The 57671-nt window shown below is 62.8% G+C and carries 52 protein-coding genes (2 of these 52 running past the window's edge); 23 read left to right on the top strand and 29 right to left on the bottom strand.

Annotation, left to right across the window (positions count from 1 at the left end; all coding sequences use genetic code 11):
* The 7 genes from aroB to M5C71_RS12695 all read right to left on the bottom strand — a co-directional run.
* Window positions 1-14, bottom strand: the 5' end (the start) of a protein-coding gene (aroB, locus tag M5C71_RS12725; protein ID WP_103495029.1) for a 3-dehydroquinate synthase. 1087 nt of this gene lie to the left of the window's left edge; 14 of the gene's 1101 nt are visible here — the first part of the coding sequence; its start codon is at window positions 12-14; the stop codon falls past the left edge of the window.
* A 149-nt stretch (window positions 15-163) separates the two neighbouring features.
* Window positions 164-682: a shikimate kinase AroK gene (gene aroK, locus M5C71_RS12720; RefSeq protein ID WP_103495030.1), complete on the bottom strand. Its 519-nt coding sequence runs from the start codon at window positions 680-682 to the stop codon at window positions 164-166.
* A gap of 4 nt (window positions 683-686) precedes the next feature.
* Window positions 687-2762 carry a type IV pilus secretin PilQ gene (gene pilQ / locus M5C71_RS12715; RefSeq protein WP_103495043.1) on the bottom strand — a complete coding sequence of 692 codons (2076 nt, stop codon included), beginning with the start codon at window positions 2760-2762 and terminating at the stop codon, window positions 687-689.
* 11 nt (window positions 2763-2773) lie between these two features.
* The gene (gene pilP / locus M5C71_RS12710) at window positions 2774-3301 is read right to left on the bottom strand and encodes a type 4a pilus biogenesis lipoprotein PilP (protein ID WP_103495031.1); all 528 of its coding nucleotides are present in this window, start codon (window positions 3299-3301) and stop codon (window positions 2774-2776) included.
* Entirely contained in the window at window positions 3298-3927 is a 630-nt protein-coding gene (gene pilO, locus M5C71_RS12705) for a type 4a pilus biogenesis protein PilO (protein ID WP_103495032.1), read from the bottom strand. The genes pilP and pilO overlap by 4 nt, the downstream gene beginning before the upstream one ends.
* Window positions 3924-4490, bottom strand: coding sequence for a PilN domain-containing protein (locus M5C71_RS12700; RefSeq protein WP_103495033.1), 567 nt, complete (start codon window positions 4488-4490; stop codon window positions 3924-3926). Before M5C71_RS12700 ends, pilO begins: the two co-directional genes overlap by 4 nt.
* Complete coding sequence (locus M5C71_RS12695) at window positions 4490-5554, bottom strand: pilus assembly protein PilM (RefSeq protein WP_100940406.1); 1065 nt, start codon at window positions 5552-5554, stop codon at window positions 4490-4492. Before M5C71_RS12695 ends, M5C71_RS12700 begins: the two co-directional genes overlap by 1 nt.
* 203 nt (window positions 5555-5757) lie before the next feature.
* On the opposite strand from M5C71_RS12695, the gene M5C71_RS12690 reads away from it, so the two are divergent.
* The gene (locus M5C71_RS12690; protein WP_248767966.1) at window positions 5758-8193 is read left to right on the top strand and encodes a penicillin-binding protein 1A; all 2436 of its coding nucleotides are present in this window, start codon (window positions 5758-5760) and stop codon (window positions 8191-8193) included.
* Window positions 8194-8408: 215 nt separating this feature from the next.
* On the opposite strand, the gene M5C71_RS12685 is transcribed toward M5C71_RS12690, so the two are convergent.
* Together M5C71_RS12685 and rpmE are read right to left on the bottom strand one after the other, a co-directional pair.
* Complete coding sequence (locus tag M5C71_RS12685) at window positions 8409-9677, bottom strand: malic enzyme-like NAD(P)-binding protein (protein WP_103495035.1); 1269 nt, start codon at window positions 9675-9677, stop codon at window positions 8409-8411.
* Window positions 9678-9965: 288 nt separating this feature from the next.
* Window positions 9966-10187, bottom strand: coding sequence for a 50S ribosomal protein L31 (gene rpmE / locus M5C71_RS12680; protein ID WP_100940403.1), 222 nt, complete (start codon window positions 10185-10187; stop codon window positions 9966-9968).
* Between the two features lie 186 nt (window positions 10188-10373).
* On the opposite strand from rpmE, the gene M5C71_RS12675 reads away from it, so the two are divergent.
* From M5C71_RS12675 to M5C71_RS12630, 10 genes are all read left to right on the top strand, one after another.
* Window positions 10374-12593: a primosomal protein N' gene (locus tag M5C71_RS12675; RefSeq protein WP_248767965.1), complete on the top strand. Its 2220-nt coding sequence runs from the start codon at window positions 10374-10376 to the stop codon at window positions 12591-12593.
* Between the two features lie 225 nt (window positions 12594-12818).
* Entirely contained in the window at window positions 12819-14555 is a 1737-nt protein-coding gene (gene argS, locus M5C71_RS12670; protein ID WP_248745360.1) for an arginine--tRNA ligase, read from the top strand.
* A 1-nt stretch (window position 14556) separates the two neighbouring features.
* Window positions 14557-15267, top strand: a complete 711-nt coding sequence (locus M5C71_RS12665) for an SPOR domain-containing protein (protein ID WP_152737761.1) — start codon at window positions 14557-14559, stop codon at window positions 15265-15267.
* A 294-nt stretch (window positions 15268-15561) separates the two neighbouring features.
* On the top strand, window positions 15562-16092 hold the full coding sequence (hslV, locus tag M5C71_RS12660) for an ATP-dependent protease subunit HslV (RefSeq protein WP_103495039.1): 531 nt from the start codon (window positions 15562-15564) through the stop codon (window positions 16090-16092).
* A 44-nt stretch (window positions 16093-16136) separates the two neighbouring features.
* A complete protein-coding gene (hslU, locus tag M5C71_RS12655; RefSeq protein WP_103495040.1) occupies window positions 16137-17474 on the top strand; it encodes an ATP-dependent protease ATPase subunit HslU in 1338 nt (445 codons plus the stop codon).
* Window positions 17475-17599: 125 nt separating this feature from the next.
* Window positions 17600-17980 (top strand): DUF971 domain-containing protein, encoded by a 381-nt coding sequence (locus tag M5C71_RS12650; protein ID WP_103495041.1) that lies wholly within the window; start codon window positions 17600-17602, stop codon window positions 17978-17980.
* Between the two features lie 241 nt (window positions 17981-18221).
* Entirely contained in the window at window positions 18222-19901 is a 1680-nt protein-coding gene (gene phaC, locus M5C71_RS12645) for a class II poly(R)-hydroxyalkanoic acid synthase (RefSeq protein WP_248745361.1), read from the top strand.
* A gap of 156 nt (window positions 19902-20057) precedes the next feature.
* On the top strand, window positions 20058-20915 hold the full coding sequence (gene phaZ / locus M5C71_RS12640) for a poly(3-hydroxyalkanoate) depolymerase (RefSeq protein WP_103496428.1): 858 nt from the start codon (window positions 20058-20060) through the stop codon (window positions 20913-20915).
* A gap of 129 nt (window positions 20916-21044) precedes the next feature.
* Entirely contained in the window at window positions 21045-22727 is a 1683-nt protein-coding gene (gene phaC, locus M5C71_RS12635; RefSeq protein ID WP_248745362.1) for a class II poly(R)-hydroxyalkanoic acid synthase, read from the top strand.
* A gap of 62 nt (window positions 22728-22789) precedes the next feature.
* Window positions 22790-23410 (top strand): TetR/AcrR family transcriptional regulator, encoded by a 621-nt coding sequence (locus tag M5C71_RS12630; protein ID WP_152737764.1) that lies wholly within the window; start codon window positions 22790-22792, stop codon window positions 23408-23410.
* Between the two features lie 280 nt (window positions 23411-23690).
* Here the strand turns inward: M5C71_RS12630 and M5C71_RS12625 are convergent, their stop codons facing one another.
* From M5C71_RS12625 to M5C71_RS12615, 3 genes are all read right to left on the bottom strand, one after another.
* Window positions 23691-24491, bottom strand: a complete 801-nt coding sequence (locus M5C71_RS12625) for a phasin family protein (RefSeq protein WP_248768065.1) — start codon at window positions 24489-24491, stop codon at window positions 23691-23693.
* Window positions 24492-24501: 10 nt separating this feature from the next.
* Window positions 24502-24924 carry a phasin family protein gene (locus tag M5C71_RS12620; protein ID WP_248767964.1) on the bottom strand — a complete coding sequence of 141 codons (423 nt, stop codon included), beginning with the start codon at window positions 24922-24924 and terminating at the stop codon, window positions 24502-24504.
* Between the two features lie 139 nt (window positions 24925-25063).
* On the bottom strand, window positions 25064-25339 hold the full coding sequence (locus M5C71_RS12615; RefSeq protein WP_248767963.1) for a polyhydroxyalkanoic acid system family protein: 276 nt from the start codon (window positions 25337-25339) through the stop codon (window positions 25064-25066).
* 154 nt (window positions 25340-25493) lie between these two features.
* Between M5C71_RS12615 and ubiE the strand changes: the two genes are divergently transcribed.
* The 10 genes from ubiE (at window position 25494) to M5C71_RS12565 (ending at window position 33789) form a co-directional block, all read left to right on the top strand.
* Entirely contained in the window at window positions 25494-26264 is a 771-nt protein-coding gene (ubiE, locus tag M5C71_RS12610; RefSeq protein ID WP_177103129.1) for a bifunctional demethylmenaquinone methyltransferase/2-methoxy-6-polyprenyl-1,4-benzoquinol methylase UbiE, read from the top strand.
* The gene (locus M5C71_RS12605; protein WP_177103131.1) at window positions 26264-26887 is read left to right on the top strand and encodes an SCP2 domain-containing protein; all 624 of its coding nucleotides are present in this window, start codon (window positions 26264-26266) and stop codon (window positions 26885-26887) included. The genes ubiE and M5C71_RS12605 overlap by 1 nt, the downstream gene beginning before the upstream one ends.
* On the top strand, window positions 26884-28485 hold the full coding sequence (gene ubiB / locus M5C71_RS12600) for a ubiquinone biosynthesis regulatory protein kinase UbiB (RefSeq protein ID WP_177103134.1): 1602 nt from the start codon (window positions 26884-26886) through the stop codon (window positions 28483-28485). The genes M5C71_RS12605 and ubiB overlap by 4 nt, the downstream gene beginning before the upstream one ends.
* An 80-nt stretch (window positions 28486-28565) precedes the next feature.
* Entirely contained in the window at window positions 28566-28958 is a 393-nt protein-coding gene (hisI, locus tag M5C71_RS12595; RefSeq protein WP_248767962.1) for a phosphoribosyl-AMP cyclohydrolase, read from the top strand.
* 2 nt (window positions 28959-28960) lie between these two features.
* Window positions 28961-29293 carry a phosphoribosyl-ATP diphosphatase gene (locus tag M5C71_RS12590; protein ID WP_018929162.1) on the top strand — a complete coding sequence of 111 codons (333 nt, stop codon included), beginning with the start codon at window positions 28961-28963 and terminating at the stop codon, window positions 29291-29293.
* Between the two features lie 23 nt (window positions 29294-29316).
* Window positions 29317-29595, top strand: a complete 279-nt coding sequence (locus M5C71_RS12585) for a twin-arginine translocase TatA/TatE family subunit (RefSeq protein WP_103497716.1) — start codon at window positions 29317-29319, stop codon at window positions 29593-29595.
* Between the two features lie 10 nt (window positions 29596-29605).
* Window positions 29606-30067 (top strand): Sec-independent protein translocase protein TatB, encoded by a 462-nt coding sequence (gene tatB / locus M5C71_RS12580; protein WP_248767961.1) that lies wholly within the window; start codon window positions 29606-29608, stop codon window positions 30065-30067.
* Entirely contained in the window at window positions 30046-30849 is an 804-nt protein-coding gene (gene tatC, locus M5C71_RS12575; protein ID WP_177103215.1) for a twin-arginine translocase subunit TatC, read from the top strand. Before tatB ends, tatC begins: the two co-directional genes overlap by 22 nt.
* Window positions 30846-31553: a 16S rRNA (uracil(1498)-N(3))-methyltransferase gene (locus M5C71_RS12570; protein ID WP_248767960.1), complete on the top strand. Its 708-nt coding sequence runs from the start codon at window positions 30846-30848 to the stop codon at window positions 31551-31553. Before tatC ends, M5C71_RS12570 begins: the two co-directional genes overlap by 4 nt.
* 292 nt (window positions 31554-31845) lie before the next feature.
* Window positions 31846-33789 (top strand): methyl-accepting chemotaxis protein, encoded by a 1944-nt coding sequence (locus M5C71_RS12565; protein WP_248767959.1) that lies wholly within the window; start codon window positions 31846-31848, stop codon window positions 33787-33789.
* 151 nt (window positions 33790-33940) lie between these two features.
* Here the strand turns inward: M5C71_RS12565 and M5C71_RS12560 are convergent, their stop codons facing one another.
* From M5C71_RS12560 to pip, 5 genes are all read right to left on the bottom strand, one after another.
* Window positions 33941-34741, bottom strand: a complete 801-nt coding sequence (locus M5C71_RS12560; RefSeq protein ID WP_152737770.1) for a transporter substrate-binding domain-containing protein — start codon at window positions 34739-34741, stop codon at window positions 33941-33943.
* A 191-nt stretch (window positions 34742-34932) separates the two neighbouring features.
* A complete protein-coding gene (mdoH, locus tag M5C71_RS12555) occupies window positions 34933-37503 on the bottom strand; it encodes a glucans biosynthesis glucosyltransferase MdoH (protein ID WP_248745370.1) in 2571 nt (856 codons plus the stop codon).
* Window positions 37496-39349 carry a glucan biosynthesis protein G gene (locus M5C71_RS12550; protein ID WP_349292767.1) on the bottom strand — a complete coding sequence of 618 codons (1854 nt, stop codon included), beginning with the start codon at window positions 39347-39349 and terminating at the stop codon, window positions 37496-37498. The genes mdoH and M5C71_RS12550 overlap by 8 nt, the downstream gene beginning before the upstream one ends.
* A 265-nt stretch (window positions 39350-39614) precedes the next feature.
* Window positions 39615-40052 carry a D-aminoacyl-tRNA deacylase gene (gene dtd, locus M5C71_RS12545; protein WP_177103142.1) on the bottom strand — a complete coding sequence of 146 codons (438 nt, stop codon included), beginning with the start codon at window positions 40050-40052 and terminating at the stop codon, window positions 39615-39617.
* The gene (gene pip / locus M5C71_RS12540) at window positions 40049-41020 is read right to left on the bottom strand and encodes a prolyl aminopeptidase (protein ID WP_103497730.1); all 972 of its coding nucleotides are present in this window, start codon (window positions 41018-41020) and stop codon (window positions 40049-40051) included. Before pip ends, dtd begins: the two co-directional genes overlap by 4 nt.
* A 272-nt stretch (window positions 41021-41292) precedes the next feature.
* Between pip and M5C71_RS12535 the strand changes: the two genes are divergently transcribed.
* Entirely contained in the window at window positions 41293-42213 is a 921-nt protein-coding gene (locus M5C71_RS12535) for a hypothetical protein (protein WP_248767958.1), read from the top strand.
* 1 nt (window position 42214) lies between these two features.
* Here M5C71_RS12535 and hutG read toward each other — a convergent pair whose 3' ends face one another.
* The 12 genes from hutG to hutC all read right to left on the bottom strand — a co-directional run bounded on the left by hutG (window position 42215) and on the right by hutC (window position 56881).
* Window positions 42215-43018: an N-formylglutamate deformylase gene (gene hutG / locus M5C71_RS12530; RefSeq protein WP_248767957.1), complete on the bottom strand. Its 804-nt coding sequence runs from the start codon at window positions 43016-43018 to the stop codon at window positions 42215-42217.
* A gap of 11 nt (window positions 43019-43029) precedes the next feature.
* Entirely contained in the window at window positions 43030-44235 is a 1206-nt protein-coding gene (gene hutI / locus M5C71_RS12525; RefSeq protein ID WP_248767956.1) for an imidazolonepropionase, read from the bottom strand.
* Between the two features lie 17 nt (window positions 44236-44252).
* Window positions 44253-45662, bottom strand: coding sequence for an amino acid permease (locus M5C71_RS12520; RefSeq protein WP_248745375.1), 1410 nt, complete (start codon window positions 45660-45662; stop codon window positions 44253-44255).
* A gap of 213 nt (window positions 45663-45875) precedes the next feature.
* Entirely contained in the window at window positions 45876-47414 is a 1539-nt protein-coding gene (hutH, locus tag M5C71_RS12515; protein WP_248767955.1) for a histidine ammonia-lyase, read from the bottom strand.
* 109 nt (window positions 47415-47523) lie between these two features.
* Window positions 47524-49047: a histidine ammonia-lyase gene (gene hutH / locus M5C71_RS12510; protein ID WP_248767954.1), complete on the bottom strand. Its 1524-nt coding sequence runs from the start codon at window positions 49045-49047 to the stop codon at window positions 47524-47526.
* A gap of 16 nt (window positions 49048-49063) precedes the next feature.
* On the bottom strand, window positions 49064-49894 hold the full coding sequence (locus M5C71_RS12505; RefSeq protein WP_248767953.1) for a glycine betaine/L-proline ABC transporter ATP-binding protein: 831 nt from the start codon (window positions 49892-49894) through the stop codon (window positions 49064-49066).
* On the bottom strand, window positions 49891-50742 hold the full coding sequence (locus tag M5C71_RS12500; protein ID WP_248767952.1) for a proline/glycine betaine ABC transporter permease: 852 nt from the start codon (window positions 50740-50742) through the stop codon (window positions 49891-49893). Before M5C71_RS12500 ends, M5C71_RS12505 begins: the two co-directional genes overlap by 4 nt.
* Before the next feature lie 71 nt (window positions 50743-50813).
* Window positions 50814-51782, bottom strand: a complete 969-nt coding sequence (locus M5C71_RS12495) for an ABC transporter substrate-binding protein (RefSeq protein ID WP_247263113.1) — start codon at window positions 51780-51782, stop codon at window positions 50814-50816.
* 116 nt (window positions 51783-51898) lie between these two features.
* Window positions 51899-53368, bottom strand: coding sequence for a cytosine permease (locus M5C71_RS12490; RefSeq protein ID WP_103495489.1), 1470 nt, complete (start codon window positions 53366-53368; stop codon window positions 51899-51901).
* A gap of 122 nt (window positions 53369-53490) precedes the next feature.
* Window positions 53491-55191: a urocanate hydratase gene (gene hutU / locus M5C71_RS12485; protein ID WP_248745380.1), complete on the bottom strand. Its 1701-nt coding sequence runs from the start codon at window positions 55189-55191 to the stop codon at window positions 53491-53493.
* A 404-nt stretch (window positions 55192-55595) separates the two neighbouring features.
* A complete protein-coding gene (locus M5C71_RS12480) occupies window positions 55596-56174 on the bottom strand; it encodes a HutD family protein (RefSeq protein ID WP_103495491.1) in 579 nt (192 codons plus the stop codon).
* Window positions 56171-56881 (bottom strand): histidine utilization repressor, encoded by a 711-nt coding sequence (hutC, locus tag M5C71_RS12475; protein WP_152737845.1) that lies wholly within the window; start codon window positions 56879-56881, stop codon window positions 56171-56173. The genes M5C71_RS12480 and hutC overlap by 4 nt, the downstream gene beginning before the upstream one ends.
* Window positions 56882-57025: 144 nt before the next feature.
* On the opposite strand from hutC, the gene M5C71_RS12470 reads away from it, so the two are divergent.
* Window positions 57026-57671: the 5' end (the start) of a formimidoylglutamate deiminase gene (locus M5C71_RS12470; protein WP_248767951.1), read on the top strand. 719 nt of this gene lie beyond the right edge of the window; 646 of the gene's 1365 nt are visible here — the first part of the coding sequence; the start codon lies at window positions 57026-57028; its stop codon lies beyond the right edge, outside the window.

Here is a 57671-nt window from a genome sequence, read left to right as displayed (position 1 = left end):
TTAAGTGTCTGCATGTGTCCCCACAGTGAAGATGGACGCGTGCGTCCAGTCTCAGGATTAACGATTGTCGGCGGCGTCTGGTATCGACGCGGCCCGATGGCTTCAAGCCATGACCGACACCGAGCATGTCGGTGGTCGAGGATAGCGCATTTCCTCCCGCGCTTTAACGGGGAGGCAGCTGCTGCAAGCGTTCAAGGATGTCCAATACCACCATGCGTGGCGGCCGCTCATCGGTTTCCACCACCAGGTCGGCGATTTCCCGGTACAGCGGATCACGGATCGCCAACAGGTCGCGCAGGGTCTTGGCCGGGTCGGCGGTGCGCAGCAACGGCCGGTTGCGGTCACGGGCCGTGCGCCCGACCTGCTGCTCCACCGAAGCGTGCAGGTAGACCACCCGACCGCCGGCGTGCAAGGCCTGGCGGTTTTCGCCGCGCATGACCGCGCCGCCGCCGGTGGCCAGGACCACGCCGTCGGCCGCGCACAGCTCGGCAATCATCGCCTGCTCGCGGTCGCGAAAGCCGGGTTCGCCTTCCTTGTCGAAGATCCACGGAATATTCGCACCGGTACGCAGTTCAATTTCCTTGTCGGAATCTTTGAAAGGCAGGCGCAGCTCTTTGGCCAGCAATCGGCCTATGGTGCTCTTTCCAGCCCCCATAGGCCCTACAAGAATCAAATTTCGCACAGAATCAACGACTCACAGCAATCGCCTGGTTATTCATGATACGCGGAGTCAGGAATACCAGCAGCTCGGATTTTGCTTCCGAAACGATGTCTCGACGGAAGAGGCGGCCAACATACGGCACATCGCCGAGAAATGGCACCTTCTCTTCGGTTTTGCTCTGGGTATTGGAGAACACGCCACCGATCACCACGGTCTCGCCGTCATTGACCAGGACCTTGGCGTTGACCTGGTTTTTCTTGATCGGCGGCACGTTGTTCAGCACGTTCTGGTAGTCCGGTTCATCCTTGGTCACCTTCACTTCCATGATGATCCGGTTGTCCGGGGTGATCTGCGGGGTCACTTCCAGGGACAGCGAGGCCTCCTTGAAGGCCACCGAGGTCGCGCCGCTGGAGCTGGATTCCTGGTACGGAATCTCCGTACCCTTGAGGATCTTCGCGGTTTCCTTGTCGGAAGTGACCACCTTGGGCTGGGACACCACTTCGCCGTTACCGGTTTTTTCCATGGCACTGAGTTCCAGGTCCAGGGTCGTGTTGTTGGTCACGAAACCGATGCCGATCCCGGAAGTGGCGGTGGTGGCGCCAAGGTCGACGAACGGGGTGCTGGCGCTCTGGCCGGTCAGCTTGGAAAGAGTCGGCGAGCCGCCCGAGGTGTTCCAGTTGCCGCCGCTGATCTTGCCACCCCAACGGGCGCCGAGCTGTTTGTCGTAACCGACGTTGGCTTCGACGATCCGTGCCTCGATCATCACCTGGCGCACCGGGATGTCCAGTTGGGCGACGATGCGCCGCAGTTCGTCGAGGCGGTCCTGGGTCTGGTAGGCGATGATGTTGTTGGTGCGATCATCCACGGTGATCGAGCCGCGCTCGTCGGCCTTGGACTCGGCACTGGTCACCGACTGGAACAATTTGGCGATATCCGCCGCTTTCGCGTAGTTGACCTGCAACAGCTCGCGGCGCAAGGGCGCCAGTTCGGCGATCTGCTTCTGCGACTCCAGCTCCTGGCGCTCGCGGGCGGCGATCTCGTCCGCCGGAGCCACCAGCAGCACATTGCCGATCTTGCGTTTGTCCAGTCCCTTGGTTTTCAGCACCAGGTCCAGCGCCTGGTCCCAGGGCACATTCTGCAGGCGCAGGGTGATACCGCCCTGCACTGTGTCACTGGCCACCAGGTTGAGGTTGGTGAAATCGGCGATCAGTTGCAGCACCGAACGCACGTCGATGTCCTGGAAGTTCAGCGAGAGCTTTTCGCCGCTGTAGACAAAACGCTCGGCATTACGCCGCTGCAGGTCGTCGACGGTGAGCGGGCGCACGCTGATGGTCAGCTTGTTGTCGGTCTGGTAGGTCGAGTAATCGAAGGCGCCGCTGGGCTCGATGGAAATGCTCGCCTTGTCGGCGACCACGCTGGCGTTGACGAACTGCACCGGGGTGGCGAAATCCTTCACATCCAGGCGCACCCGCAGGGGATCGGGCAACTGGGTCTTGGCGAAATCCACGCTGATCTTGCCGCCACGCTCCTGGATATCCGGGCTGATGGTCGGATCGGACAGTTCGATGACCACATTGCCTTCACCCTGCTCGCCGCGCTGGAAGTCGACATTGCGGATTGCCCGGCCTGCCGCTACATAGGGCTTGGGCGCCGCTCGCGGTGGAACCGATACCGCCGCGGCGGGCCTTGGCGCTCCGGCCTGGACCGGAGCGCTCGAACCGCCGCCCTGGCCCACCACCACGAACAGGTTGCTACCCTCGATACGCGTACTGTAAGGCGCCAGCTTGGTCAGGTTGATGATCAGTCGCGTGCGGTCCTTGGCCTCGACCACGGTCACGCTGCGCGCGTTGCCCACGCCCAGGTCACGGGTCTTCTTGACCAATTGGCTGGTGACACCGGTCAGGTCCAGGGCGATACGCGCCGGCTGGTCGGTGGTGTAGCCGTGGGGCGCGGCGGGCGGGCTGTCGAAGCCCAGCTTCAGCTCGACCCGATCTCCGGGCAGCGCCGCCACATCCAGGCTTTGCAGGTTGGCCGCCAACACCATCGGCGACACCAGCGCTATCCATAGCGAAATGCCGAGGGATGAAATAATCCTGTTCATATCGAATTCCACTATGAGTGCTCTTTCAAAGGGATGGAGCGCGGTCGTTCCAGCCAGGCGCCTTCGCCGTCCGGAACGATCTCGATCACCTCGACCTGGGAATCAGTGATAGCCACGATACGGCCATCATTGCGGCCCAGGTAGTCGCCCACTTTCAATCGATGGACACCGCCGGCCCCACGCACCAGGGCAAAGGTGCCACTGGCGTTGGAGAGGGTACCGACCATTTCGAACTGCTCGATGTTGAAGCCTTCGAGGAATTGCTTGGTCCGATTCGGATCAGGCTTGACCTCGTGGGAACCTTTCTGGCGATTGACCAGATCGATCTTCATCGGCGGCTGGAACGGGCTGCGTAGCGCAGCGGCACTGTAGGTGAACATCTCGAAGGCGCGAAATTTCGGCGTAGGCTCGATATTGCCCGCCGGCCGCGCGCGCACTTCCTTCATGTACGCATCGAGGTCGCTGAAGTCGTTGCTGTTGCCGCAACCGGCCAGCATCAGCGTCAACAGGGCCAGGCAGATCCCATGCAAGCGGCTCATTTCTGCAGCCCCTTGTCGTTGTAGCGATAGGTCTTGGCCAGGATGCTCATGCGCAATTTGGTGCCGCCGGCCGGTGAGGCTACGACCGGCTTGATCTCGAAATCATGCAGGGTCACGATCCGTGGCAGGGCCGCCACGCCGCTGACGAAGGTGGCCAGGTCGTGATAGGCGCCGGTCACGGTAATCTGGATCGGCAGCTCGATATAGAACTGCTGGGTGACTTCCGGCAGGAGCTTGATCTCCTCGAACTCCAGCCCGCTGCCCAGCCCCGTGCGCGTGATGTCCTCCAGCAACCCCGGCACCTCGGTGTCGCTCGGCAACTGCTTGAGCAGGGTGCCGAAGGAGGTTTCCATATCCTCCATCTGCCGGGTATAGGCTTCAAGGTTCGCGGCCAGGTGGGCCTTGGTGGCGAACTGCTCCTTGAGGGTCACTTCCGTCAAGCGCTGCTGGTCCAGTTGATCGGTGAGGTCCTTGATGTAGAAGTTGTAGCCCAGGGCCAGCACCAGGATCGCGGTCAGTATGCCGCTAGCGACCTTGACCACCGCCGGCCAGGAGCCGATGTTCTGCATATCGAGGTCGCCGAGATCGACCTTGCGAAGGTTTTCCAACCAGAGGGAGACATTCATTTAACCACCCCCTCTGGTTTCGGCTGGGTCTGGCGCACGCTCAGTTGGAAAGTGTTGGCCTGGTCCACCGCGCCGGCGGTGGTCGCCTTGACCTCGGTCAGCGTCGGCGCGGTCAGCCAATCGGAGGCCTCGAGGTTACGCATCAGGTCCGACACCCGGTTGTTGGACTCCGCCGCGCCGGTGATCGCGATGGTCTTGTCAGTCATCTTCACTGCGGTGAAATACACGCCGTCCGGCAGGGTCCGCACCAGTTGATCGAAGATCCGCCCGCTGATGGAGCGGTTGCCCTGCAGGTCCTGGATGATTTTCATACGCTCGATCAGTTGCTGGCGACGTGCCTTGAGCTCGCTGATCTGCTTGATCCGGCCGTCGAGCTGGGCGATTTCCTTGTTCATGTAGGCATTGCGCGCGACCTGGCGGTCGACGGCACCGCTGAAGTACTGGTCGGTCAGCAACACCACGCCGACCGCCGCCACCAATACGCCGACCAGGGCGGTGAGGAAACGTTTGCGGCGCTCTTCACGCAGTTGCTCGCGCCAGGGCAGAAGGTTGATCCGCGCCATCAGTCGAAACTCCTCAAGGCCAGACCGCAAGCGATCATCAGGGCCGGCGCATCACTGGCCAGGGCCCCGGCATTGACCTTGCTGCTCAAGGCCATGTCGGCGAAGGGGTTGGCCACCAGGGTCGGCGTACCGAGCCGCTGCTGGATCAGGTGATCGAGCCCGGCAATCGACGCGGTGCCGCCGGCGAGCAGGATGTAGTCGACATCGTTGTACTGTCCGGAGGCAAAGAAGAACTGCAGGGAACGCGACACCTGCTGGACCACCGCATCCTTGAAGGGCTGCAACACCTCGGCGACGTAGTCGTCGGGCAGGCCGCCCTGTTTCTTCGCCAGCCCCGCCTCCTCGTTGGACAGGCCGTAGCGGCGCTGGATTTCCTCGGTGAGCTGGCGACCGCCGAACAATTGTTCGCGGGTATAGATGATGCGGCCATTATGCAGGACGCTGAGGGTGGTCATGGTCGCGCCGATATCCACCACCGCCACCGTCAGCTTCTCGTGGTCGCTGGCCAGTTGCGCGGCGAGCAGGCCGAAGGAACGCTCCAGGGCGTAGGCCTCGACATCGACCACCTGGGCTTCGAGCCCGGCCAGGGCCAGGGCTGCCTCGCGGACCTCGACGTTTTCTTTCCGACAGGCGGCAAGCAGGACTTCGACACGCTCGGGATTGCGCGCCGAATAACCCTGGATCTCGAAGTCGATGGCCACTTCTTCCAGGGGATAGGGAATGTACTGGTCGGCCTCGATCTTCAGCTGGTTTTCCATTTCGTCATCGGAAAGCCCGGCATCCATCTCGATGGTCTTGGTGATCACCGCGGAACCGGCCACGGCCACCGCCACGCCGCGCACATTGGTCTTGGCCTTGAGCAGCACCCGTGCAAGGGCCTGCCCGACGCCTTCGAGCTCGGCGATGTTCTTTTCGACCACGGCATTGGCTGGCAACGGTTCCACGGCGTAGGACTCGACCCGATATCGATTGCCTGAGCGGCTCAATTCGAGGAGCTTTACCGAGGTGGAACTGATGTCGATCCCCAGGAGCGAATGCGCTTTTTTGCCAAAGAGTCCAAGCACTACCGATTCCCTATTACTATCCGCGACTTACGGACCCTTTATGATGATGGGCATTTAATAGCAGTCTTGACATAAGCGCAAATGACGCTCACGCCCAAAAATGCTTATAATGCCCAGCGTTTTTTTCCGAATCGCCGAACCAGCGCTTGCTGCGAATTTAGCCTGACGCCTAACCCATTCTTTTATCTGGAAATCCACAAGCCTTGATTCGTCTGCTGAAGTTTTTCGGGTGGTCTTTCGTCGCCGTGTTCTGCGGGCTGCTGCTCGTCCTGAGCGGCGCTTTTCTTTATCTTAGTCCGGGCCTGCCGTCCGTCGAGACTTTGCGCAGCATACAATTGCAGATTCCGCTCAGGGTCTACACCAGCGATGGCAAGCTGATCGCCGAATTCGGCGAGATGCGCCGTTCGCCCCTTAAATTCGCAGATATTCCGCCCAATTTCATCAACGCCCTGCTGAGCGCCGAAGACGACAACTTCGCCAACCACTATGGCGTAGACCCCAGCAGCCTGATGCGCGCCGCAACCCAATTGGTCAAGAGCGGGCACATCCAGTCCGGCGGCAGCACCATCACCATGCAGGTGGCGAAGAACTTCTTCCTGTCCAGCGAGCGTAGCTTCTCGCGCAAGACCAACGAAATTCTTCTCGCCTTGCAAATCGAGCGCCAGCTGACCAAGGACGAGATCCTCGAGCTGTACGTGAACAAGATCTACCTGGGCAACCGCGCCTACGGTATCGAAGCGGCGTCTCAGGTTTATTACGGCAAGTCGATCCGTGACATCACCCTGGCCCAGATGGCCATGATCGCCGGCCTGCCGAAGGCGCCGTCGCGGTTCAACCCGCTGGCCAACCCGGTGCGCGCCAAAGAACGCCGCGACTGGATCCTCGGCCGCATGTACAAGTTGGGCAAGATCGACGAGGCCGCCTACCAGACCGCCATCGTCGAGCCGATCAACGCCAGCTATCACGTACCGACGCCGGAAGTGAACGCGCCGTACATCGCCGAAATGGCCCGTGCGGAAATGGTCGGTCGCTATGGCAGCGAAGCCTACACCGAAGGTTTCCGCGTCACCACCACCGTGCCGAGCAACCTGCAGGAGCTGGCCAACCACTCGATTGAAGAAGGCCTGATCGCCTACGACCAGCGCCACGGCTACCGTGGACCGGAATCGCGGCTGCCGGGCAAGACCCGTGACGCCTGGATCGCCGAGCTGGGCAAGCAGCGCACCATCAGCGGCCTGGACCCGGCCATCGTCACCCAGGTGGACAAGGCCAGCCTGCACGTGCTGACCCGCAACGGCCCGGAAATCGTCAACTGGGACAGCATGAAGTGGGCCCGCCCGTACCTCAACACCAACAGCCTCGGTGCCGCCCCCAAGCAACCGTCCGACGTAGCCCAGGTCGGCGACCTGATCCGCGTCCAGCGCCAGGCCGACAACAGCCTGAAGTTCAGCCAGGTACCGGTGGCCCAGGGCGCCCTGGTCTCGCTTGACCCGCAAAACGGCGCGATCCGTGCACTGGTCGGCGGTTTCGCCTTCGAGCAGAGCAACTACAACCGCGCCACCCAGGCCAAGCGCCAACCGGGTTCGAGCTTCAAACCGTTCATCTACAGCTCCGCGCTGGATAACGGCTACACCCCGGCCAGCCTGGTGAACGATGCGCCGATCGTGTTCGTCGACGAATACCTGGACAAGGTCTGGCGGCCGAAAAACGACACCAACACCTTCCTCGGCCCGATCCGCTTGCGCGAGGCACTGTACAAGTCGCGTAACCTGGTCTCGATCCGCCTGCTGCAAAGCCTGGGCGTCGACAAGACCATCGACTACATCGCCAGATTCGGCTTCAACAAGCAGGACCTGCCGCGCAACCTGTCCCTGGCCCTGGGTACCGCAACCCTGACGCCAATGGAAATTGCCACCGGCTGGAGCACCTTTGCCAACGGCGGCTACAAGATCACCCCCTACCTGATCGACAAGATCGAAAGCCGCAACGGCGACACCCTGTTCGTCGCCAATCCACCAAGCGTGCCGACCGGCGCGGCGGCCAGCAGCGGCATCGCGGCACCAAGCCAACCGTCGTTCACCGTCAACAGCACCAGTGAAGCCCCAGCACCGGCTGCCCAAGCCCCAGCGGTGGCCGAGCGGATCGTCGACGGACGGACCACCTTTATCCTCAACAGCATGCTCGAGGACGTGATCAAGCTCGGTACCGGGCGTCGTGCCCTGGCCCTGGGCCGTGGCGACCTGGCGGGCAAGACCGGTACCACCAACGACTCCAAGGACGCCTGGTTCACCGGTTACAACGCCGACTACATCACCACCGTCTGGACCGGTTTCGACCAGCCCGAAAGCCTGGGCCGTCGCGAGTTCGGCGGCACCGTGGCGCTGCCGATCTGGATGGACTACATGGGCGCCGCACTGAAGGGCAAGCCGTTGCACACCCAGGCGGAGCCGGAAGGCATCCTCAGCCTGCGGGTGGATCCGATCAGCGGTCGCGCGGCAACCCCGGGCACGCCGAACGCCTACTTCGAACTGTTCAAGAGCGAAGACACACCGCCGTCGGTCAACGAGATCGGCAATGGCGGCAGCGCCCCGGGCAGTCCGCTGCCGGCGGACGAGGCGGCGCCGATCGATCTGTTCTGATCCGAGAGAGCGGCCACAGTGCCGCCCTTGCAGGAGCCTGGCTTGCCAGCGATGGCGTCCGCATGAACGGTGCAAGGCTCAAGGGCCTCTTCGCTGGCAAGCCAGGCTCCTACAAAGGACCGCGTTCAGCCTGGTTGCCCACACCGCTCAAACGGCAGCCACAAAAAAGCCCCGACTCATTCGAGCCGGGGCTTTTTGTTTGACGCTACAACAGCTTAGCCGTTGAACACATCATCCACGCTTTTCAGCGGGTAGTTCTTCGGATACGGCAGGGTTGCCACACCGGTCTCGATCGCGGCTTTGGCCACGGCATCGGAGATCAGGGTGATCAGGCGGGCATCCATTGGTTTCGGAATGATGTACTCACGACCGAATTCCAGCTTGATACCGCCGTAGGCGTCGCACACTTCCTGAGGCACCGGCAGCTTGGCCAGTTCGCGCAGGGCGTTGGCGGCAGCCACTTTCATCTCTTCGTTGATGCGCTTGGCGCGAACGTCCAGGGCACCACGGAAGATGAACGGGAAGCCGAGGACGTTGTTGACCTGGTTCGGGTAGTCGGAACGACCGGTGGCCATGATCACGTCGTTGCGAGTGGCGTGAGCCAGCTCTGGCGAGATTTCCGGATCCGGGTTCGAGCAAGCGAACACGATCGGGTTGGCCGCCATCGACAGCAGGCCTTCAGCGTCCAGCAGGTTCGGGCCGGACAGACCGACGAACACGTCAGCGCCTTTCAGGGCGTCAGCCAGGGTGCGCTTCTCAGTGGCGTGGGCGAACACCGCCTTGTACTGGTTCAGGTCGTCACGGCCAGCGTGGATCACGCCAGTACGGTCAACCATGAAGATGTTTTCGATCTTGGCGCCCATGCTCACCAGCAATTTCATGCAGGAGATGGCGGCAGCGCCGGCGCCCAGGCAGACGATCTTGGCTTCCGGCAGGGTCTTGCCGGCGATTTCCAGGGCATTGATCATGCCGGCCGCGGTGACGATCGCGGTGCCGTGCTGGTCATCGTGGAACACCGGAATATCGCACTGCTCGATCAGAGCACGTTCGATCTCAAAGCACTCAGGGGCCTTGATGTCTTCCAGGTTGATGCCACCGAAGGTGATGGAGATACGCTTGACGGTGTCGATGAAGGCTTGCGGGCTTTCCGAATCGACTTCGATGTCGAACACGTCGATACCGGCGAAACGCTTGAACAGCACGCCCTTGCCTTCCATCACTGGCTTGGAGGCCAATGGGCCGAGGTTACCCAGGCCGAGAATCGCGGTGCCATCGGAAATGACTGCAACCAGGTTGCCCTTGCCAGTGTACTTGTAGGCCAGCTCAGGATCGCGGGCGATTTCGCGTACTGGTTCGGCGACGCCAGGGCTGTAGGCCAGCGACAGGTCACGGGCGGTGGCGGTGGCTTTGGTGAGCTCGACGCTCAGCTTCCCCGGACGAGGATTGGCATGATATTCGAGAGCGGCAGTTTTCAAATCTGACATGTGGGCATTCCGCTTTTTACTGTGGGACAGACGGACCGCCGAGGATACGCGTGTCGCCAAGTCCTCACAAGACTGACCAGTCACAGGTGTCAAGCACCTGTCCCTACGACTTTGGCCCAAGAGCCAGGAAACACAAGGGATAAACTGTTCACAATCATGCAGAAAAATGTCTACAATTTTTTATGCGGCGGCCGCTGATACAAACAGCGCCCACAAAAAAGGCGTCCACGGGGGACGCCTTTTTTATCGACCGGGAAAAACCAGCGGTTTTTCCCGGAGCGATCAGCCTCAGGCCTTTTTGACAGCGCCGAACATGCCGAAACGGTCGGCGAACTTCTGTACGCGGCCGCCAGTGTCCAGGGTCTTCTGCTTACCGGTGTAGAACGGGTGGCATTCGTTGCACACGTCGATTGGCAGAGCTTTGCCATGGGTCGAACGGGTCACGAACTTGTTACCGCAGCTGCAGGTAACGTCGATGTCTACGTATGCTGGATGGATATCGGCTTTCATGGGGACTTCCTCAGGCTGGCGTGCCGCCGCTCAACACGATTGTTGAACACCGCACGTAATTTAGCCGGCGATCATACCAGACCTTTTGCCCGGCGCAAGTGGCCAGCGAGCCCTCCGTCGGGAAGACACTGCCCGAGCCGTCTGCTAGGCTCGCGCCCTCCACGAACCCCTCCCAGAGAGAACCGCGTGCCCGACGCCATCCTGCGCCTTGCCCTGCCCTCGCCACTGCGCCGCCTGTTCGATTACCGGGCGCCGGAGGGTGTGCCGCGTAGCGCGTTGCAGCCCGGCATGCGCCTGCGGGTGCCGTTCGGCCGCCGGGAGATGATCGGTATCCTGGTGGAAATCGCCGAGCACAGTGAAGTCCCGGCGGAAAAGCTCAGGCGCGCCACGGCCCTGCTCGACGCCAGCACGCCGCTGCCGCCGGCGCTGTTCAAGCTGTGCCTGTGGACCGCCCAGTATTATCAGCACAGCCTCGGCGACACCCTGAGCTGGGCGCTGCCGGTGCTGCTGCGCCAGGGCGAGCCGGCCGAAGCGCGCCAGGACCGCTTCTGGTCGATGGTCCCCGGCGCCCGCCTCGACGATCCGCGCATCGCCCGCGCCCCGCGCCAGCGCGAAGCCCTGGCGACACTGGCGCAGCATCCCCACGGCGTGGCCCATCAACTACTGAGCAAGCTGATGCTGAGCAAGGACAGCCTCGACCTGCTGCTGGCCAAGGACCTGGTGCGTGTGGAGGTTCGCCGCCATGCGCCGAGCGAGCGTCACGAACACTGGCTGGCGCAACCGGAGCTGCCGCTCAACAGCGAGCAACGCGCCGCCTGCGAAGCGATCCGCGCCGGGTTCGACAGTTTTCATGCCTTCCTGTTGGCCGGGGTCACCGGCAGCGGCAAGACCGAAGTCTATCTGCAACTGATCCGCGAGACCCTGGAAGCCGGCAAGCAGGCGCTGGTGCTGATCCCGGAAATCAACCTGGGGCCGCAGACCCTGGCGCGTTTCGAGCAACGCTTCAACGCCCGCATCGCCCTGCTGCACTCGGCGGTGAACGACCGCGAGCGCCTGGACGCCTGGCTCGCCGCCCGCGACGGCGAAGCCGACATCATTATCGGTACCCGTTCGGCGTTGTTCACCCCGATGAAAAACCCCGGTCTGATCATCATTGACGAAGAGCACGACGGTTCCTATAAACAGCAGGAAGGCCTGCGCTATCACGCCCGCGACCTGGCGCTGGTGCGCGCGCGCCAGGAAAACATTCCGATTGTGCTGGGTTCGGCCACGCCATCCCTGGAAAGCCTGCACAACGCCTACACCGGGCGTTATGGCCTGTTGCGCCTGAACGAACGCGCGGGCGGGGCCAAGCAGCCGCGCTTCCTGCGCCTGGATGTGAAAAGCCGACCACTGGACAGCGGCATTTCCGGACCGATGCAGCAGGCCATCGGCCAGACCCTCGCCGCCGGCCAGCAGGTGTTGGTGTTCCTCAATCGCCGCGGCTTTGCGCCAACACTGCTGTGCCACGACTGCGGCTGGATGTCCGAATGCTCGCGCTGCGATGCACGCATGACCGTACACCAGCGCTCCGGCGAACTGCGCTGCCATCACTGTGGTTATGTCGAGCGGGTACCGCGCAATTGCCCGCAGTGCGGCAAGGTCGACCTGCGCCCGGTGGGTGCCGGGACCGAGCGCGCCGAGGAGCGCCTGGGCATCCTGTTTCCCGATTACCCGGTGCTGCGGGTCGACCGCGACAGTACCTCGCGCAAGGACGCGATGAACCAGCTGTTCGCTACTATCCAGAAAGGCCAGCCGTGCATCCTGGTCGGCACGCAGATGCTTGCCAAAGGCCATCACTTTCCCCGGGTGACCCTGGTGTCGATCCTCGATGCCGACGGCGGCCTGTTCTCCGGCGACTTCCGCGCCAGCGAGCGCATGGCCCAGTTGATCGTCCAGGTGGCGGGCCGGGCCGGGCGGGCGGAAGAACCGGGCAAGGTGATTATCCAGACGCACCTGGCGGACCATCCACTGTTGATTCAGCTGACCGAGCAGGGTTATTTCGCCTTTGCCGAACAGGCTTTGAGCGAGCGTCGGGCGGCTGGCTTGCCGCCGTTCGCACACCTGGCCCTGCTGCGGGCCGAAGCCCATAAGCCGGGGCAGGCCGAGAGCTTTCTCGATGAAGCCTGCAGCGAGGCCGAGCGTTTGCTGGCCGAGATGAACCTGGGCGGCATCGAACTGCTGGGGCCGGTGCCGGCGCCCATGGAGCGCCGGGCCGGACGTTATCGGGCGCAGTTGTTGTTGCAGGCCAATGGCCGGGCCTCGCTGCACCGATTGTTGAGCAGTTGGTTGCTGGTGTTGGAGCAAATGCCCAGCGGGCGGCAGGTGCGCTGGTCGTTGGATGTCGATCCCGTAGATTTGTATTGATCCGACGGACGCCTTCGCGGGCAAGCCCTGCTCCTACAGGACCGAGTCGTACGCAAATACTGTGAACGACTCAAACTTGTAGGAGCAGGGCTTGCCCGCGAATAGGCCCGCCCAGACGCCACAAGTCCGTAACCGGTTGGCAAGCTCGTCCCGGCAACGGATAATGCCCAGTTTTTCCACCTGCGCATCGAAGCGCCGCCGCGCATGCGGTCGAAAGAGAAGACCATGAAAGACACCATTCGCCAGCTGATCCAACAAGCCATCACCCAACTCGTCACCGAAGGTGTGTTGCCTGAAGGGCTGACGCCGGCGATCCAGGTGGAAAACACCCGGGACAAGACCCACGGCGACTTCGCCAGCAATATCGCGATGATGCTGGCCAAGCCGGCCGGTCTCAAACCCCGCGACCTGGCGGAAAAAATCATCGCCGCCCTGCCCGTCGCCGACAGCGTGAGCAAGGCCGAGATCGCCGGCCCCGGCTTTATCAACTTCTTCCAGAACACCCAGGCCCTGGCCGCGCGCCTCGACGCCGCCCTGGCCGACGCCAGCATCGGCGTGCACAAGGCAGGCCCGGCGCAACGGGTAGTGGTCGACCTCTCGGCCCCCAACCTGGCCAAGGAAATGCACGTCGGCCACCTGCGTTCGACCATCATCGGCGACGGCGTGGCGCGCGTCCTCGAGTTCCTCGGTGACACCGTGATCCGCCAGAACCACGTCGGCGACTGGGGCACCCAGTTCGGCATGCTGATGGCCTACCTGCAGGAAAACCCGATTACCAGCGACGAACTCTCGGACCTGGAAAACTTCTACCGCGCGGCCAAGAAACGCTTCGACGAATCCCCGGAGTTCGCCGACCGCGCCCGCGGCCTGGTGGTCAAATTGCAAGCCGGCGACCCGGATTGCCTGGCGCTGTGGACCCGCTTCAAGGACATCTCGCTGTCCCACTGCCAGAAGATCTACGAACTGCTGAACGTCAAACTGACCATGGCCGACGTGATGGGCGAAAGCGCCTACAACGACGACCTGATCAACGTGGTCAACGACCTCAGGGCCAAGGGCATGCTGGTCGAGAGCAACGGCGCCCAGTGCGTGTTCCTCGACGAGTTCAAGAACGCCGAAGGCGAACCGCTGCCAGTGATCATCGTCAAGGCCGATGGTGGCTATCTGTATGCCACCACCGACCTGGCCGCCGTGCGCTACCGCAGCAATGTGCTGAAAGCCGATCGCGCGCTGTATTTCGTCGACCAGCGCCAGGCCCTGCACTTCCAGCAGGTGTTCGCGGTGGCACGCAAGGCCGGCTTCGTCGGCCACCCGATGGACATGGAGCACATGGGCTTCGGCACCATGAACGGCGCCGACGGCCGCCCGTTCAAGACCCGCGACGGCGGCACCGTGAAGCTGATCGACCTGCTGACCGAAGCCATGGACCGCGCCTACCTGCTGGTCAAGGAAAAGAACCCGGAGCTGGCCGAAGACGAACTGCGCACCATCGCCCGCGTGGTGGGCATCGGCGCGGTCAAGTACGCCGACCTGTCCAAGCACCGCGCCAGCGACTACAGCTTCAACTTCGAGCTGATGCTCAACTTCGAAGGCAACACCGCGCCGTACCTGCTGTACGCCTACACCCGCGTGGCCGGTGTATTCCGCAAACTGGGCACGGATTTCAGCCAGGTTGAAGGGCAGATCGTCCTTGAAGCGCCCCACGAGCACGAACTGGCCGCCAAACTGGCGCAGTTCGGCGAAGTGCTCGGCAACGTTGCCGAGAAAGGCACGCCGCACGTGCTGTGCACCTACCTGTACGATGTCGCCGGGCTGTTCTCCAGCTTCTACGAGAACTGCCCGATCCTGTCCGCCGATACCGCCGAACAGAAACAGAGCCGCCTGCGCCTCGCCGCGCTGACCGGTCGCACCCTCAAGCAAGGCCTGGAGTTGCTGGGTCTGGAAACCCTGGAGCGTATGTAAGTTGGCTGCCAAGAAAACCCCAGCACCCAAACGTGGCGCCAGCCGTTACCAAGCTCCTGCGAAAAAGCCGATCCCGGGCTGGTTGTGGCTGGCAATCGGCCTCGGCGTGGGCGCGTTTATCGTGTTCCTGATGAAGCTGGAGCCGGGCAAGGGCGATGACATCAAGCGGGTCAAGCAGGAACAGCTGAAGGCGAGCAAGATCGCCGAAGCCAACAAGACCCCACCGAGCCCGACCCAGCCGGTCAAGCCCAAGTACGACTTCTACACCTTGCTGCCGGAATCGGAAGTCATCGTGCCACCGGAAGCCGTGCCGGAGAAAACCCTGCCGACGCCGCAGACCGTGCCGACGCCAACCACCCCGGTGACCCCGGCCGAAGCGGCGAAGATCGACACCGCGCGGGCCCAGGCCGCGCTGTCCGGGATTACCCCTCCACCGCCGCCGCCCGTGGCCGTGGCCAAGCCGGCAGCGGTGACGCAGTTCTTCCTGCAGGCCGGCTCGTTCCGCAAGGAAGCCGATGCGGACAAGGTCCGGGCGCAGATCATCCTGCTCGGGCAGGCCGTAGCGGTGGAGTCCGGGACTGTGAAGGACGAGACCTGGTACCGGGTATTGGTCGGACCGTTCAGCAATCGCGAACAACTGACCAAGGCACAGAAACAACTGGCCGGCAGCGGTTTCAACAATCTGCTGCTGCAACAGCGCCAGAGTCGCTGACGGGCGCCAAGCCTGTGGGAGCGTTGCTTGTCGGATCGCCGCGAAGCTTTTGGCGGTCTTGAGGGCCCCTTCGCGAGCAAGCTCTGCTCCTACAATTTTGTGGCGTACATAAGCCTCATATACGACACGGAACTGTAGGAGCTGGCTTGCTGGCGATAGCAATCGTTCAGACAAAACAAACCTCGCCCGCCTACACCACTCATCCCCTCATCCCGCCCACGGTTGAAAAACCCACCACCACCCCCATATGAGTTTCCATCAGGCATTTTCGCCCCGCTGCGTGGAGATTCTCCCTTGACCACCATCGTTTCAGTTCGTCGCCACGGCAAAGTCGTCATGGGCGGCGACGGCCAGGTTTCCCTCGGCAACACCGTCATGAAGGGCAACGCGAAAAAAGTCCGGCGCCTCTACCACGGCGAAGTCATCGCCGGTTTCGCCGGTGCCACCGCCGACGCCTTCACCCTGTTCGAGCGTTTCGAAGGCCAGTTGGAAAAACACCAGGGTCATCTGGTCCGCGCCGCTGTCGAATTGGCCAAGGAGTGGCGTACCGACCGCTCCCTGAGTCGCCTGGAAGCCATGCTGGCGGTCGCCAACAAAGATGCTTCACTGATCATCACCGGCAACGGCGACGTCGTTGAACCGGAAAACGGCCTGATCGCCATGGGCTCCGGTGGTGGCTACGCCCAGGCCGCGGCCAGCGCACTGCTGAAGAAAACCGATCTGTCGGCCCGGGAAATCGTCGAAGCCGCCCTGGGTATCGCCGCTGACATCTGCGTCTTCACCAATCACAACGTCACCATCGAGGAGCAGGACCTCGCGGAATAACCAGCCTGTCCGGCTGCCCGTTCCCGCTTGAGGACCCACATATTATGTCCATGACCCCCCGCGAAATCGTCCACGAACTCAATCGCCATATCATTGGCCAGGACGATGCCAAGCGCGCCGTCGCCATTGCCCTGCGCAACCGCTGGCGGCGGATGCAGCTCCCCGAGGAGTTGCGCGTCGAGGTGACCCCCAAGAACATCCTGATGATCGGTCCGACCGGTGTCGGCAAGACCGAAATCGCCCGGCGCCTGGCCAAACTGGCCAACGCCCCGTTCATCAAGGTCGAAGCGACCAAGTTCACCGAAGTCGGCTATGTCGGCCGTGACGTCGAATCGATCATCCGTGACCTGGCCGACGCCGCGATCAAGCTGCTGCGCGAGCAGGAGCTGGTCAAGGTCCGCCATCGCGCCGAAGACGCCGCCGAGGAACGTATCCTCGACGCCCTGCTGCCACCGGCACGCATGGGTTTCAACGAAGATGCCGCCCCGGCCCAGGACTCCAACACCCGCCAGCTGTTCCGCAAGCGCCTGCGCGAAGGCCAGCTGGATGACAAGGAAATCGAAATCGAAGTGGCCGAGTCGTTCGGCGTCGAGATCGCCACGCCGCCAGGCATGGAGGAAATGACCAACCAGTTGCAGAACCTGTTCGCCAACATGGGCAAGGGCAAGCGCAAGAGCCGCAAGCTCAAGGTCAAGGACGCGCTCAAGCTGGTCCGTGACGAAGAAGCCGGGCGCCTGGTCAACGACGAGGAGTTGAAGGCCAAGGCCCTGGAAGCGGTGGAACAGCACGGTATCGTGTTTATCGACGAAATCGACAAGGTCGCCAAGCGCGGCAATGTCGGCGGTGCCGATGTCTCCCGTGAAGGCGTGCAGCGCGACCTGCTGCCGCTGATCGAAGGCTGCACGGTGAACACCAAGCTGGGCATGGTCAAGACCGACCATATCCTGTTTATCGCCTCCGGCGCGTTCCACCTGAGCAAGCCGAGCGACCTGGTGCCCGAGCTGCAAGGCCGCCTGCCGATCCGTGTCGAACTCAAGGCCCTGAGCCCGGAAGACTTCGAGCGCATCCTCAGCGAACCCCATGCCTCGCTGACCGAGCAGTACCGTGAACTGCTGAAAACCGAAGGGCTGACCATCGAGTTCATGCCGGACGGCATCAAGCGCCTGGCGGAAATCGCCTGGCAGGTCAACGAGAAGACCGAGAACATCGGTGCCCGTCGCCTGCACACGCTGCTCGAGCGCTTGCTGGAGGAAGTCTCGTTCAGCGCCGGCGACCTGGCCAGCACCCACAGCGAAGAGCCGATCCGCATCGACGCCGAGTACGTCAACAGCCACCTGGGTGAATTGGCGAAGAACGAAGACCTGTCGCGGTATATCCTCTAAGGAGCACACCGCGCCCCTGTAGGAGCAGGGCTTGCCCGCGAAGCTTTTAGCGCCCTCAAGGCCCCCTTCGCGGGCAAGCCCTGCTCCTACAGGATTCGCTTACACAGACGGATCGCAGGCTTCCCATGACCACCCGACTCCCCACCGCCATCAACCTGCACAAAGCCTCGAAAACCCTGACCCTCAAATACGGTCCGGACGAGGAATACCACCTGAGCGCCGAATTCCTGCGGGTGCACTCGCCTTCGGCCGAGGTCCAGGGCCACGGCAAGCCCATCCTCCAGTTCGGCAAGCTCAACGTCGGTTTGAGCCAACTCGAACCCGCCGGCCAGTACGCACTGAAATTGACCTTTGACGACGGTCATGACAGCGGACTGTTCACCTGGGACTACCTCTACGAGCTCGCCCGTCGCCAGGATGACTTGTGGGCCGATTATCTTGCCGAACTCAAAGCCGCCGGAAAATCCCGCGACCCGTCCGAGTCCGTCGTCAGGCTGATGCTCTAATCCGGACCTCTGGTCGTTTTGGGGGGCATTTTCTAATCACATCTGATTCAATCCCCCACGGCGTGGCTAACGATTGGCCCGCTTGCGAAAAAAATCAAACTCGGGTAACCAATGGAGCTGGCAAGTTCCGTGCATTTAACGATGTGCAATCAACGGTCACCCGAGCAGTAGTACTTGGCATTCGCTGTGCCATTTGCACAGCTGTACCCGGTACTCGTCTCAGGACAATGGAGCGTCGTAGATGAGTAACAAGAACAACGATGACCTGCAGCGGCAAGCCTCGGAAAACACCCTGGGCCTGAACCCCGTCGTCGGCTTGCGTAGAAAGGATCTTCTTACTTCTGCACGAATGGTATTGACCCAAGCCATCAAACAACCCATCCACAGCGTCAAGCATGTCGCCCATTTCGGCGTCGAACTCAAGAACGTACTGCTGGGCAAGTCCGGCCTGCAGCCGGAAAGCGATGACCGTCGTTTCAGCGACCCGGCCTGGAGCCAGAACCCGCTGTACCGGCGCTACCTGCAAACCTACCTGGCCTGGCGCAAGGAGCTCCATGCCTGGATCGACGAGAGTTCGCTGTCGCCACAGGACATCAGTCGCGGCCACTTCGTCATCAACCTGATGACCGAGGCCATGGCCCCGACCAACACCGCAGCCAACCCGGCGGCGGTCAAGCGCTTCTTCGAAACCGGCGGCAAGAGCCTGCTCGACGGCCTCTCGAACCTGGCCAAGGACCTGGTGCACAACGGCGGCATGCCCAGCCAGGTGAACATGGGCGCCTTCGAGGTCGGCAAGAGCCTGGGCACCACCGAAGGCGCGGTGGTGTTTCGCAACGATGTGCTGGAACTGATCCAGTACAGCCCCGTCACCGAGCAGGTGCATGAGCGGCCGCTGCTGGTGGTGCCGCCGCAGATCAACAAGTTCTATGTGTTCGACTTGAGCCCCGACAAGAGCCTGGCGCGTTTCTGCCTGCGCAGCCACGTGCAGACCTTTATCGTCAGCTGGCGCAACCCGACCAAGGCCCAGCGCGAGTGGGGCCTGTCGACCTATATCGACGCCTTGAAAGAAGCCGTCGACGTGGTCACCGCCATCACTGGCAGCAAGGACGTGAACATGCTCGGGGCCTGCTCCGGCGGCATCACCTGCACCGCCCTGCTCGGCCACTACGCCGCCCTCGGCGAGAAGAAGGTCAACGCCCTGACCCTGCTGGTCAGCGTGCTCGACACCACCCTCGACACCCAGGTCGCGCTGTTCGTCGACGAACAGACCCTCGAAGCCGCCAAGCGCCACTCCTACCAGGCCGGCGTGCTGGAAGGCAGCGACATGGCCAAGGTCTTCGCCTGGATGCGCCCCAACGACCTGATCTGGAACTACTGGGTCAACAACTACCTGCTGGGCAACGAGCCGCCGGTGTTCGATATCCTTTTCTGGAACAACGACACCACGCGCCTGCCGGCCGCCTTCCACGGCGACCTGATCGAGATGTTCAAGAACAACCCACTGATACGCCCCAATGCCCTCGAAGTGTGCGGTACGCCGATCGACCTGAAGAAGGTCGACGCCGATATCTTTGCCCTGGCCGGCACCAACGATCACATCACGCCCTGGAAGTCCTGCTACAAGTCGGCGCAGCTGTTCGGCGGCAAGGTCGAGTTCGTGCTGTCCAGCAGCGGCCATATCCAGAGCATCCTGAACCCGCCGGGCAACCCGAAATCCCGCTACATGACCAACACCGAGATGCCGGCCAAGGCCGACGACTGGCAGGAAAACTCCACCAAACACACCGATTCGTGGTGGCTGCACTGGCAAGCGTGGCAGGCCGAGCGCTCGGGCAAACTGAAGAAATCACCGACCAGCCTGGGCAGCAAGGCCTACCCGGCCGGCGAGGCGGCACCGGGCACCTATGTGCACGAGCGCTAGAACAGCCCTCACCCTGTAGGAGCGAGCTTGCTCGCGATGGAGGCCAACGATAATGCGGGAAACCTGACACCCCGCAGCGTCCCGGCAACCACCGCGAGCAAGCTCGCTCCTACGGAGCCGGGGCTGCAAACAGGTTTTAACCACAGGGCTTCGAGCATGCCGCAACCGTTTATCTTCCGAACCATCGATCTGGATGGCCAGACCATCCGCACCGCGGTTCGCCCCGGCAAGCCTCATATGACGCCCTTGCTGATTTTCAACGGCATCGGCGCCAACCTGGAGCTGGTGTTTCCGTTCGTCCATGCCCTGGACCCGGACCTGGAAGTCATCGCCTTCGACGTCCCCGGCGTCGGCGGCTCGTCGACCCCCAAGCGGCCCTATCGCTTCCCCGGCCTGGCCAAGCTCACCGCGCGCATGCTCGACTACCTGGATTACGGCCAGGTCAACGCGGTGGGCGTGTCCTGGGGCGGCGCCCTGGCGCAACAATTCGCCCATGACTACCCGGAACGCTGCAAGAAGCTGATCCTCGCCGCCACCGCCGCCGGTGCGGTGATGGTTCCGGGCAAGCCCAAGGTGTTGTGGAACATGGCCAGTCCACGGCGCTATATCCAGCCGTCCCACGTGATCCGCATTGCCCCGACCATCTACGGCGGCGCCTTTCGCCGCGACCCGCACCTGGCCGCCGAGCATGCCGCCAAGGTCCGCTCCGCCGGCAAGCTCGGTTACTACTGGCAACTGTTCGCGGGCCTCGGCTGGACCAGCATCCACTGGCTGCACAGGATCCGCCAGCCGACCCTGGTGCTGGCCGGTGATGACGATCCGCTGATTCCACTGATCAATATGCGCCTGCTGGCTTGGCGAATCCCCAATGCCCAGCTACACATAATCGACGACGGTCATTTATTCCTGATCACCCGGGCCGAGGCCGTCGCGCCGATCATCATGAAATTCCTCCAGGAAGAACGCCAACGGGCGGTGATGCATCCACAACCGGCGCCTTTGAAAAGCACCTAGGAGTATTCCCTGGTAGTAAGCGCACACGGGCAGGACGTCCGTGCGGCGCACAAGGTCAGCGACCGACACCCCCGTCCGTCGCGGTCCCCTGTGTTGGTTGATAGCTTGATGACGAAGGAGTGTTGACTCATGCGAGACAAACCAGCGACGGGCTCGATGCCCACACCCGCCGCGTTCATCAACGCACAAAGTGCGATTACCGGTCTGCGCGGCCGGGATCTGTTTTCCACCCTGCGCAGCGTGGCCGTCCACGGCCTGCGCAACCCGATCCATACTGCCCGGCATGCCCTGGCCCTGGGCGGGCAACTGGGCAAGGTGCTGCTCGGTGACACACCGTACAAGCCCAACCCCCACGACCCGCGCTTCGCCGACCCGGCCTGGAGCCTAAACCCGTTCTACCGACGCAGCCTGCAGGCCTACCTGGCCTGGCAGAAACAGGTCAAGCACTGGATCGACGAGAGCCGGATGAGCGACGATGACCGCGCCCGCGCGCACTTTGTCTTCGCCCTGCTCAACGACGCCATGGCGCCGTCCAATACCCTGCTCAATCCGCTGGCGGTCAAGGAAGTCTTCAACTCCGGCGGCAACAGCATCGTGCGCGGCATCAGCCACCTGGTGGATGACCTGCTGCACAACAACGGCTTGCCCAGCCAGGTCACCAAGCACTCGTTCGAAGTCGGCAAGACCGTGGCCACCACCCCCGGCTCGGTGGTGTTTCGCAACGAGCAACTGGAACTGATCCAGTACAAGCCCATGAGCGAAAAACAGTACGCCAAGCCGCTGTTGATCGTGCCGCCGCAGATCAACAAGTACTACATTTTCGACCTCAGCCCGTCCAACAGCTTCGTCCAGTACGCGCTGAAGAACGGCCTGCAGGTGTTTATCGTCAGCTGGCGCAACCCGGATGTGCGTCATCGCGAATGGGGCCTGTCCAGCTACGTCGAGGCGCTGGAAGAAGCGCTGAACGTGTGCCGGGCGATCACCGCCAGCCGCGAGGTCAACCTGATGGGTGCCTGTGCCGGCGGCCTGACCATCGCCGCCCTGCAGGGCCACCTGCTGGCCAAACGACAACTGCGCCGGGTATCCAGCGCCACCTACCTGGTCAGCCTGCTCGACAGCCAGCTGGACGGCCCGGCCATGCTGTTCGCCGATGAGCAGACCCTGGAAGCCGCCAAGCGCCGCTCCTACCAGCAAGGTGTACTCGACGGCCGCGACATGGCGAAAGTCTTCGCCTGGATGCGGCCCAACGACCTGATCTGGAACTACTGGGTCAACAACTACCTGCTGGGCAAGGAACCGCCGGCGTTCGACATTCTCTACTGGAACAACGACAACACCCGCCTGCCGGCGGCCTTTCACGGCGACCTGCTGGACTTCTTCAAGCACAACCCGCTGAGCCATCCGGGCGGCCTGGAAGTCTGCGGCACGCCCATCGACCTGCAAAAAGTCACGGTCGACAGCTTCAGCGTCGGGGGTATCAACGACCACATCACGCCCTGGGACGCGGTGTATCGCTCGACCCTGCTGCTGGGGGGCAATCGCCGGTTCGTGCTGTCCAACAGCGGGCATATCCAGAGCATCCTCAACCCGCCGAGCAACCCCAAGGCCAACTACATCGACAACCCCCGGCTGAGCAGCGATCCGCGGGCCTGGTACTACGACGGCAAGCAGGTCGACGGCAGTTGGTGGACCCAGTGGCTGGGCTGGATCCAGGAGCGTTCGGGAGCGCAACGTGAAACCCAGATGACCTTGGGCAACGCCAATTACCCACCCATGGAGGCGGCACCCGGCACCTATGTGCGAGTGCGCTGATGATTACCGGCCACGGCTGCCCACAGCCGTGGCGAACGGTCGGAACGACCTAAGAAGACTGGATGAAAACCCGCGACCGGATCCTTGAATGCGCCCTGCAACTGTTCAACCAGAAAGGCGAGCCCAACGTTTCGACCATGGAGGTGGCCAATGAAATGGGGATCAGTCCGGGCAACCTCTACTACCATTTCCATGGCAAGGAGCCGCTGGTGCTGGGCTTGTTCGAGCGTTTCCAGGCCGAGCTGGCACCCTTGCTCGACCCGCCGGCCGACGCGCGGCTGGCGCCCGAGGATTATTGGTTCTTCCTGCATCTGATCGTCGAGCGACTGGCCCATTACCGTTTTCTGTTCCAGGACCTGTCCAATCTGTCCGGGCGCTTGCCCAAGCTGGCCAAGGGCATTCGCAACCTGCTCAATGCCCTCAAGCGGACGTTGGCGTCGTTGCTGGCGCGACTGAAGGCGCAGGGCATGCTGCTGAGTGAAACCCAGGCCCTGGGGCAGTTGGTGGAGCAGATTACCCTGACGCTGTTGTTCTCCCTGGATTACCAGCGGATTCTTGGGCGGGAGGGTGAAGTGCGGCTGGTGGTGTACCAGATCATGATGCTGGTGGCCCCGCATCTGCTGCCCTCGTCGCGGTTGGTGACGGAGCAGATGGCGTTGCGGTATCTCGAAGACCACGATTAACGTTATCTTCTGTAGCGCCAGTGCTGGCCTCTTCGCGGGCAATCGAGCGTCGACCGGCCGCTCCTACAGTACTTCGTCGTTCGCTGATTTTGTGTACGACAGAGGACTGCAGGAGCGGCCGGTCGACGCTCGATTGCCCGCGAAGGCGTCCCTCAGGGCGATGCAAGACTTTCGGACCCCATCGCCAGCAAGCCGACTCCTACAAGAGCGGTGCTCGACAGCCCCACACAAAAACGCCCGACCTTCACAGGCCGGGCGTTTTCATTCAGCGGGCGACGACTCAGGCTTGAGAAGCAGGCGTCGGTGCTGCTGGCGTAGCCGCTGGAGCGGATGCCGGCGCCGGAGCGGCCGAGTTGGCCGCCGATACCGGAGCCACGGCAGGCTTGGCTGCCGCAGCAGGAGCCGGCTTCGCGGCAGCAGGCTTTTTCGCCGCTGCCGGTTTGGCCGCAGGTTTCGCGGCCGGTTTGGCTGCCACAGGCTTGGCCGCTGGTTTCGCCGCTGCTGCCGGTTTGGCGGCGGGCTTGGCGACAGGTTTCGCTGCCGGCTTAGCAACTGCTTTCGCTGCCGGCTTGGCTGCCGAGGTTTTCGCCGCAGGCTTGGCAGCAGGTTTGGCCGCTGCTTTAACCAGAGGCTTGGCCGCTGCTGTTTTTTTCGAAGCCGGAGTCACGGCTTCACCCGTCAGTTTCTCGATCTGCTTGGTCAAGGTATCGACCTTGCTGTGCAGCGCTTTCACTTCATTGCGGCTCGGTACGCCCAGGCGCGAAATGGCGCTGTTCAAGCGCTTGTCGAAAGCCCCTTCCAACTCGTCCCACTTGCCCAGCGCACGGTCCTTGACCCCGGCGATGCGCGACTTGGCCGAACTGGCGGAGTCCTTGGCCGCATCGACTTTCTTGTCGACGGCGGTCTTGGTGAGTTTCTCGGCCTTCTCGCCGTCTTTCACCAGGGTCTCGAAGAGTTTGCTGCCGTCGGTATCGATCTTCGAGTACACGCCTAAACCAGCAAGCCAGATTTTGCGGGAGTACTCCTCAACCTTCCCGATCCACGAGCTGCTTTCTTTCTCGGTATTCTTTTTGCCAGCCATCCCGTTCTCCTTAATGTTTACGCGCGACACGTTCGAGCAATGCCGTCAGCTCATCGAGCTTAGCAGAGAGTGTCTCCACATCATGTTTAGACGGAATCCCGATGCGATTCAAGGCACTGGCGACACGGTTGTCAAAGGCCTTCTCGACCTTGTCCAGTTGCACTTCCACCTTGCCCTTGAGGCTGGTGACTTCGCTCTTAACGTTATCGATCTGGCTGTTGGCCGCTTCACGCTGCGCGCCAATCAGTTTTTTGCCTTCTCTTTCAACGTCTTGACCAGCTTCCACGAGTTCCTTGAAGTACTCGCTGCCTTCGCGGCCGACCTTGGTATAAGCGCCCAGACCCGCCAGCCAGATCTTGCGGGCATACACTTTCACCTCAGCCAGGGCGGTTGGCTGACCGTCGGATTTTTTCTTCAGACTTACTTTGGCCATGGTGCACCTCACACGTGAAGGGTTGGAGGATCTGCCCACCGGAATGGGGGCTTATGCACAAAGTAATGACAAAAATTAGAATGGGCACCCTAACCCGCGACAGGGGTGCCCTGATCCTTGCAGGCGCAAGGACCGCGAATCAGACCAGCGCCTTGTCCAGGGCCTTTTCGATCTCGGCCTTGATGGTGCCGCTCATGGCCGACATCAACAGGCCCAGCTCGACCTCGACGTGGATCGTTTCTTCACTCACATGCACCGCGCCCTTGACCCCGGAACGCTTGAGGTTGAGGGTATCGCCGGACCACTGCGGCTCCAGGCCATACTGCCCGGCCAGCTTCTGCGCCAACTGGTCGGCCTTCTCGCGTGCACCGGCCTTGCCCAGGCCATGGGCGCGTTCAACACTAATACGGGCCATCGAATGACTCCTGCTCTATCGGGACTTGCCCGGTGATTCCTGACCCTGAATGCGTCAAAACGTCCCGGCGGTTGCCTATCTTACATGCACCCTTGCCAAGACAAAGCCGGCCACCGGGATTAGAATGCCCGCATTCTCTTCTGGTGACAGCGACATGACTGATCAGCGCAAAGGCAGCGATGCCGAACCCACCACGCACTTCGGCTTCAAGAACGTACCGGAAAGCCAAAAGGCCGAGAAGGTCGCCGAGGTGTTCCACTCCGTGGCCGCCAAGTACGACCTGATGAACGACGTGCTGTCCGGTGGCATGCATCGCCTCTGGAAGCGCTTCACCATCGAGCTGTCCGGCGTGCGCACGGGTAACCGGGTGCTGGATATCGCCGGCGGCACCGGCGACCTGGCGCGCAAGTTCTCGCACCTGGTGGGCCCCACCGGCCAGGTGGTGCTGGCCGACATCAACGCCTCCATGCTCAAGGTCGGCCGTGATCGCCTGCTGGACCTGGGCGTGGCCGGCAATGTCGAGTTCGTCCAGGCCGACGCGGAAAAACTGCCGTTCCCGGACAACCATTTCGACTGCGTGACCATCGCCTTCGGCCTGCGCAACGTCACCCACAAGGAAGACGCCCTGCGCTCCATGCTGCGAGTCCTCAAGCCCGGCGGCCGCCTGCTGGTGCTGGAGTTCTCCAAGCCGACCAACGCGCTGATGTCCAAGGTCTACGACGCCTATTCGTTCGCCTTCATGCCCCTGGCCGGCAAGCTGATCACCAACGACTCGGAAAGCTATCGCTACCTGGCCGAATCGATCCGCATGCACCCGAACCAGGAAACCCTGAAGTCGATGATGATGGAAGCCGGTTTCGACCGCGTGACCTACCACAACATGACCGCGGGCATCGTCGCCCTGCATCGCGGCATCAAGCCCTGATGATCCTCAGCGGCCTTCTCGCCGGCGTCGAACACGGTCTCAACCGTGTGTTGCGCCTCGACAGCACGGCCTTGAGCCGCCTGGGCCACCTGACCGGCAAAGTCATCGAAGTCGACTGCGCCAGCCCGGCCCTGAAGCTGTTCATCCTGCCCAGCGACGAAGGCCTGCTACTGGCCGCGCACTGGGCCGCCGAAGCCGACTGCATTCTCCGCGCCCCGGCCTCGAGCCTGCTGAACCTGGCCCTGAGCCGCGACAAGACCGCCGTGCTCCACAGCCCCGAGGTCGACCTGGAAGGCGACAGCGCGGTGCTGCTGGACCTCGCCGGGGTACTCCAGGACCTGGAGCTGGATTGGGAGTACGAACTCTCGCACTGGCTCGGACCGATCGCCACGCCCCTGCTCAGCGGTCACCTGCGCAGCCGCGCCGGCTGGTACAAGCAGGGTTTCGTCAGCCTGAAGCAGAACCTCGCCGAATACCTCAGTGAAGAGTCCCGTGCCCTGGTCGGCACCCATGAGGCCGAAGCGCGCTTCGCCGAACTGGACCGGGTAAAGCTCGACCTGGAACGTCTCGAGGCGCGTGTCGAGCGCCTTTCCCGATCCCTCAAATCCAGCGATAACGCATGAAGCTGCTTGCCGTCCGCCGTCTGTTGCGCATCCAGCGCGTCGTGATCCGTTACCGTCTCGATGACCTGCTGTTCGAATTGCCCCTGCCCTGGTTCCTCCTGGCGCTGCGCTTTGCCCTGCCCTGGCGCTGGTTCCCGCGCAAGACCCTGGACCTGAGTCGTGGCGCACGCCTGCGCCTGGCCTTGCAGGACCTGGGACCGATCTTTATCAAGTTCGGCCAGATCCTCTCGACCCGCCGCGACTTGCTGCCCGAGGACATCGCCGACGAGCTGATGCTGCTCCAGGACCGCGTGCCGCCGTTCGACTCGCAGACCGCGGTCACGCTGATCGAGGCGCAACTGGGCAAGAAGATCGGCGAAGTTTTCAGCCGCTTCGATATCGAACCATTGGCCTCGGCCTCGGTAGCCCAAGTGCATGCCGCCCAGCTCAAGAGCGGCGAGGAAGTGGTGGTGAAGGTCATCCGCCCCGGCCTCAAGCCGATCATCGCCCAGGACCTGGCGTGGCTGTTCCTGCTCGCCCGGGCCGCCGAGCGGGTCTCGGCCGACGCCCGCCTGCTGCACCCGGTGGACGTGGTCAGCGACTACGAAAAGACCATCTACGACGAACTCGACCTGCTGCGCGAGGCGGCCAACGCCAGCCAGCTGCGGCGCAACTTCGAAGGTTCGGAGATGATGTACGTGCCCCAGGTCTACTGGGACTGGTGCCGGCCGAAAGTGCTGGTGATGGAGCGCATCTACGGCATCCAGGTCACCGACCTGGCCACCCTGGCCGACCAGCGCACCGACATGAAAATGCTCGCCGAGCGTGGCGTGGAAATCTTCTTCACCCAGGTATTCCGCGACAGCTTCTTCCATGCCGACATGCACCCCGGCAATATCTTCGTCAGCACCGTGAACCCGTGGAGCCCGAAGTACATCGCCATCGACTGCGGCATCGTCGGCAGCCTGACCCCGGAAGACCAGGATTACCTGGCCCGCAACCTGTTCGCCTTCTTCAAGCGTGACTACCGCCGGGTCGCCCAGTTGCACATCGACTCGGGCTGGGTGCCGGCGCACACCAAGCTCAACGAGTTCGAAGCGGCGATCCGCACCGTCTGCGAGCCGATCTTCGAAAAACCGCTCAAGGACATCTCCTTCGGCCAGGTGCTGATGCGCCTGTTCCAGACCGCGCGGCGCTTCAATATGGAAGTCCAGCCGCAGTTGGTGTTATTGCAGAAAACCCTGCTCAATATCGAAGGCCTGGGCCGCCAGCTGTACCCGGACCTGGACCTGTGGAGCACCGCCCAGCCGTTCCTCGAACGCTGGATGCGCGAGCGTGTCAGCCCGAGAACCCTGCTCGGCAACCTGCACGGCCAGATCGAGCAGTTGCCGCACCTGGCCAATATGACCCGCGACCTGCTCGAACGCATGGCCCAACCCCACGCCAGCAATCCCGAGCCGAAAACCAGGCGCAAGGACGACTGGCTCCTGCGCCTGCTCGGCAGTGCGCACCTCGGCGGCGGCGTGGTACTGGCCGCCGGTGGGCCGCTGCACGAGCTTGGCCATTGGCCGGCGGCGATCATGGTGATCGTCGGTTTGTATCTGATCGTGCGCCGATAGCCAGTCGGGCCGTGGGCTGGCACACTGTTAATTCGCCGAGGCATCACCACGCGGGTGGTGTCCGGTTGTCGGAGTCGAAGATGAAAGACTGGCTGGACGAGATCAAATGGGACAGTGACGGCCTGGTGCCGGCCATTGCCCAGGATCACAAGACCGGGCGCGTGCTGATGATGGCCTGGATGAACCGCGAAGCGCTGCAACTGACCGCCAGCGAAAACCGCGCCATTTACTGGTCACGCTCCCGTGGCAAGCTGTGGCGCAAGGGCGAAGAGTCGGGCCATGTGCAGCACCTGCACGAAATGCGCCTGGATTGCGACGCCGACGTGATCATCCTGATGGTCGAGCAGGTCGGTGATATCGCCTGCCACACAGGCCGGCACAGTTGCTTCTACCGCGTGTATGAAAACGGCGACTGGAAGATCGTCGACCCGGTCCTCAAGGACCCGCACAGCATCTACTCGGCAGGACACTGAACATGACTGACACCCTGACCCGTCTGGCCCAAGTGCTGGAAGAGCGCAAAGGCGCCGCCGCCGACAGCTCCTACGTCGCCAGCCTCTATCACAAAGGCCTGAACAAGATCCTGGAAAAGGTTGGCGAAGAGTCGGTCGAGACTATTATTGCTGCAAAGGATGCCGCGATCAGTGGCGACTGCAGCGACGTCATCTACGAAACCGCCGATTTGTGGTTCCACAGTATGGTCATGCTCGCCCAACTGGGGCAGCATCCGCAGGCCGTGCTGGACGAACTGGATCGCCGCTTCGGCCTGTCCGGACACGTCGAGAAAGCCTCGCGCCCGTCCGCCTAACAACTTTCGAGAGGAGCAGCATCATGGGCATTTTTGACTGGAAACACTGGATCGTCATCCTGGTTGTCGTCGTGCTGGTGTTCGGCACCAAGAAACTGAAGAACCTGGGCACTGACGTCGGCGAATCGATCAAGGGCTTTCGCAAGGCCATGAACGACGAAGAAAAACCTGCCGAGCCGGTGGTCCCCCCTGTCGTGCAACCGGCGCCACCGGTACAGCCACAGGCTACCGCCCAGCAGAACACGCCGCACACCATCGATGTGCAGGCGCAGAAAGTTGACGAGCCCCGCAACAATTCTTGAGTACTGACAAATGTTCGGTATCAGCTTCAGTGAACTGCTGCTCGTGGGCCTGGTGGCCCTGTTGGTGCTCGGCCCCGAGCGCCTGCCCCATGCCGCGCGCACGGCAGGCCTGTGGGTCGGCCGGTTGAAGCGCAGCTTCAACGCGATCAAGCAGGAAGTGGAACGCGAGATCGGCGCCGACGAGATCCGTCGGCAACTGCACAACGAGCACATCCTCTCGCTGGAGCAGGAGGCTCGCAAGATCCTCTCGCCGATCGCCACCAGCACGCCGGCCGAGCCGGTGGTGGAGCAGACGATCCACACCGCTCCACCCGTGTCGACGGAAATCCCGCCGACGCCAGTGAGCGCCGCCGAGCCGGTAGCGGTACTCGGTGCCGTGGAGCCCGCGCCGCACCTGACAGAACCCGCAAGCACGACGCCAACCGCCGCGCCTGCGCCTCATGACCCTACATTGCCGCCGCGAGCCCCATGAGCGATATTCCGGAAAACGACCAGCACATGCCGCTGGTTTCGCACCTCACCGAGCTGCGCACCCGCCTGCTGCGCTGTGTCGCGGCGATCTTCCTGATCTTCGCCGGGCTGTTCGCCTTTACCCAGCAGATCTACACCTTCGTCTCGATCCCGCTGCGCCAGTACCTGCCAGCGGGCGCGACGATGATCGCCACCGACGTGTCGTCACCGTTCCTGACGCCGCTCAAACTGACCATGATGGTCTCGCTGTTCCTGGCCATCCCGGTGATCCTGCACCAGATCTGGGGCTTTATCGCACCGGGCCTGTACAAGCATGAAAAACGCATCGCCGTGCCGCTGCTGGTATCGAGCATCCTGCTGTTCTACACCGGCATGGCCTTCGCCTACTTCCTGGTGTTCCCCCTGATCTTCAAGTTCTTCGCCGCCGCCACCCCTGCCGGCGTGGAAATGATGACCGATATCACCAGCTACCTCGACTTCGTGATGACGCTGTTCTTCGCCTTCGGCGTGGCCTTCGAAATCCCCGTGGCGGTGGTGCTGCTGGTGTGGATCGGCGTGGTCGACGTCAAGTACCTGAAGAAGATCCGTCCCTACGTGGTCATCGGCTGCTTTGTGGTCGGCATGATCCTGACTCCGCCGGACGTCTTCTCCCAGACCCTGCTGGCGGTGCCGATGTGGCTGCTGTTCGAGATCGGCATCCTGTTCGGTGGCCTGGTCCGCAAACGCAGTGACGAAGAGGCCGCCGACCGCGACGACGCCCAGCCGCCAGCCCCGCTGACGTGAACCTGCTGCTTCTGGAGGAGGCCGACTTTATCGCGGCCGACCTCGTGGTGCTGCGCGATCGGCGCCTGACCCATATGCAGGAAGTCCATCGCGTGGCGGTGGGCGACAGCTTGCGGGTCGGGCGTATCGGCGGCCTGATGGGCAGCGCCGAGGTGCTGCGCCTGGATGCCACGGAAGCCGAGTTGCGAGTCAGCCTGGATCGCGCGCCACCGGCGAAACTGCCGCTGACCCTGATCCTCGCCCTGCCGCGCCCGAAAATGCTTCGCCGGGTGTTCCAGACCGTCGCCACCCTCGGCGTACCGAAAGTGCTGCTGGTGAACAGCTACCGGGTGGAAAAGAGCTTCTGGCAGACCCCGTTCCTCGAACCCGCAGCGATTCGCGAGCAACTGATCCTCGGCCTGGAGCAGACCCGCGACACCGTGCTGCCGGAAATCGTTATCGAGAAACGCTTCAAGCCCTTTGTCGAAGACCGCCTGCCGGCCATCAGCGCGGGCACTCTCGGCCTGGTCGGCCACCCCGGTGACTACCCGGCCTGCCCTCGTGGCCTGGATGAGCCGGTGACCCTGGCCATCGGCCCGGAAGGCGGCTGGATTCCTTACGAAATCGACCTGCTGGGCAAGGCCGGGCTGCAACCGGTGCAACTCGGCGAACGCATCCTGCGGGTCGAGACCGCCGTGACCGCCCTGCTCGCCCGGTTGTTCTGATCCACCAACGCTCTTTTCATAGCCCCCTCGCCCATCACCCGGATGTACTCGGTGCCCTGTAGGAGCAGGGCTTGCCCGCGAAACTTTTGGCGATCTCAAGGTCCTCTTCGCTGGCAAGCCATGCTCCTACAAGTACGCGTTCGACAGGCAGAAAGCAAAAACCTTCACCCATAAGGGAATCCCCCTACAGCCCATTCAGGTCGCATCTCCCGCGTCCAAGCCGATGACAGAACATGCCCCACGCACTCGCGCGTGAGGGCCATGGACTTATCTGTTTGGCAGGAGATTCACCATGTTCCGTTGGCTGACCCGCGCACTGCGCGACCGCAGTATCCGCTTCAAACTGGCCCTGGGCTTTGGCCTGGTATTGCTCTTGACCCTGGCGATCACTCTCACCGGCTGGCACGCCCTGAGTACCACGGTAGAGCGCTCGCACACGCTGTCGAGCATCGCCCGGCTCAGCCGCCTGACCAGTGACATGCGCGCTGATCGCATCGCCTTCCGGGTGCTGAACGACCCGCAGAGTCGCACCCGGATCACCCGCCAGTTGGCGAGCATCGAGAAACTGCTGACGACGCTCCTGCCGCGCCTGACGGACCCGGGCGAACGACAGATCCTCGCCGACCAGCAGCACGCGGCCCAAGGTTTCCAGACCACCCTCGACGATCTCGATGAAAACCTTCGCGATCGTGACCGCGCCCGCAAGCGGATGAACGCCGGCCTGACCCAGGCCACCCAGGCGGTGGCCCGCTTTGCCGCCCATCAATTGCGCGAAGCCGGCAAGAGTCCCCACGAGCAACAGTGGCAGGCCCCGCTCAAACGGGTCGAAGAACTCCGTCAACTGCTCAACGAGACCCACGCCAGCGTGCAGACACCGGCCTATCTGGCCGATTCGCTGCAAGCCTATTCCGAGCAGGCACTGAAGGCGATCGACCGGCTTGGACAACTTGAAACCCAGGTGGCACCGCTGACGGCGCCACTGGCCGACGACCACCAGCGCATGCTGCTGGAACTGCGCCACTACCGCGAGGCCCTGCAGCGTTTCAAGGACGCGCAACTGCTCACCGAGGCGGCCCACAATGTGATGGAAGGCCTGGGCAACCAGCTGCTGGCCGGCAACGAGGATCTCAGCCGCAGCCAGACCCAGGCCCGTGATCGCCAGACCCAGGCGGCGAAATGGCTGCTGGCGAAAATAGCCCTGCTGGCCTGGTTGATCGCGACCCTGGCCGCCTGGGTCCTCAGCCGCCAATTGCTGATCCCGCTCTCACGCAGCCTGAAGCTGGCCCACCATATCGCCGCGGGCGACCTGAGCCGCGATGTGGCGGTGGATCGCCAGGACGAGCTCGGCCAGTTGCAACAGGCCATGCGCGGCATGACCCTGGGCCTGCGGGAGCTGATCCGTGGCATCGGCATCAGCGCTTCGCGGGTGGCCAGCGCCGCCGAACACCTGTCGAACAGTACCGAACAGACCGACGCCAGCGTCAGCAGCCAGTACGCCGCCACCGAGCAAGTGGCCGCCGCCATGAAACAGATGAGCGCCAGCGTGCTCGAAGTCGCCCGCCACGCCGAAACCGCCTCCGTGGCGGCGACCCAGGCCGACCAGCAGGCCCGTGAAGGTGACAGCGCCGTGGCCGATGCTATCGAACAGATCGAACAGCTCGAGCAACATATGCAGCGCTGCTCCCAGGCCATGGGCGGGCTCCAGCGCGAAAGCGAGCGGATCGGCAGCGTGCTCGACGTGATCAAGTCGGTGTCCCAGCAAACCAACCTGCTGGCCCTGAATGCCGCCATCGAGGCGGCCCGGGCCGGCGAGGCCGGCACTGGCTTCGCCGTGGTCGCCGACGAGGTGCGCTGCCTGGCGCAGCGTACCCAGGACTCGGCACAAGAGATCAAGGACCTGATCGTGGCCTTGCAAGGCGGGACCCAGGAGGTCGCGGGCATGCTCGACAACAGCCGCAAACTGACCCGCCACAGCGTCGAGTCGAGCCGCCACAGCGGCGGCAAGCTGGAAGCCATCAGCCGCAGCGTGTCGCAGATCCTCGGGATGAACGAGCAGATCGCCGCCGCCGGCGAAGAACAGAGTGTCGTCGCCGAGCAGATCAGCCGCAGCGTGTTGCATGTGCGGGATATGTCACAGCAGACTGCCAACGCCTGTGATGAAACAGCCGCCGCCAGCCTGCAGCTGAGTCAGCTGGGGGCACAGTTGCAGCGGCTGGTGGAGCGTTTCAAAGTCTGAGCCCCCACTCCCTGTTATGCGCGCTTTTGTGGGAGCGGAGCTTGTCGGATCGCCGCACCGCCGCGAAGCTTTTGGCGTTCTCACGGGCCTCTTCGCGGGCAAGCTCCGCTCCCACATGAGGTTTATGCTGCCCGCAAGATCGCGCCCGGGCTCAATCGATCTCGGCCAGCCAGTCGCTGGTCTTGAACCACTTGTCGTGGATCCGATCGTAGGTGCCATCTTCGGCGATCTGGTGGAGAAAGTGGTTGATCCAGTTGAGACTGTCGTGGTCGCCCTTCTTCACCCCGAAGGCCAGCGGTTCGTAGGTGAACGGCTGGTCCAGGCACAACAGCTTGCCGTCACCCAGCTTGTTCACCGCCACCAGGTTGTAGGGGGCGTCATGGACAAAGGCGTCGGCCTTGCCGTCGAGCACGGCCTGCACGCCCTCTTCCTCATTGGCATAGGTGCTCAGTTGGGCTGCGCCCATCATTTTTTTTGCAACGATTTCCCCCGTGGTCCCGGCCTTGGCGGCGATGCGATAGCCGGCCTCGTTGAGGTCCTCGAAACTCTGCACCTTGCTGCCCAGTTCCAGGGGGATCAACAGCGTCTGCCCGACCACGATAAAGGCATCGCTGAAGTTGAGTCGCAGGTTGCGCTCCTGGGTCAGGGTCATGCCGCTGGCGACCAGGTCGAACTTGTTCGCCAGTAAACCGGGGAGCAACTCGGCGTAAGGACTGGCCACCAGTTCCAGCTTGACCCCCAGCGCTCGGCTCATTTCCCGCAACAGGTCGATTTCGAAACCGATGATTTCGCCGCGCTTGCTCGTCATTTCGAAGGGGATATACGTCGGATTGGTCCCGACTCTCAGCGTGCCGCGCTTGAGCGCGTCATCAACGGCACCCGCCTGCACCCCACAGGCGTGAGTGAGCACAACGATGCCCAGCAGCAGCATCGACAGAAACCTTTTCATCATGAAACTCCCCAGGGCCGCTTTTCCGGTCGTGCCAGCCTGCGCGAACACACAGTCGCCGTGATCTGGCGGGCACGATTTTGGGGGGCGATCCTAACGTACTCGAGTACGGGGCAACACCAAGGGGGGACGGGTCTTTTGTTACCAAATGACAAAGGGGCCGCGGTGCTTGTCACACCGCGGCCCCTCGGGCGTCAGGCCGGCTGGGCCGGCGCTGTGGCCGGCTGCAGGGGCAGCAACGGCGCATGGGGATCGGCCTTGATCGAGTCGCGCCAGGCGCCCAACCATTCGGCGTGGCCTTCGCTCCAGACCTGCTCATGCAGGCGGGTCAGGGCCACCGGATCGCTCAGCAGGTGCAGGCGCGACTGATTGTCCAGACCGGATGGCCCGACCTTCAGCGCATGCCGAACACGCTCGACACGCAGCCATTCGATCGGCTCGGCGTGGCCGTGACGGGCCGTTGCCAGGGCGCAGGCCAGGGCATTCTGGCGTGGATCGACCACGGCCCGGACAAAGCCGTCATTCAGCGCATGCCAACGGTTTTCGTGGGTGTACTCATCCGTTGCCTGCAGCGCCTGGGGCGGATTGTATTCCTCGGGAATGAGAAACAGGCTCTCATCCCTGGAACGCAAGCCCAGGTTGACCCGACTGGAAATCACCGAGACCGGGATCGACAGCATCAGCGAACCGACGATCGGGGTCAGCCACCAGAGGAAGCTCGGGTTGAGCCAGACCACCAGCAGCGCCCAGAGCGCACCCAACAGGGTTTGCGGACCATGCCGGCGCACCGCTTCGCCCCACGGCGTGGAGTCGTCGTCACGCTGCGGAGAGTTCCAGGTCGCCGCCCAGCCGAGGAACGCGGCCAGGACGAAACGGGTGTGGAAAATCATCCGCACCGGTGCCAGAAGCATGGAGAACAACATCTCCAGCAGCATCGACAGGGTCACCTTGAACTTGCCACCGAACTCTTTCGCACCCTTGGCCCAGATCAGGATGATGCTCAGCAGCTTGGGCAGGAACAACAGCACGATGGTGGTGGAGAACAGCGCCACCGCCTTGTCCGGATGCCATTGCGGCCACAGCGGATAGAGCTGGCGCGGCTCCATGAAGTACTGCGGCTCCATCAGCGTGTTGACCGCCAGCAGGGCCGTCGACAGCACCAGGAAGAAGAACCACAGCGGCGCCGACAGGTAGGACATCACGCCGGTGAGGAACACCGCGCGGTGCACCGGGTGCATGCCCTTGACCAGGAACAGGCGGAAGTTCATCAGGTTGCCGTGGCACCAGCGGCGGTCGCGCTTGAGCTCGTCGAGCAGGTTCGGCGGCAGTTCTTCGTAGCTGCCCGGCAGGTCGTAGGCGATCCATACGCCCCAGCCGGCACGGCGCATCAGCGCGGCCTCGACGAAGTCGTGGGAGAGGATCGCGCCGGCGAAGGCACCTTTACCGGGTAACGGCGCCAGGGCGCAGTGCTCGATAAACGGCTTCATGCGGATGATCGCGTTGTGACCCCAGTAGTGGGATTCGCCCAGCTGCCAGAAGTGCAGGCCGGCGGTGAACAACGGACCGTAGACGCGGGTCGCGAACTGCTGCATGCGCGCATAGAGGGTGTCCATGCCCGACGCCCGTGGCGCGGTCTGGATGATCCCGGCGTCCGGCGTGGCTTCCATCAACCGCACCAGGCTGGTCAGGCACTCGCCGCTCATGACGCTGTCGGCGTCGAGCACCACCATGTACTTGTAGTCGCCACCCCAACGACGGCAGAAGTCGTCAAGGTTACCGCTCTTGCGCTTCACGCGACGACGGCGACGGCGGTAGAAGATCTTGCCGAAGCCCGAGGCTTCGCGGCAGACATCCAGCCAGGCCTGTTGCTCGGCGACGCAGATATCGGTGTCGTTACTGTCGCTGAGGACGAAGAAGTCAAAGCGGTCCAGGTCACCGGTGGCCGCCACCGACTCGAAGGTCGCCCGCAGGCCGGCAAAGACTCGCGGCACGTCTTCATTGCAGATCGGCATGACGATGGCGGTACGCGCATCCTTGGCGATCGGCTCGCTGCCGGCGCTGGCACCGGAGATACGGTACTTGTCGTGCCCGGTGAGCAATTCGAGAAAGCCCATCAGCGCGGTCCAGAAACCCGCCGAAACCCAGCAGAACAGAATCCCGAACAGCACCAGGATGCTGGTTTGCAGCAGGTAGGGCAGCACTTGCTGGGCGGTCTGCAACAGCGGTTGATGCACCACTTCGTTGAGATCGACGAAGGCCCAGCCCTGGTAAGGCATGATGCCTTTCATATACCAACCGGCAACGATGGTCTGGCCGAGCATCAACACCAGCAGGATATAACGACGAATCGAACCCACGGTGCGCCAGCGCGCATGGGGCAGGTCGCGTTTGTCGTCCTTGGGCGCCGGCGGATTGCTCCGTCCGGTCATACGCCGCCAGCCGCGCACCAGGATATTGGTGCGCCAAGGCTCCGGGACCACCTTGGTCCGGCGGATCGGCGGCGTGGCCTTGAGGCGCACGCGCCCGGAAGCATCCACCGCGAGCATCTCGGCGTCTTCCAGCTCGGCGGCCGAATCAAGGGTCAGGCGGCGCCCCACCGAAGCCTGCGCGGCCTCGGCGGAGTCAAGCAGCGGTTGTTCGCTCAGGCGCTCGTGCAGTTCGGCGAACGAGGTACAGTTCGCCAGCTCCGCACGTTGCTCATTGCTCAGCGGCAAGTGTGCCAGGTACTCGAAAAGAGCCTCTGGCTGTACGTTTGGGTTACTCATCGGCAGGCAACTGGTAGCTCCAGGTCTCGGTCAGGACTTGCTCAGTCGGCACCGGCTCCGGGGTGATAGGGGCAGCCTCGGGAGCCGGCGCCGCGGCGTCGTGCTCTTTCTTGTCCTGGGCGGGCTCTTTCTTATCCTGGGCCAGATCCTTCTTGTCCTGGACCGGCTCTTTCTTATCCTGGGCCGGATCCTTCTTCTCCTGAGCCTGCTCTTTCTTCTCCAGGGCCTTCTCTTTCTCCTGCTGCTTGGCCGCAACCTTGTCGGCCTTGACCACCTGGGAAGAGACCGCGACCTTGGCCGGATCCGCCGTGGCGAGGTCCTTGACCAGGTTCGCGCGCAGCTCGGTGGCCTTGCCCGGATCCTTGACCTTCAGGCGCAGGGTCAGGCGCCAGCCCTGGGTTTCCGGGTTGTAGCGCAGGCTGTTTTCCACCAGTTCGGCGTTGTCGCCGACGCTGACCTGGCTGCGTACCGGCGCGTCTTCAGGCAGGGCCTTGAGGGACGGACCTTCGAAGTCGATCAGGTAGGCCACGCTGCCGTCCGGCTGACGGATCAGGTTGGATTGCTTGACGTCGCCGGTGGACTTCAGGGTCTGCTTGACCCAGGCGCCGTCCGGCGAATGCAGGGCCGCTTCATCAGTGGTCCAGTGCAGGCGGTAGGCGAAGTTCATCGGCTGACCGGTGTCGGCGCGTTCGGCCGGGTTCCAGAAAGCCACGATGTTGTCGTTGGTTTCGTCGGCGGTCGGAATCTCCACCAGGTCGACGGTGCCCTTGCCCCAGTCGCCCTTGGGCTCGATCCAGGCGCTTGGGCGCTTGTCGTAACGGTCGTCAAGGTCTTCGTAGTGGCTGAAATCACGGCCACGTTGCAGCAAGCCAAAGCCCCGTGGGTTTTCCACGGAGAAATTGCTCACCGACAGGTGTTTCGGGTTGTTCAGCGGACGCCAGACCCACTCGCCATTGCCGGCATGGATCGACAGGCCGCTGGAGTCATGCAGCTCGCGACGGTAGTTGAGGACCTTGGACGGCTGGTTGGCGCCGAACAGGAACATGCTGGTCAACGGCGCTACGCCGAGCTTGCCGACCTTGTCACGCAGGAACATCTGCGCCTTCACGTCGACGATGGTGTCGGTGCCCGGACGCAGGATCAGGCGGTAGGCGCCGGTGGCCCGTGGCGAGTCCAACAGGGCGAAAATCACCAGGTGCTTGTCGGTCGGCTTCGGTTGCTGGATCCAGAACTCGGTGAAGCGCGGGAACTCTTCGCCGGACGGCAAGGCAGTGTCGATGGCCATGCCACGGGCCGACAGGCCATAGGTCTGGCCCTTGCCGACGACGCGAAAGTAACTCGCGCCGAGCATGGTCATGATCTCGTCCTGCTTGTCCGCCTTGTTGATCGGGTAAAGCACACGAAAGCCGGCATAACCCAGCTGTTCGGTGGATTTAGGATCGAACTTGACGTCACCGAAATCGAAACGGGTCGGGTCGTACTTGATCTCTTTCACATCGTCGGCGGTGATTTCGTTGATTTTCACCGGCGTATCGAAGTGCATGCCCTGATGGTAGAACGACAGTTTGAAGGGGGTTTTCTCGCCCGCCCATTCGGCCTTGTCGGTCAGGAAACGGATTTTCTGGTAGTCCGCGAACTTCATGTCACGGAACTCGTTCGGCAGATTGCTGCGCGGAGCTTCGTATTTCTGCCCGGCCAGCGTCTTGGCCTTGGCCGACACATCATCCAGATTGAAGGCAAAGAGTTGGCCGGCGCTGAGCAGGCAAAGCAGTGCCGAGCCCGCCACCAGTGCTTTTCTCAACCCTTTGGCGGTCAGTGTTGGAGCATTACAGGGACTAACAATCACGAGCAACCCTCGCCGAAAACAGATCAAAAACCAACGGCTAGCTATCTATATGCCAGGTTGGCGAGCATTGTTCCGACTCCCATGGGGGCAAATGATTCCCCAAACGGTCACGGACAAGTCTCTACCTAAGTCAAATTGGACCAACGAACGCCGATCCCCGTAGCGCGCGATTATCTAGTAGGCCGCGTTACAACGCATCAGGTGAAACAAAGTATTTATCGCGAAAACCTCCTGTTTTCAGCCAAGTACGTCGTTTTTGATGCATTCAGGTCTGTAACAGGAAGGTCACAGGGCCATCATTGACCAGATGTACCTGCATGTCCGCCCCGAAACGCCCGGTCGCCACCTGCCCATGCAAGCGTTGCGCCTGTGCCACTACGTAGTCGAACAACACCTCGGCGAGCGCCGGAGGCGCCGCCGTGGAGAAGCTCGGACGCAATCCACTCCGGGTATCGGCCGCCAGGGTGAACTGCGACACCAGCAGCAACCCGCCGCCGGTGTCCGCCAGGGACAAGTTCATCTTGCCCTGCGGATCACTGAACACCCGATAGTTAAGCAGCTTCTTCAGCAGTTTGTCGGCCTGTGCCTGGGTATCGCCCGGTTCCACCGCCAGCAGCACCAGCAACCCCTGGTCGATGGCCCCGACGATTTCTCCCGCCACTTCCACCCGCGCGCCGCTGACCCGTTGCAACAGCCCCTTCATGCTTCTTCGAGAGGCAGGTCGAGCAGGCGTCGGGCCATCTGGTCGGCCGCGCGTACCAGGGCATCGGTGATCCCCGGCTCGGAAGCCGCGTGACCGGCATCGCGAATCACCTGCAACTCGCTGTTGGGCCAGGCCTGGTGCAACTCCCAGGCGTTGTCCAATGGGCAGATCGCATCGTAGCGACCGTGCACGATCACCCCCGGCAGGTGGGCGATCTTGTCCATGTCGCGGATCAGTTGGTTGGGTTCGAGAAAGGAGTTGTTGGTGAAGTAGTGGCATTCGATCCGGGCAATCGACAGCGCGCGCTGCGGCTCGGAGAAGCGATCGACCACCAGCGGGTTCGGGCGCAGCGTCGCGGTACGGCCTTCCCACAGGGACCAAGCCTTGGCCGCGTGCATCTGGGCGATCTGGTCGTTGCCGGTCAGACGCTTGTGGAATGCGTTGAGCAGGTCGTCGCGCTCATCCAGCGGGATCGGCGCCATGTAGTCCTGCCAGTAATCCGGGAACAGACGGCTGGCCCCGCTCTGGTAGAGCCAATCGACGTCCTGTGGCCGGGCCAGGAAAACCCCCCGCAGGATCAGGCCATGCACCCGCTCCGCGTGGGTCTGGGCGTAGGCAAGGGACAGCGTCGAGCCCCAGGAGCCGCCGAACAGCACCCATTTTTCAATCCCCAGGTGCTGGCGAATCCGCTCGAGGTCCGCCACCAGGTCCCAGGTGGTGTTGTTCTCCAGGCTCGCATGGGGGGTTGAGCGCCCGCAACCGCGCTGGTCGAAGGTGATGATACGAAACAGGTTGGGGTCGAAATAGCACCGGCTCTGCGCATCGCAACCGGCTCCCGGGCCTCCGTGGATAAAGACCACCGGCAAGCCTTCCGGCGAACCACTTTCATCGACATACAGTACATGCGTTTCATCCACGGCCAGATCGTGCCGGGCGTAGGGTTTGATCTGCGGGTACAAAGTCTGCATCACGCGCTCCGTAGGGGTCGAGGTCATCCCTGATGGGGACTTCATATTATTCTGCCGTCCGGCATCATAAACCCGAATCGCGGAATCGGCATGCCCTTGTCAAAAGTGAGGGTGTACAGACGCATTTGTCGCACGCGCCCTTCCGTCGGACGCTGCCTAGCCGTTCGGTCAGTGTTCAAGCCGGCCCGATAAACGCTTCAATAGCCAGGTCACGTAGAGCGGCAGGAGCCGTTCTGCCGGGGTAGCCGTGCAAAAGTGAAAGGGAGTTTCCAATGCAACAAGACTGTTTGCCGGGCCTGCTTTCCTACCCGGAGAAAGCCATCATCCTCGCTGACAACGAAATGTTTATCCGTGCCCTCTCCGAACTGGGGCTGGATGCCGCCGTCGTCGACTCGACCGAACCGCTGCCGGCGCAAAGCCTGGTGTTTTCCTTTACCAGGCAGGGCGCCCGGCAATTCTATGAGCGCGCGGCCAGGACCCGGGACAAACAATGCATTCTCTGCCCGTTGCACGCTTTCGATTCAGGCCTGGAAAATGCGCTGTACAGCCTGATGCTGTTACTGCGCAGCGATTTCGCCGACTGCCTGAGGCGCCAGCGCGACCATCTCAGGCTCTTGAGCCGGCACCAACGCCTGCATCTGGTCGGAGAGGGATCGCGGGCCGATGTCTGGTTGAAAAGCCGTTCGGCCCCCTATGTCACGACCCGCGACGAGATCAGCGAGCGGTTCGTATTGTCCGTCTCGGAATTGTTCGAGGTGCATTACGCGCACATGCGCCCGGACAGCCCCGATCTCTTTCAATTGAACGGTATCCTGCGCATCAGCGGCCTGCTGACCTCCCAGGGCCGTTGCCGGACGCCGCTGGCCAGCGGCGTCGACGAACAGTTGCTGGAACTGACCCAGCGTGTCGCCCGGCACCAGGCCTGGCTGCATATCGAACACAACCAGGTGCGCTCATTCAAGGTCGCCGGGCAGGAATATGCCGGGCTGCTGACGCGGGCCGCGGGCGAGCGGGGGTTGTACCTCAGCGAGTTCGCCATTGGCGTCAACGACACCATCGGACCGAATATCAACTACAGCCACAACTCGCCGATGAACGAAGGCGTCAGCGGCGTGCATGTGGGCCTGGGGGACGGCGCCAGCGGTTATCACATCGACTTCCTGAGCCCGGGCGTCGAGGTGCTCCCGGGATAAATCAGCGCCCGTAGTGCTCGCGGCCCCAGGCCAGCAGGCCTTGCAGCAGCTCCTTGAGCACGACCCGCGTCGGTTCCGCCAGGTCGCTGCGGTAGTTGAACGGTTCGAACTCTTCCATGTAGGTGCACTGCCCCAGTTCGAGCTGCACCGCGTGGATGTTCTGCGCCGGGTCACCATAGTGACGGGTGATATGCCCGCCCTTGAAGCGCCCGTTCAGCACATGGCTATAAGCCGGATGCCCGGCACAGATGCCTTCCAGCAGAGCCGCCAGTTGCGGGTCGCAGCTGGCACCGTTGAAGGTGCCCAGGTTGAAGTCCGGCAGTTTGCCGTCGAACAGATGCGGGACCACCGAGCGAATCGAGTGGGCGTCGAACAGCAAGGCGTAACCGAACTCGGCCTTGAGCCGCGCCAGTTCCTGCTGCAAGGTCTGGTGATAAGGCGTCCAGACCTGCTCCAGGTAGTTCGCCCGCTCCTCGGCCGACGGCACCTGCCCTTCGACGAACAACGGCTCACCATTGAACAGGGTGGCTGGATACAGACCGGTGGTGGCACCGACGTACAGCGGCTTGTCGTCGGACGGCCGGTTCAGGTCGATGACAAACCGCGAATAACGGGCCTCCAGAGTGCTGGCGCCCAGGTCAGCGGCGAAATCATAGAGCCGCGGGATGTGCCAGTCGGTGTCCTCCAGGCTTTGTGCCTCGGGGACCAACCCGGCCTTGACCGCTGGGGTCAGTTGCACACCAGCATGGGGCATGCTGATCAACAGCGGCACGCGACCTTGTTTGAAACTCAGAACGTTATCCACGGGACAATCTCCTAGATCAATACTTCGACACCATGGCGCACCACGCGCTTGCTCAGGTCAGCGCCCAGCCAGTAGGCCAGATCCGCCGGTCGCTCGATCTGCCAGGCGACGAAATCCGCAACCTTGCCGATCTCCAGCGAACCGTGGGTAGCACCCATGCCCAACGCCGTGGCGGCATGCTGGGTCACGCCGGCCAGGGCCTCTTCCGGGGTCATGCGGAACAGGGTGCAGGCCATGTTCAGCATCAAGCGCAGGGACAGCGCCGGCGAGGTGCCAGGGTTGAGGTCGCTGGCGATGGCCATTTTCACGCCGTGTTTGCGCAGGGCATCCATCGGCGGCAACTGGGTTTCGCGCAGAAAGTAGAACGCCCCGGGCAACAGCACCGCGACGGTACCGGAGGCGGCCATGGCGATGGCGTCCTCTTCGGTCATGAATTCCAGGTGGTCCGCCGACAGCGCCTGGTAACGCGCCGCCAGGCTCGAACCATGCAGTGACGACAGCTGCTCGGCATGCAGCTTTACCGGCAGGCCCAGTTGCTGCGCGACCTTGAATACCCGCTCGACCTGATCGGGGGAAAACGCCAGGTATTCGCAGAAGGCATCCACCGCATCCACCAGGCCTTCGGCCGCCAGGGCCGGAAGCATTTCGCTGCAGATATGCTCGATATAATCGTCGGCCCGCCCGACATATTCCGGCGGCAAGGCATGGGCGGCCAGGCAGGTGCTGCGCACACTGACCGGCAGCTCGGCGCCGAGGCGGCGAATCACCTTGAGGATCTTGCGCTCGCTGTCCAGGTCCAGGCCGTAGCCGGACTTGATCTCGACGCTGGTCACACCGTCGCGCAGCAGGCAGGTCAGGCGTTGCCGGGCGCTGGCGAACAACTCGTCCTCGCTGGCGGCACGGGTCGCCCGCACAGTGCTGGCAATCCCGCCACCGGCGGCGGCGATCTCGGCATAACTCACGCCTTGCAGGCGCTGCTCGAATTCACCGCTGCGGTTGCCGCCGAACACCGTGTGGGTGTGGCAATCGATCAGCCCCGGCGTGACCCAGGCGCCGTCCAGGTCCTCGACCCGGGGATAATCCGCCGCCGGCAGTTCGGCGCGCGGGCCGATCCACTCGATCGTCGACGCCACGGTCACGATGGCGGCATCCTCGATGATCGAGTAAGTGCCTTGCGCCATGCTTGCAACGTGACAGTTCTGCCAAAGCGTTTTCATCCGGGGCCTCCGTTAGGTTATCGATGAGACAAAGCAGGTTCTTGCTGAACGCCTGCGGCCTGGGCCGCCTTCGGCTTGACCCAGACCTGGTAGGCCAGCACCAGCAGGCCGATCCAGATCGCACCGACGATCAGCGCCGGCCGGGTGTCGGGGAAATAGCCCAGCACGCCGAAGATAAACACCATGAAGGCAATCGCCGCCATCGGCGCATAGGGCCAGAACGGCACCGGGAACTTCAGTTGCGCGGCCTGTTCACGGCTCATGGAACGGCGCATGGCCACCTGGGTGACCAGAATCATGATCCACACCCACACCGTGGCGAAGGTGGCGATGGACGCGATCAGCAGGAACACGTCTTCCGGGATCAGATAGTTGAGCAGCACCCCCAGCAGCAGCGCGGCGGCCATGACCACCACGGTCATCCACGGCACGCCGGCGCGGGACAGCTTGGCAAAGGCCTTCGGCGCATGACCTTGCTCGGCCAGGCCGTACATCATGCGCCCGGCGCCGAAGATATCGCTGTTGATGGCGGAAATCGCCGCCGAGATCACCACGATATTGAGGACTGTCGCCGCCGAGCCGATCCCCAGGTTCTGGAAGATCTGCACGAAGGGACTGCCCTGGCTACCGATCTGCTGCCACGGGTAGAGGGACATCAGCACGAACAGGGTCAGCACGTAGAACAGCAGGATGCGCAGTGGCACCGCGTTGATCGCCTTGGGGATCACCCGCTGCGGGTCCTGGGCTTCACCGGCGGTGACACCGATGATCTCGATACCGCCGAAGGCGAACATGACCACCGCGAACGAGGCGATCATCCCGGCCGCGCCGTTGGGCATGAAGCCGCCGTTGCTCCAGAGGTTACTGATACCGACGCTCGCCGAGGGCGTGGCCGTGCTGATGCCGAAGAACATAATGCCGAAGCCGCCGAGGATCATCGCGACAATGGCGCCGACCTTGAGCAGCGACAGCCAGAACTCCATTTCGCCGAAGACCTTGACCGTGCACAGGTTCAGCGCGCCGATAAAGAAGACCACGCCGAGCACCCAGACCCAGCGATCGACGTCGGGAAACCAGAAGCCCATATAGATGCCGAAGGCCGTGACGTCGGCCAGGCCGACGATAACCATCTCGAATGCATAGGTCCAACCGAGGATAAAACCGGAACGGGGACCGATGTAGGTGCTGGCGTAGTGGCCGAAGGAACCGGCGACCGGATCGTGCACGGCCATTTCGCCGAGGGCGCGCATGACCATGAACACCGCGGCGCCGCCGATCAGGTAGGCCAGCAGCACGGCCGGACCGGCCATCTGGATGGCCGAGGCGGAGCCGTAGAACAGCCCGGTGCCGATAGCGGACCCCAGGGCCATGAAGCGAATATGTCGGGCCGAAAGCCCGCGTTTCAAACCTTTGACTTGCTGTTGCATTGCTCGTCCTTAATTATTCTTATCGGTAAAACTCGATGAGAATCAGACTGATGGCGAGTGTCTTGCGACCGCCCGGCCGCAAAAGGGGTCGCAGAGTACCCAACCCGGCACGCGCAGGCAAAACGCATCTGCCGGGTGGCAACAACCCGCAAACTGGCTGACCCGCCGCCTTGTGACGAGCGGGCTCAACCCCAGTCCGTTCTCGGGCAACGCTTACAGGCTTGGCAGCAACTTGGTCGGGACCAGCGCATTCAGGCAACGGGAAGCCAGCAACTCGGTCGCCGCCTCGATATCCGGGGCAAAGAAACGGTCCTTCTCGTAGTACGCCACTTCCTCACGCAAGGTCGCCCGCGCGGTTTCCAGGGCCGGCGAGGTTTTCAGGCCATTGCGCAGGTCCAGACCCTGGCAAGCCGCCAGCCATTCCACCGCCAGAATCCCACGGGTATTTTCAGCCATTTCCCACAGACGCTTGCCAGCTGCCGGGGCCATCGACACATGGTCTTCCTGGTTGGCGGAAGTCGGCAGGCTGTCGACGCTGTGGGGGTGCGCCAGGGCCTTGTTCTCGCTGGCGAGGGCCGCGGCGGTCACCTGGGCGATCATGAAGCCGGAGTTGACGCCGCCATTGGCCACCAGGAACGGCGGCAGCTGCGACATATGCTTGTCCATCATCAGCGAGATGCGGCGCTCGCTCAGGGAACCGATTTCGGCAATCGCCAACGCCAGGTTGTCAGCGGCCATGGCCACCGGCTCGGCGTGGAAGTTGCCGCCCGAGATCACATCGCCTTCGGCGGCGAATACCAGCGGGTTGTCGGACACCGCGTTGGCTTCGATCACCAGCACTTCGGCGGCCTGGCGGAACTGGGTCAGGCAGGCGCCCATGACCTGTGGCTGGCAACGCAGGGAGTACGGGTCCTGGACCTTCTCGCAGTTCTCGTGGGAGTCGGACACTTCGCTGCGCTCGCCCAGCAGGTGGCGATAGGCGGCAGCCGCATCGATCTGGCCATGTTGACCACGGGCGGCATGGATACGCGGGTCGAACGGCGAACGCGAGCCCAGTACCGCTTCAACCGTCAGCGCACCGCTGACCAGGGCGCCGGCGAACAAGTCTTCGCCTTCGAACAGACCGCGCAGGGCAAAGGCGGTGGACACCTGGGTGCCGTTGAGCAGCGCCAGGCCTTCCTTCGCGGCCAGGGTCAGCGGTTGCAGGCCGGCCTGCTTCAGCGCCGCATGGGCGTCCAGCCATTCACCCTTGTAGCGGGCCTTGCCTTCACCCAGCAGCACCAGAGACATATGGGCCAGCGGCGCGAGATCGCCGGAAGCGCCGACCGAACCTTTCAGCGGAATGTGCGGGTAGACCTCGGCATTGATCAGGGCGATCAGGGCGTCGATCACCTGGCGGCGAATCCCGGAGAAACCACGGCTCAGGCTGTTGACCTTGAGCACCATGATCAGGCGTACCAGCGCATCGCTGATCGGCACGCCGACACCGGCGGCATGGGACAGCACCAGGGAGCGCTGGAGGTTTTCCAGGTCTTCGCTGGCGATACGGGTCGAGGCCAGCAGGCCGAAACCGGTGTTGATGCCGTAGGCGGTGCGGTTTTCGGCGAGGATCTGTTCGACGCAGGCCACGCTGGCTTCGATCTGTGCCGAGGCACTGTCGTCCAGGGTCAGTTTCACCGGCTGCTGGTAGATGGCACGCAGTTGGGCCAGGCTCAGTTGGCCGGGAATCAGGTTCAACGCAGTCACATTCATGCTCCTTTTGAGAGTTTTATCAACTACCAGACGCTCCGGAAGCTTCCGTTATCCGTCGCCGCCGACTTTTTGAGCCGGAGGCGCCTTGGCACGCTGGTTATTCGTGGAATCAGTGCAGGTCGGGAAACCTGCCCTGGATCAATAGTGGGTCCTTGAGCAGGCTCGCCGCGCTGGCAATGTCCGGTGCCAGCCAGCGGTCCTGGTCGTAGGCCGGAACGCGCTCGCGCAGCAGTTTCCAGGCGCGCTCGGTGCCGGCGCCGAAACGCTGCTCCTTGAGGAATTCGAAGGCCTGGGCCGCCAGCAGGTACTCGATGGCGAGGATCTGCATGCAGTTTTCCAGGGCCCGGTGCAATTTCAGCGCGGCGTTGGTGCCCAGGCTCAGGTGGTCTTCCTGCAGGCCCGAGGTGACGTAGTTGTCGAGCACCGCCGGCTGCGCCAACTGGCGGTTTTCCGCACAGAGGGACGCGGCGACGTACTGCACGATCATCATCCCGGAGTTGACCCCGGGGTTGCTCACCAGGAACGCCGGCAGGCCGCTGACATGGGGGTTGATCAGGCGATCGAGACGGCGTTCGGCAATCGAGCCGATTTCCGCCATGGCGATTGCCAGCAGGTCCGCCGCCAGGGCCACCGATTGGCCATGGGGGTTGGCCTGGGACATCACCCGGTAGTTGTCCGGCGTACCCAGCAGCAACGGGTTGTCGGTGCAGCCGTTGAGTTCGATTTCGATCTGCCGGGTGGCGTGGTCCAACTGGTCGCGGGCGGCGCCGTGGACTTGTGGGATCGAGCGCAGGCTCAGGGCGTCCTGGGTGCGAATACCCAGGCTGGCGGCGATCACTTCGCTGCCGTCGAGCAGGCTGCGCAGGTTGTTGCCGACCTGCTGCATGCCGGGATGGGGCTTGAGTGCGATGATTTGCGCATCAAACGCGGCGATCTGCCCGCGCTGGGCCTCGAAGCTCATGGCGCCGACCACATCGGCCCATTGCAGCAGGCGGGTCGCGTCGGCCAGGGCCAGGCAGCTCAGGCCAGTCATGCACGGCGTGCCGTTGACCAGGCAGAGACCGTCCTTGGCCCCCAGTTGCACCGGTTCCAGGCCTTCGGCGGCCAGGGCCTGGTGCGCCGGAACGATCTGCCCGCGATAGCTCACCTGGCCGACACCGAGCAGGGCGATGCCGATATGGGCCATATGGGTCAGGTAACCCACCGAGCCCTGGGCCGGCACTTGCGGGGTGATACCACGGTTGAGCAGGGCCAGCAGGGCTTCGACCACCTGGCGGTGCAGGCCGGATTTGCCGTGGCTGTAGTTGACGATGGCGGCGCAGAGGATGGCCCGGGTCTGTTCGTCGGGCAACGGCGCGCCGACACCGCAGGCATGGCTGAGCAGGGTGTTGCGCGACAACTGGCTGAGTTGCTCGCCGGACAGCGACACATTGCATAGCGCGCCGAGGCCGGTGTTCACGCCATAGGCGCGCTCACCGCTGAGGACGATACGCTGGACGATGGCCTGGGCGTTGTCGATCCGCGCCCAGGTCTGCGGCGCCAGTTCAAGCAACGCGCCATGACGCGCCACCGCGACCACATCCTGCCAACGCAAGGGGGCGTCGGCGATAACGATTTTTTCAGCCTGGGACATCTTCAACCTCATCTGCTTAAACGATCGCGGCACGCCGCTGAACAAACCGATCCACATACTCATCCGCCGGCGAATGCAGGATCTCCTTCGGCGTCCCGACCTGGATCAACTTGCCGTCCTTGAGAATCGCAATCCGATTGCCGATCCGCACCGCTTCATCCAGGTCATGGGTGATAAACACAATGGTCTTGTGCAAGGTCTTCTGCAGCTCCAGCAACTGATCCTGCATCTCCGCCCGGATCAGCGGGTCCAGGGCACTGAACGCCTCGTCCATCAGAATGATGTCGGTGTCCGCCGCCAAGGCCCGGGCCAGGCCCACACGCTGGCGCATACCGCCCGACAGCTGGTGCGGGTACTTGTTCTCGTAGCCTTTCAGGCCCACGGTATTGATCCAGTGCAAGGCGCGCTCGGCGCAGACTTCCTTGCTCTCGCCCCGGACCTTGAGGCCGTAGGCGACGTTTTCCTGCACGGTCTTGTGGGGCAACAGGCCGAAGCTCTGGAACACCATGCTGATCTTGTGCCGACGAAATTCGCGCAGCGCCTCCATGTCGTGCTGGAGAATGTCCACGCCGTCCACCAGGATCGCGCCGCTGGTGGGGTCGATCAGGCGGTTGAAATGCCGCACCAGGGTCGACTTGCCGGAACCCGACAGGCCCATGATCACGAAGATCTCGCCGGTACTGACACTCAGCGACAGGTCGTTGACCCCGATCACGCAACCGGTCTCGGCCAGCACCTGGTCCTTGGTCTTGCCCTGGCGAATCAGGCTCATCGCGTCCTTCTCGCGTGAACCGAAGATCTTGAAGACGTTCTTGACTTCGATCTTGCTGACGATGGCCTCGCTCATTTGCTCACCTCATGGCGTGGACGACCATAGGCCTGGGTAATGCGATCGATCACCACCGCGAGAATCACGATCGCCAGGCCGGCTTCCAGGCCGCGACCGACGTTCAGGGTCTGGATACCCACCAGCACGTCCTCACCCAAGCCACGGGCACCGATCATCGAGGCGATCACCACCATCGACAGCGCCATCATGGTGGTCTGGTTGATCCCGGCCATGATGCTCGGCAGGGCCAACGGCAGTTGCACACCGAACAGTTGCTGCCAGCGGTTGGCGCCAAAGGCGTTGATCGCTTCCATGACTTCGCCGTCGACCTGGCGGATGCCCAGGTCGGTCAGGCGGATCAGCGGCGGCGCGGCGTAGATCACCGTGGCAAAGATCGCCGGGACCTTGCCCAGGCCGAACAGCATCAGCACCGGGATCAGGTACACGAAGCTGGGCATGGTCTGCATGATGTCCAGCAACGGCATCAACACTGAACGCAGGCGATCGCTGCGGGCCGAGAGAATACCCAGGGGAATGCCGATCAGTACCGAAATCAGCGTCGCCACCAGCATCAGTGCCAGGGTCTGCATCAGCTTGTCCCACAGGCCGACGGCCCCCACCAGAAACAACAGGCCGACGATAACGGTGGTGGTGACCCGCTTGCGGGTGGCGTGCCAGGCGATACCGCCGACAATGGCCAGCATCAGCCACCAGGGCGTTGTGCGGAGCAAACCCTCAAGATTGACGATGGCCCACAGCAGGGTGTCGGAAATCTGGCGGAACACATCGCCGTAGTTGGTCACCAGTGCATCGACCCAACTGTTGACCCAGTCGGCGATGGAAAATGTGAAACGTTCGGGAAACATTGGAAACTCTCGATCAAGTGGTTGTGGCGAACTTCCCGGCCAGCCTCTCGGTTAGCCGGGAGGTAGTCGACCTACAGAGCCGCGTTGATTTTCTTGGCAGCGTCAGCGCTGACCCAAGCCTGCCAGACCTCAGGGTGTTCCTTGAGGAAGATTTTCGCCAGTTTCGGCGATTCGATCCGCTCCCGGGTCATGCGACCGAGGTTCTGGTTCAGCAGATCGATGGGCAGGTTAGCCTTTTCCAGGACGGCGACCAGCTCGGGCGCTTGCTCGTGGAAGGTCTTCGACAGACCGACCTTGATGCTCACGCGCTTGTCGACACCGGGTTTCTCCTCCAGTTTCACCAGGTCGACCTGGCCCATCAGGGGCGTCGGCGACCAGTAGTAGAACAGAATGGGCTCGCCACGCTTGTAGCTCGACAGCACGGCGGCGTCCAGTGCCGGGCCGGTGCCAGGGCGAAAGTTGGTATAGGACTTTTCCAGACCGTAGCTTTTCAGCATCTCGCTGTTTTCCAGCTCACAGGTCCAGCCCGCCGGGCAATTGTAGAAGCGGCCTTTGCTCGGCTCTTCCGGGTCCTTGAACAGGGCGGCGTATTGGCCCAGGTCGGCAATGTGCTTGAGGTTCGGCGCCAAGGCCTTGAGGTTGCGCTTGGCATCGCCCTCGATCACGTAGCGCGGCACATACCAACCTTCGACGGCACCCACCACCGGGGCGCCGACCCCGACGACCTTGCCGGCTTTTTCAGCCTTGTTCCAGACTTCGCTGCGGCCGACCCACTCCTCGGCGAAAACCTGGATATCGTTGCTGCTCAGGGCGTTTTCCATGGTGATGGAGTTGCCCGGCAGGGCGTCGGTCTTGCAGTCGTAACCCTTTTCCAGCACGAATTGCAGCATGTCGGTCAAGAGCATGCCGCTTTCCCAATTCAGACCCGCGAACTTCACCGGCTTGCCGGATTCGCACCAGCCGGCGGCCTGGCTTGCGCCGGCCACGACCAACAGGCCCAGGGACAGCGCCGTGGTCAGCAGGGTCTTGGTCATCTTCATACTGTGCCGCTCCAAATCATAAAAGGGTTAACGCCGCTCAAGAGACTAGCGGCCCGGGTTGGCCTGCGAGCAGGCCCTGTCCACGCTCACCCACGTGGACACCCGGCTGCAACCGGTCAGTTCGACGCCGGTTGTACACGACCACGGGGCTGGGCCGGCGCTTCCACGGCCGACTCTACCGGCAGGATCAGACGATCAGGAATTGCCCCATGCCACTTCTTCGCCGCGACGTAGTACAACGCCGCCGGCACCACCAGGCCGATGATCCAGGAGATATCAGTATCGCCCAGGCCCGCCACCAGGGAGCCGGTGTAGAACTGGGTGTTGATAAACGGCATCTGGATCAGCACGCCGAACACATAGATGCTGATGCCCAGGATGTTCCAGCCGCCGTAGCGCGCCTTGGGATTGGACAGCGCGGGAATGTCGTAGCGTTCCTTGGTGATGCAGTAGAAGTCCACCAGGTTGATCGCGCTCCAGGGCGTGAAGAACGCCAGCAGGAACAGGATGAAGGAGGAGAATTCCTTGAGGAACGAATCCTTGCCCAGCAGCGCCAGGGCCGCGGACACGCTGACCATGATGAAGATGTACAGCAGGCGCACACCACTGGAAATATGCCGGTTGCCACGGAAACCGCTGATGATGGTGGCGATCGACATGAAGCTGCCATAGGCGTTCAGGGTGGTGACCGTCACCTTGCCGAAGGCCACGGCGAAATACAGCGCCGCCGCGACCGCGCCAGTGCCGCCGAGGCTGACGATGAACGAGACTTCGTGGTGGGAGAACTGCGAGCCGGCCAGGGCGGCGGCGAAGACGCCGAAGACCATGGACGCCTGAGCGCCGATCACCGAACCCAGGCCCACGGCCCAGAAGGTTTTCACCGGCGAAGTGCTGCGCGGCAGATAACGTGAGTAATCCGCCACATAAGGCCCGAACGCGATCTGCCAGGATGCCGACAAGGACATCGCCAACAGGAAACTCGCCAGGGAGAAATGCTTGTTGCCGAGCAGCGCCGAGATATCGTTGCCGGCCAACAATTTGTAGAACAGGTAGACGAAGGCAACCACCCCGAGCACGCTGGCGATCCGGCCGATGCCGTGGATCACCCGGTAACCGAAGATGGTGCAGACCAGGATACTGGCGGCGAACAACACAATGCCGACCCAGTCTTCCACATGCAGCAGCTGCGCCACCGCCTGCCCCGCCAGCAGCGAACCGCTGGCGGAAAAGCCGATATACATCAGGCACACCAGCACCAACGGGATCACCGCCCCATAGACACCGAACTGCACACGGCTGGAAATCATCTGCGGCAGGCCCAGTTGCGGACCTTGCGCGGCGTGCAACGCCATGACCCCGCCACCGATCAGTTGCCCGATCAGCAGGCCGATCAGCGACCAGTAGACATCACCGCCGAGCACGACCGCCAAGGCGCCCGTGACAATCGCGGTGATTTGCAGGTTGGCACCCAACCACAGGGTGAACTGACTGAGTAGACGACCGTGTCTTTCCGCTTCCGGGATGTAGTCGATCGAACGCCTTTCGATCAACGGTTTGCTGCTTGCACGATCATTTGACGCAGACATTGTTCAACCTCTGTGGATTGTTTTAGTTAGGTGCACAGCGTTGTGAAACAGGCTCCAGGTGAAACACCCGATCTGTAGGAGCCGGTTTGCCGGTTCCTACAGATCGGGTTTCCTCCAACCGCTTATTTACCGGTAATCATCGGCAGGTTCAGGCCCTGCTCTTTCGCGCAGTCGATGGCGATCTGGTAACCGGCATCGGCGTGACGCATAACGCCGGTGGCCGGGTCGTTGTGCAGGACGCGAGCGATACGCTCGGCCGCTTCGTCGGTACCGTCACAGACGATCACCATGCCCGAGTGCTGGGAGAAACCCATGCCGACGCCGCCGCCGTGGTGCAGGGACACCCAGGTCGCGCCGCTGGCGGTGTTGAGCAAGGCGTTGAGCAGTGGCCAGTCGGACACGGCATCGGAACCGTCCTGCATCGATTCGGTTTCACGGTTCGGGCTGGCCACGGAACCGGAGTCCAGGTGGTCGCGACCGATCACGATCGGCGCCGACAGCTCGCCGCTGCGGACCATTTCGTTGAACGCCAGGCCGAGCTTGGCGCGCAGGCCCAGGCCGACCCAGCAGATCCGCGCCGGCAGACCCTGGAAGCTGATGCGCTCACGGGCCATGTCCAGCCAGTTGTGCAGGTGGGCGTCGTCCGGGATCAGTTCCTTGACCTTGGCGTCGGTCTTGTAGATGTCCTGCGGATCGCCCGACAGTGCAGCCCAACGGAACGGACCGATGCCACGGCAGAACAGCGGACGGATATAAGCCGGGACGAAACCCGGGAAGTCGAATGCGTTTTCCACGCCTTCTTCCTGGGCCATCTGACGAATGTTGTTGCCGTAGTCGAAGGTCGGGATGCCTTGTTTCTGGAAGTCGAGCATGGCCTTGACGTGCACGGCCATCGACGCCTTGGCGGCCTTCACGACCACTGCGGGTTCAGTGATGGCGCGGGCACGGTACTCTTCCCAGGTCCAGCCGGCCGGCAGGTAGCCGTTGAGCGGGTCGTGGGCGCTGGTCTGGTCGGTGACCATGTCCGGACGCACGCCACGCTTGACCAGCTCCGGCAGGATTTCCGCCGCATTGCCGAGCAGGGCAATGGAGATGGCCTTGCCTTCCTTGGTGTACTTGGCGATACGCGCCAGGGCGTCGTCGAGGTCGGTGGCTTGTTCATCGACATAACGGCTGTTCAGGCGGAAATCGATGCTGACCTGCTGGCACTCGATGTTCAGCGAGCAGGCGCCGGCCAGGGTTGCCGCCAGAGGCTGTGCGCCGCCCATGCCGCCGAGGCCCGCGGTCAGGACCCAACGACCTTTCAGGTTGTTGTCGTAGTGCTGGCGACCGGCTTCGACGAAGGTTTCGTAGGTGCCCTGGACGATGCCCTGGCTGCCAATGTAGATCCAGCTGCCGGCGGTCATCTGGCCGTACATGGCCAGGCCCTTGGCGTCGAGTTCGTTGAAGTGCTCCCAATTCGCCCAGTGTGGCACCAGGTTGGAGTTGGCGATCAGTACGCGCGGGGCGTTGCTGTGGGTCTTGAAGACACCGACCGGCTTGCCGGATTGCACCAGCAGGGTCTCGTCTTCATTCAGGTTGGTCAGGCTCTCGACGATCTTGTCGTAGCACTCCCAGTTCCGCGCGGCCCGGCCGATACCGCCGTAGACCACCAGCTCCTTGGGGTTCTCGGCCACTTCGGGGTCGAGGTTGTTCATCAGCATCCGCAGTGGCGCTTCGGTCAGCCAGCTTTTCGCGGTCAGCTTGTTGCCACGGGCGGCACGGATTTCGACGTCACGGCGCTTGGTAAAAGTGGCGGTAGGTTTCTGGGTATTCTCAGTCACGAAATAACTCCTCTGCGATCGTCCAAACCAGCCCAGGCAACGGGCGAGCAAGCCTGTGGGGGAAGGTCCCCGGCACAAGCGGAAATTAGGGGGCGGTGCGTCGATCTCCCTGATGACTCATACGCACACATCTTTACTTGTACATACAAGCATATGCAATCAGGCGGCCAACTTGCAAATCGCGAGCAGAAGAATTTTTCAGGATGCCCCGCAGGCCTTGTGGGACAGGACTTTGAGCGGGAAATGAAATTGCAGGAGGATGACAGGCGGCAGGCAGGAAGCTGTTACCGAGGCAGGGTTTTGCGCCATGCTGGGGCGTTCGGTAACAAAATGGGGCGGGGTGGAAACGATAACGCCATGTGGTGAGTGGGCTCGCCCACTCACCATAAATTGGGAGCAGTCTGTCAGGCGGGCGTCAGCTCGATCACACAGCAACGTCCGGTCACGGCCACTTCCAGCAGCCCGTCGTTGCTGTCCAGTTGCAGGCAGTCATGCCGCCCCAGCACTTCATAGCCGCTGTTACCCAGGCCGATATGCAATTGCTCGCTGACACTGAAGATCAGCAGCACCGCCGCCGAACTGAAAAAGCGCTTCGGCTGCGCGGCATCGAGCCATTGCAGGCGCGCGCGATAGCGATCCGGCGCATAGATCAGGTTGAAGTCGCGGATCGCCCCGTCGATCAGGGTGCAGCTCACCTGGCTCGCGCCGCTGAAGGCAAACGGATCCAGCGGCAACAAAGCGCGCGTACGCTGGCCATCGACCTGCAAGGTCATGCCCGCGCCTTGCAATACGGTAATGATCCGCTCATAACCGGCAAAGGTGGAAAACCCGCCCGACTCGCCGATATCGGCAATCGACAGGCGCCAGCCGAAGCCGTCCAGGCCTTCGCCCGCGTCCCGGGTGATTTCCTCGGTGCTGCCGCCGCCGTTTTTCCACGGCATGCGCGGGTAATCCGCCGCGCGCAAGACTTTCAACTGGCTCATTTGCTAAAGCGTCCTTCCAGACGATGACGGGAACCGGGGTGGATCAGACGGGCGGCGGTCACCGGCTGACGACCGGACCAGGTCCGGCGGCGAATCAGCAGGCACGGCTCGCCCGGCTCGATCTGCAACAGCTTGCACTCCTCGGCCTCGGCGAGGATGGCTTCGACCACGTGCTCGCCCTCGGTCAGCGGCGCGACCTGGGACAGATAGGCGTAGGGGGTCTGCAGGGTGAAATCCTGCTTGAGGTAGTCTGGCGCCACCAGCGCATTGACGAAACGATCCTCGATCTGCACCGGGATATCGTTCTCGAAATGCACGATCAGCGAGTGGAAGACCTTCTGCCCTTCACGCATATCCAGGGCCACGGCGCGCTCGGAACCGGCGGCCTCCTCCCCGAGAGTGATGATCTTGCAGGTGTGCCGATGGCCGCGCGAAGCGATCTCATCGGCAATGTTATGCACTTCGAACAGCGCCGACTGGCTCTTGGGCTCGGCGACAAACGTGCCGACACCCTGCATGCGCACCAGCAGGCCTTCGGCGGTCATTTCCCGCAGGGCCCGGTTGATGGTCATGCGGCTGTAGCCGAGTTGTTCCACCAGCTCGCTTTCGGACGGCACGCGGTAATGCGGCGGCCAGTTTCCGCTGTCGATCTGCTGGCTGATCATCTGTTTGACGCGGGCGTATAGCGGCGCCGGACTGTCGCCCATATGGGCAGCCAGCGGGTGGTTGGCAGGCGGAGTCGGCACGGGAAATCCTTGTTTGATTCAAAGATGGCTAGCTTGCCGGAGTTTACCGGGCACGCAAACGTCTGTATATGTATATACAAATAACACACGATGGGGTGCTGAACCATGTCCGCTTTCTTTGCCGAACGCGCGCTGCTGCCTAGTGGATGGGCCAACAATGTACGCCTGGAGGTCAACGCCGCGGGCGTACTGACCCAGGTCCAGGCCGATTCCCACGCAGAAGCTGCCGAACGGCTGGGCGGCCCGCTGCTGCCGGGCATGCCGAACCTGCATTCCCACGCTTTCCAGCGCGCCATGGGCGGCCTGGCGGAAGTCGCCGGCAATCCCAACGACAGCTTCTGGACCTGGCGCGACCTGATGTATCGGCTGGTGGGCAAGATCAGCCCGGAACAGATGGGCATCATCGCCCGCCAGTTATATATCGAGATGCTCAAGGCCGGCTACACCTCGGTGGCCGAGTTCCACTATGTGCACCACGACACCAACGGCCAGCCCTACGCTGATCCGGCCGAACTGGCCTTGCGCATCAGCCACGCGGCCAGCGACGCCGGCATCGGCCTGACCCTGCTGCCGGTGCTCTACAGCCACTCCGGCTTCGGCGGCCAGGCACCCAACGAAGGGCAGCGCCGCTTTATCAACAGCACCGAGAATTACCTGAAGTTGCAGGCACGTTTGCAGCCTTTTCTCGCCAGACAGCCGGCCCAGGCCCTCGGGTTGTGTTTCCACTCGCTGCGGGCAGTGACGCCCGGGC

This window comes from Pseudomonas sp. MWU12-2345 (assembly GCF_023242385.1).
Classification (GTDB): Bacteria; Pseudomonadota; Gammaproteobacteria; order Pseudomonadales; family Pseudomonadaceae; genus Aquipseudomonas; species Aquipseudomonas gingeri_D.
This window is presented reverse-complemented; position numbering and strand designations above follow the sequence as displayed.

What these genes read in the sequence shown, in the direction of transcription:
- argS (WP_248745360.1), top strand. Translation starts at nt 12,819, where the DNA reads ATGAAAGACACCATTCGCCAGCTGATCCAACAAGCCATCACCCAACTC.
- M5C71_RS12535 (WP_248767958.1), top strand. Translation starts at nt 41,293, where the DNA reads ATGCAACAAGACTGTTTGCCGGGCCTGCTTTCCTACCCGGAGAAAGCC.
- dtd (WP_177103142.1), bottom strand. Translation starts at nt 40,052, where the DNA reads ATGAAGGGGCTGTTGCAACGGGTCAGCGGCGCGCGGGTGGAAGTGGCG.
- M5C71_RS12480 (WP_103495491.1), bottom strand. Translation starts at nt 56,174, where the DNA reads ATGAGCCAGTTGAAAGTCTTGCGCGCGGCGGATTACCCGCGCATGCCG.
- phaC (WP_248745362.1), top strand. Translation starts at nt 21,045, where the DNA reads ATGCGAGACAAACCAGCGACGGGCTCGATGCCCACACCCGCCGCGTTC.
- pilO (WP_103495032.1), bottom strand. Translation starts at nt 3,927, where the DNA reads ATGAATGTCTCCCTCTGGTTGGAAAACCTTCGCAAGGTCGATCTCGGC.
- ubiE (WP_177103129.1), top strand. Translation starts at nt 25,494, where the DNA reads ATGACTGATCAGCGCAAAGGCAGCGATGCCGAACCCACCACGCACTTC.
- M5C71_RS12625 (WP_248768065.1), bottom strand. Translation starts at nt 24,491, where the DNA reads ATGGCTGGCAAAAAGAATACCGAGAAAGAAAGCAGCTCGTGGATCGGG.
- M5C71_RS12560 (WP_152737770.1), bottom strand. Translation starts at nt 34,741, where the DNA reads ATGATGAAAAGGTTTCTGTCGATGCTGCTGCTGGGCATCGTTGTGCTC.
- M5C71_RS12505 (WP_248767953.1), bottom strand. Translation starts at nt 49,894, where the DNA reads ATGAGCGAGGCCATCGTCAGCAAGATCGAAGTCAAGAACGTCTTCAAG.
- ubiB (WP_177103134.1), top strand. Translation starts at nt 26,884, where the DNA reads ATGAAGCTGCTTGCCGTCCGCCGTCTGTTGCGCATCCAGCGCGTCGTG.
- mdoH (WP_248745370.1), bottom strand. Translation starts at nt 37,503, where the DNA reads ATGAGTAACCCAAACGTACAGCCAGAGGCTCTTTTCGAGTACCTGGCA.
- rpmE (WP_100940403.1), bottom strand. Translation starts at nt 10,187, where the DNA reads ATGAAAGCCGATATCCATCCAGCATACGTAGACATCGACGTTACCTGC.
- M5C71_RS12685 (WP_103495035.1), bottom strand. Translation starts at nt 9,677, where the DNA reads ATGTCAGATTTGAAAACTGCCGCTCTCGAATATCATGCCAATCCTCGT.
- M5C71_RS12605 (WP_177103131.1), top strand. Translation starts at nt 26,264, where the DNA reads ATGATCCTCAGCGGCCTTCTCGCCGGCGTCGAACACGGTCTCAACCGT.
- M5C71_RS12630 (WP_152737764.1), top strand. Translation starts at nt 22,790, where the DNA reads ATGAAAACCCGCGACCGGATCCTTGAATGCGCCCTGCAACTGTTCAAC.
- phaC (WP_248745361.1), top strand. Translation starts at nt 18,222, where the DNA reads ATGAGTAACAAGAACAACGATGACCTGCAGCGGCAAGCCTCGGAAAAC.
- pilQ (WP_103495043.1), bottom strand. Translation starts at nt 2,762, where the DNA reads ATGAACAGGATTATTTCATCCCTCGGCATTTCGCTATGGATAGCGCTG.
- pip (WP_103497730.1), bottom strand. Translation starts at nt 41,020, where the DNA reads ATGCAGACTTTGTACCCGCAGATCAAACCCTACGCCCGGCACGATCTG.
- M5C71_RS12650 (WP_103495041.1), top strand. Translation starts at nt 17,600, where the DNA reads ATGACCACCCGACTCCCCACCGCCATCAACCTGCACAAAGCCTCGAAA.
- M5C71_RS12495 (WP_247263113.1), bottom strand. Translation starts at nt 51,782, where the DNA reads ATGAAGATGACCAAGACCCTGCTGACCACGGCGCTGTCCCTGGGCCTG.
- M5C71_RS12585 (WP_103497716.1), top strand. Translation starts at nt 29,317, where the DNA reads ATGGGCATTTTTGACTGGAAACACTGGATCGTCATCCTGGTTGTCGTC.
- M5C71_RS12615 (WP_248767963.1), bottom strand. Translation starts at nt 25,339, where the DNA reads ATGGCCCGTATTAGTGTTGAACGCGCCCATGGCCTGGGCAAGGCCGGT.
- M5C71_RS12500 (WP_248767952.1), bottom strand. Translation starts at nt 50,742, where the DNA reads ATGTTTCCCGAACGTTTCACATTTTCCATCGCCGACTGGGTCAACAGT.
- pilP (WP_103495031.1), bottom strand. Translation starts at nt 3,301, where the DNA reads ATGAGCCGCTTGCATGGGATCTGCCTGGCCCTGTTGACGCTGATGCTG.
- M5C71_RS12565 (WP_248767959.1), top strand. Translation starts at nt 31,846, where the DNA reads ATGTTCCGTTGGCTGACCCGCGCACTGCGCGACCGCAGTATCCGCTTC.
- hutC (WP_152737845.1), bottom strand. Translation starts at nt 56,881, where the DNA reads ATGGGCGACAGTCCGGCGCCGCTATACGCCCGCGTCAAACAGATGATC.
- tatB (WP_248767961.1), top strand. Translation starts at nt 29,606, where the DNA reads ATGTTCGGTATCAGCTTCAGTGAACTGCTGCTCGTGGGCCTGGTGGCC.
- hisI (WP_248767962.1), top strand. Translation starts at nt 28,566, where the DNA reads ATGAAAGACTGGCTGGACGAGATCAAATGGGACAGTGACGGCCTGGTG.
- M5C71_RS12620 (WP_248767964.1), bottom strand. Translation starts at nt 24,924, where the DNA reads ATGGCCAAAGTAAGTCTGAAGAAAAAATCCGACGGTCAGCCAACCGCC.
- hutI (WP_248767956.1), bottom strand. Translation starts at nt 44,235, where the DNA reads ATGAAAACGCTTTGGCAGAACTGTCACGTTGCAAGCATGGCGCAAGGC.
- phaZ (WP_103496428.1), top strand. Translation starts at nt 20,058, where the DNA reads ATGCCGCAACCGTTTATCTTCCGAACCATCGATCTGGATGGCCAGACC.
- M5C71_RS12590 (WP_018929162.1), top strand. Translation starts at nt 28,961, where the DNA reads ATGACTGACACCCTGACCCGTCTGGCCCAAGTGCTGGAAGAGCGCAAA.
- hslU (WP_103495040.1), top strand. Translation starts at nt 16,137, where the DNA reads ATGTCCATGACCCCCCGCGAAATCGTCCACGAACTCAATCGCCATATC.
- M5C71_RS12520 (WP_248745375.1), bottom strand. Translation starts at nt 45,662, where the DNA reads ATGCAACAGCAAGTCAAAGGTTTGAAACGCGGGCTTTCGGCCCGACAT.
- M5C71_RS12490 (WP_103495489.1), bottom strand. Translation starts at nt 53,368, where the DNA reads ATGTCTGCGTCAAATGATCGTGCAAGCAGCAAACCGTTGATCGAAAGG.
- hutH (WP_248767954.1), bottom strand. Translation starts at nt 49,047, where the DNA reads ATGTCCCAGGCTGAAAAAATCGTTATCGCCGACGCCCCCTTGCGTTGG.
- M5C71_RS12700 (WP_103495033.1), bottom strand. Translation starts at nt 4,490, where the DNA reads ATGGCGCGGATCAACCTTCTGCCCTGGCGCGAGCAACTGCGTGAAGAG.
- hutH (WP_248767955.1), bottom strand. Translation starts at nt 47,414, where the DNA reads ATGAATGTGACTGCGTTGAACCTGATTCCCGGCCAACTGAGCCTGGCC.